Source organism: Streptomyces sp. CNZ301, assembly GCF_004217425.1.
On record NZ_SHLG01000001.1, the window covers coordinates 2696392 to 2754062 of the forward strand.

50 protein-coding genes and 1 pseudogene (2 of these 51 only partly in view) are annotated in these 57671 nt (G+C 70.6%); 22 read left to right on the forward strand and 29 right to left on the reverse strand.

Annotated elements, in window-relative coordinates; all coding sequences use genetic code 11:
- Both EV375_RS11500 and EV375_RS11505 read right to left on the reverse strand, forming a co-directional pair.
- Window positions 1-138, reverse strand: the start of a protein-coding gene (locus EV375_RS11500; RefSeq protein ID WP_130299358.1) for a sensor histidine kinase. Its footprint begins 1326 nt before the window's first position; the window shows 138 of its 1464 coding nt (coding positions 1-138); its start codon is at window positions 136-138; the stop codon falls past the left edge of the window.
- Window positions 131-796 carry a response regulator transcription factor gene (locus EV375_RS11505; RefSeq protein ID WP_130299359.1) on the reverse strand — a complete coding sequence of 222 codons (666 nt, stop codon included), beginning with the start codon at window positions 794-796 and terminating at the stop codon, window positions 131-133. Before EV375_RS11505 ends, EV375_RS11500 begins: the two co-directional genes overlap by 8 nt.
- A gap of 109 nt (window positions 797-905) precedes the next feature.
- Here EV375_RS11505 and EV375_RS11510 point away from each other — a divergent pair, with 109 nt between their 5' ends.
- Window positions 906-1571: a PepSY domain-containing protein gene (locus EV375_RS11510; protein ID WP_130299360.1), complete on the forward strand. Its 666-nt coding sequence runs from the start codon at window positions 906-908 to the stop codon at window positions 1569-1571.
- Between the two features lie 90 nt (window positions 1572-1661).
- Here the strand turns inward: EV375_RS11510 and meaB are convergent, their stop codons facing one another.
- Complete coding sequence (gene meaB, locus EV375_RS11515) at window positions 1662-2621, reverse strand: methylmalonyl Co-A mutase-associated GTPase MeaB (protein ID WP_130299361.1); 960 nt, start codon at window positions 2619-2621, stop codon at window positions 1662-1664.
- A gap of 155 nt (window positions 2622-2776) precedes the next feature.
- Window positions 2777-3967: an acetyl-CoA C-acetyltransferase gene (locus tag EV375_RS11520; protein ID WP_130301775.1), complete on the reverse strand. Its 1191-nt coding sequence runs from the start codon at window positions 3965-3967 to the stop codon at window positions 2777-2779.
- A gap of 304 nt (window positions 3968-4271) precedes the next feature.
- Between EV375_RS11520 and mce the strand changes: the two genes are divergently transcribed.
- The 10 genes from mce (at window position 4272) to nrfD (ending at window position 19791) form a co-directional block, all read left to right on the forward strand.
- Window positions 4272-4733, forward strand: coding sequence for a methylmalonyl-CoA epimerase (gene mce, locus EV375_RS11525; RefSeq protein WP_130299362.1), 462 nt, complete (start codon window positions 4272-4274; stop codon window positions 4731-4733).
- A 171-nt stretch (window positions 4734-4904) separates the two neighbouring features.
- A complete protein-coding gene (scy, locus tag EV375_RS11530; protein ID WP_130299363.1) occupies window positions 4905-8258 on the forward strand; it encodes a polarized growth protein Scy in 3354 nt (1117 codons plus the stop codon).
- 123 nt (window positions 8259-8381) lie between these two features.
- Complete coding sequence (locus EV375_RS11535) at window positions 8382-9341, forward strand: cellulose-binding protein (RefSeq protein ID WP_130299364.1); 960 nt, start codon at window positions 8382-8384, stop codon at window positions 9339-9341.
- Between the two features lie 315 nt (window positions 9342-9656).
- The gene (locus tag EV375_RS11540; RefSeq protein ID WP_130299365.1) at window positions 9657-10622 is read left to right on the forward strand and encodes an ATP-binding cassette domain-containing protein; all 966 of its coding nucleotides are present in this window, start codon (window positions 9657-9659) and stop codon (window positions 10620-10622) included.
- Complete coding sequence (locus EV375_RS11545; RefSeq protein ID WP_130299366.1) at window positions 10622-11392, forward strand: ABC transporter permease; 771 nt, start codon at window positions 10622-10624, stop codon at window positions 11390-11392. Before EV375_RS11540 ends, EV375_RS11545 begins: the two co-directional genes overlap by 1 nt.
- Before the next feature lie 173 nt (window positions 11393-11565).
- Window positions 11566-12930 carry an ABC transporter ATP-binding protein gene (locus tag EV375_RS11550; RefSeq protein WP_130299367.1) on the forward strand — a complete coding sequence of 455 codons (1365 nt, stop codon included), beginning with the start codon at window positions 11566-11568 and terminating at the stop codon, window positions 12928-12930.
- Window positions 12927-14024 (forward strand): ABC transporter permease, encoded by a 1098-nt coding sequence (locus tag EV375_RS11555; RefSeq protein ID WP_130299368.1) that lies wholly within the window; start codon window positions 12927-12929, stop codon window positions 14022-14024. The genes EV375_RS11550 and EV375_RS11555 overlap by 4 nt, the downstream gene beginning before the upstream one ends.
- A 150-nt stretch (window positions 14025-14174) precedes the next feature.
- Complete coding sequence (gene fdh / locus EV375_RS11560; protein ID WP_130299369.1) at window positions 14175-17444, forward strand: formate dehydrogenase; 3270 nt, start codon at window positions 14175-14177, stop codon at window positions 17442-17444.
- Window positions 17441-18502: a 4Fe-4S dicluster domain-containing protein gene (locus tag EV375_RS11565; protein WP_130299370.1), complete on the forward strand. Its 1062-nt coding sequence runs from the start codon at window positions 17441-17443 to the stop codon at window positions 18500-18502. The genes fdh and EV375_RS11565 overlap by 4 nt, the downstream gene beginning before the upstream one ends.
- A 371-nt stretch (window positions 18503-18873) precedes the next feature.
- Complete coding sequence (gene nrfD / locus EV375_RS11570) at window positions 18874-19791, forward strand: NrfD/PsrC family molybdoenzyme membrane anchor subunit (protein WP_486588724.1); 918 nt, start codon at window positions 18874-18876, stop codon at window positions 19789-19791.
- Between the two features lie 55 nt (window positions 19792-19846).
- Here the strand turns inward: nrfD and EV375_RS11575 are convergent, their stop codons facing one another.
- Window positions 19847-21520, reverse strand: coding sequence for an ATP-binding cassette domain-containing protein (locus EV375_RS11575; RefSeq protein ID WP_130299372.1), 1674 nt, complete (start codon window positions 21518-21520; stop codon window positions 19847-19849).
- A 481-nt stretch (window positions 21521-22001) separates the two neighbouring features.
- Window positions 22002-22334: an ATP/GTP-binding protein gene (locus tag EV375_RS11580; protein WP_130299373.1), complete on the reverse strand. Its 333-nt coding sequence runs from the start codon at window positions 22332-22334 to the stop codon at window positions 22002-22004.
- 214 nt (window positions 22335-22548) lie between these two features.
- On the opposite strand from EV375_RS11580, the gene EV375_RS11585 reads away from it, so the two are divergent.
- Entirely contained in the window at window positions 22549-23637 is a 1089-nt protein-coding gene (locus EV375_RS11585; protein ID WP_130299374.1) for an LLM class flavin-dependent oxidoreductase, read from the forward strand.
- A 118-nt stretch (window positions 23638-23755) separates the two neighbouring features.
- On the opposite strand, the gene EV375_RS11590 is transcribed toward EV375_RS11585, so the two are convergent.
- Window positions 23756-24148 carry an SCO5389 family protein gene (locus EV375_RS11590; RefSeq protein WP_130299375.1) on the reverse strand — a complete coding sequence of 131 codons (393 nt, stop codon included), beginning with the start codon at window positions 24146-24148 and terminating at the stop codon, window positions 23756-23758.
- Window positions 24149-24379: 231 nt separating this feature from the next.
- On the opposite strand from EV375_RS11590, the gene nucS reads away from it, so the two are divergent.
- Both nucS and EV375_RS11600 read left to right on the forward strand, forming a co-directional pair.
- Window positions 24380-25051, forward strand: a complete 672-nt coding sequence (gene nucS, locus EV375_RS11595; protein ID WP_130299376.1) for an endonuclease NucS — start codon at window positions 24380-24382, stop codon at window positions 25049-25051.
- A 447-nt stretch (window positions 25052-25498) separates the two neighbouring features.
- Window positions 25499-27202, forward strand: coding sequence for a hydrogenase maturation protein (locus EV375_RS11600; RefSeq protein ID WP_130299377.1), 1704 nt, complete (start codon window positions 25499-25501; stop codon window positions 27200-27202).
- A 51-nt stretch (window positions 27203-27253) separates the two neighbouring features.
- Here the strand turns inward: EV375_RS11600 and EV375_RS11605 are convergent, their stop codons facing one another.
- From EV375_RS11605 to EV375_RS11615, 3 genes are all read right to left on the reverse strand, one after another.
- Window positions 27254-29857: an ATP-binding protein gene (locus tag EV375_RS11605; protein WP_207228069.1), complete on the reverse strand. Its 2604-nt coding sequence runs from the start codon at window positions 29855-29857 to the stop codon at window positions 27254-27256.
- A 143-nt stretch (window positions 29858-30000) separates the two neighbouring features.
- Window positions 30001-30333, reverse strand: a complete 333-nt coding sequence (locus EV375_RS11610) for an STAS domain-containing protein (protein ID WP_055488461.1) — start codon at window positions 30331-30333, stop codon at window positions 30001-30003.
- 188 nt (window positions 30334-30521) lie between these two features.
- Window positions 30522-31370, reverse strand: a complete 849-nt coding sequence (locus tag EV375_RS11615) for a 3-hydroxyacyl-CoA dehydrogenase family protein (RefSeq protein ID WP_130299378.1) — start codon at window positions 31368-31370, stop codon at window positions 30522-30524.
- A gap of 532 nt (window positions 31371-31902) precedes the next feature.
- On the opposite strand from EV375_RS11615, the gene EV375_RS11620 reads away from it, so the two are divergent.
- The 5 genes from EV375_RS11620 (at window position 31903) to EV375_RS11640 (ending at window position 36813) form a co-directional block, all read left to right on the forward strand.
- Window positions 31903-32475 carry a cob(I)yrinic acid a,c-diamide adenosyltransferase gene (locus EV375_RS11620; RefSeq protein ID WP_130299379.1) on the forward strand — a complete coding sequence of 191 codons (573 nt, stop codon included), beginning with the start codon at window positions 31903-31905 and terminating at the stop codon, window positions 32473-32475.
- A 1009-nt stretch (window positions 32476-33484) separates the two neighbouring features.
- Complete coding sequence (locus EV375_RS11625; protein WP_130299380.1) at window positions 33485-34093, forward strand: hypothetical protein; 609 nt, start codon at window positions 33485-33487, stop codon at window positions 34091-34093.
- A gap of 80 nt (window positions 34094-34173) precedes the next feature.
- The gene (locus EV375_RS11630) at window positions 34174-34794 is read left to right on the forward strand and encodes a hypothetical protein (protein ID WP_130299381.1); all 621 of its coding nucleotides are present in this window, start codon (window positions 34174-34176) and stop codon (window positions 34792-34794) included.
- A 181-nt stretch (window positions 34795-34975) separates the two neighbouring features.
- On the forward strand, window positions 34976-35596 hold the full coding sequence (locus EV375_RS11635) for a hypothetical protein (RefSeq protein ID WP_130299382.1): 621 nt from the start codon (window positions 34976-34978) through the stop codon (window positions 35594-35596).
- Between the two features lie 206 nt (window positions 35597-35802).
- Entirely contained in the window at window positions 35803-36813 is a 1011-nt protein-coding gene (locus EV375_RS11640) for a TrbL/VirB6 family protein (protein ID WP_207228071.1), read from the forward strand.
- A gap of 690 nt (window positions 36814-37503) precedes the next feature.
- Here EV375_RS11640 and EV375_RS11650 read toward each other — a convergent pair.
- Window positions 37504-38121, reverse strand: a complete 618-nt coding sequence (locus EV375_RS11650) for a hypothetical protein (RefSeq protein ID WP_130299383.1) — start codon at window positions 38119-38121, stop codon at window positions 37504-37506.
- Window positions 38122-38295: 174 nt separating this feature from the next.
- Here EV375_RS11650 and EV375_RS11655 point away from each other — a divergent pair, with 174 nt between their 5' ends.
- The 3 genes and pseudogenes from EV375_RS11655 to EV375_RS29685 form a co-directional block, all read left to right on the forward strand.
- On the forward strand, window positions 38296-39696 hold the full coding sequence (locus EV375_RS11655) for a sensor histidine kinase (RefSeq protein ID WP_486588424.1): 1401 nt from the start codon (window positions 38296-38298) through the stop codon (window positions 39694-39696).
- Window positions 39596-40264: a response regulator transcription factor gene (locus EV375_RS11660; protein WP_130301777.1), complete on the forward strand. Its 669-nt coding sequence runs from the start codon at window positions 39596-39598 to the stop codon at window positions 40262-40264. Before EV375_RS11655 ends, EV375_RS11660 begins: the two co-directional genes overlap by 101 nt.
- A gap of 25 nt (window positions 40265-40289) precedes the next feature.
- Window positions 40290-40430 (forward strand): annotated as a pseudogene (locus EV375_RS29685) (AEC family transporter); the annotation flags it as partial.
- Window positions 40431-40529: 99 nt separating this feature from the next.
- On the opposite strand, the gene EV375_RS11670 reads toward EV375_RS29685, so the two are convergent.
- The 18 genes from EV375_RS11670 to rho all read right to left on the reverse strand — a co-directional run.
- A complete protein-coding gene (locus tag EV375_RS11670) occupies window positions 40530-41018 on the reverse strand; it encodes a DUF2550 domain-containing protein (RefSeq protein WP_130301778.1) in 489 nt (162 codons plus the stop codon).
- A 190-nt stretch (window positions 41019-41208) separates the two neighbouring features.
- Window positions 41209-41589: a F0F1 ATP synthase subunit epsilon gene (locus tag EV375_RS11675; protein ID WP_055488469.1), complete on the reverse strand. Its 381-nt coding sequence runs from the start codon at window positions 41587-41589 to the stop codon at window positions 41209-41211.
- Between the two features lie 105 nt (window positions 41590-41694).
- Window positions 41695-43137, reverse strand: coding sequence for a F0F1 ATP synthase subunit beta (gene atpD / locus EV375_RS11680; protein ID WP_130299384.1), 1443 nt, complete (start codon window positions 43135-43137; stop codon window positions 41695-41697).
- Between the two features lie 2 nt (window positions 43138-43139).
- Window positions 43140-44084 carry a F0F1 ATP synthase subunit gamma gene (locus tag EV375_RS11685; protein WP_130299385.1) on the reverse strand — a complete coding sequence of 315 codons (945 nt, stop codon included), beginning with the start codon at window positions 44082-44084 and terminating at the stop codon, window positions 43140-43142.
- Window positions 44085-44087: 3 nt separating this feature from the next.
- Window positions 44088-45659, reverse strand: coding sequence for a F0F1 ATP synthase subunit alpha (gene atpA / locus EV375_RS11690; RefSeq protein ID WP_130299386.1), 1572 nt, complete (start codon window positions 45657-45659; stop codon window positions 44088-44090).
- A gap of 148 nt (window positions 45660-45807) precedes the next feature.
- Window positions 45808-46623, reverse strand: coding sequence for a F0F1 ATP synthase subunit delta (locus tag EV375_RS11695; protein ID WP_130299387.1), 816 nt, complete (start codon window positions 46621-46623; stop codon window positions 45808-45810).
- Entirely contained in the window at window positions 46620-47162 is a 543-nt protein-coding gene (locus EV375_RS11700) for a F0F1 ATP synthase subunit B (protein ID WP_130299388.1), read from the reverse strand. Before EV375_RS11700 ends, EV375_RS11695 begins: the two co-directional genes overlap by 4 nt.
- A 41-nt stretch (window positions 47163-47203) precedes the next feature.
- Window positions 47204-47440 (reverse strand): ATP synthase F0 subunit C, encoded by a 237-nt coding sequence (gene atpE / locus EV375_RS11705; protein ID WP_055488475.1) that lies wholly within the window; start codon window positions 47438-47440, stop codon window positions 47204-47206.
- Window positions 47441-47519: 79 nt separating this feature from the next.
- Window positions 47520-48353 (reverse strand): F0F1 ATP synthase subunit A, encoded by an 834-nt coding sequence (gene atpB, locus EV375_RS11710; RefSeq protein WP_130299389.1) that lies wholly within the window; start codon window positions 48351-48353, stop codon window positions 47520-47522.
- A gap of 228 nt (window positions 48354-48581) precedes the next feature.
- Window positions 48582-49022 carry a Cg1360 family ATP-synthase-associated protein gene (locus tag EV375_RS11715; protein WP_130299390.1) on the reverse strand — a complete coding sequence of 147 codons (441 nt, stop codon included), beginning with the start codon at window positions 49020-49022 and terminating at the stop codon, window positions 48582-48584.
- Window positions 49023-49182: 160 nt separating this feature from the next.
- Window positions 49183-50610, reverse strand: coding sequence for an MraY family glycosyltransferase (locus EV375_RS11720; RefSeq protein ID WP_130299391.1), 1428 nt, complete (start codon window positions 50608-50610; stop codon window positions 49183-49185).
- Between the two features lie 91 nt (window positions 50611-50701).
- Window positions 50702-51403, reverse strand: coding sequence for an arsenate reductase/protein-tyrosine-phosphatase family protein (locus tag EV375_RS11725; RefSeq protein ID WP_486588425.1), 702 nt, complete (start codon window positions 51401-51403; stop codon window positions 50702-50704).
- A 160-nt stretch (window positions 51404-51563) separates the two neighbouring features.
- Window positions 51564-52211, reverse strand: a complete 648-nt coding sequence (locus EV375_RS11730) for an L-threonylcarbamoyladenylate synthase (protein WP_130299393.1) — start codon at window positions 52209-52211, stop codon at window positions 51564-51566.
- Window positions 52211-53092 (reverse strand): peptide chain release factor N(5)-glutamine methyltransferase, encoded by an 882-nt coding sequence (gene prmC, locus EV375_RS11735; protein ID WP_055488480.1) that lies wholly within the window; start codon window positions 53090-53092, stop codon window positions 52211-52213. The genes EV375_RS11730 and prmC overlap by 1 nt, the downstream gene beginning before the upstream one ends.
- A gap of 33 nt (window positions 53093-53125) precedes the next feature.
- Window positions 53126-54205: a peptide chain release factor 1 gene (prfA, locus tag EV375_RS11740; protein ID WP_130299394.1), complete on the reverse strand. Its 1080-nt coding sequence runs from the start codon at window positions 54203-54205 to the stop codon at window positions 53126-53128.
- 102 nt (window positions 54206-54307) lie between these two features.
- Window positions 54308-54532 carry a 50S ribosomal protein L31 gene (rpmE, locus tag EV375_RS11745; RefSeq protein ID WP_055488482.1) on the reverse strand — a complete coding sequence of 75 codons (225 nt, stop codon included), beginning with the start codon at window positions 54530-54532 and terminating at the stop codon, window positions 54308-54310.
- Between the two features lie 151 nt (window positions 54533-54683).
- Window positions 54684-55811: an LCP family protein gene (locus EV375_RS11750; RefSeq protein WP_130299395.1), complete on the reverse strand. Its 1128-nt coding sequence runs from the start codon at window positions 55809-55811 to the stop codon at window positions 54684-54686.
- Between the two features lie 342 nt (window positions 55812-56153).
- A protein-coding gene (gene rho, locus EV375_RS11755) for a transcription termination factor Rho (protein ID WP_486588426.1) crosses the window boundary here: on the reverse strand, window positions 56154-57671 show its 3' portion. The gene runs 525 nt beyond the window's last position; only the last 1518 of its 2043 coding nucleotides appear in the window; the start codon falls outside the window, past its right edge — the gene reads right to left on this strand; the stop codon is at window positions 56154-56156.

A 57671-nucleotide genomic window follows, 5' to 3' on the forward strand; every position in this document is an offset into this window, starting at 1 on the left:
CTCCGCCTGAAGCCGCGCGTTTCCGGCGAGGCCCTCCCGCAGCACACCCACCACCGCGATCCCGGCGGCCACCAGCGCCACCGCCACCACGAAGGTCGCGCCCAGCGCCGCACGCGTACGGACGGGCAGGCTACGCACCGGCGTCCACCAGCCGGTATCCGGCGCCCCGCACGGTGGCGATCCAGTCCGGCCCGATCTTGCGGCGCAGTGCGCTGACGTACACCTCGACGATGTTCGCATCGCCTTCGTACGCGAAGTCCCAGACGTGTTCGAGGATCTCCGCCTTCGAGACGACCTCCCCGGCCCTCACCGCCAGATGCTCCAGCACCGCGAATTCCTTCGCCGTCAGCTCCACGTCCCGCTCCCCCACGCTCACCCCGCGGGTGCCCGGGTCGACGCAGAGCGTGCCGAGCCGGAGCACGGTGCGTGCGCCGCGCGTGCGCCGTCGCAGCAGCGCCCTGACCCTCGCGAGCAGCACGACGTACGAGAAGGGCTTCGTCAGATAGTCGTCGGCCCCGGTGTCCAGGCCCTCGGCCTCGTCGTACTCGCCGTCCTTCGCGGTCAGCATCAGTACGGGCGTCTCGTCGCCGGCTGCGCGCAGGGCGGCGCAGACGCGGTACCCGTTCATGCCGGGCAGCATGATGTCCAGGACGATCAGGTCGTACGTGCCCTCGCCGGCGCGGTGCAGCCCTTCGTTCCCGTCGTGCACGACGTCGACGGCGAACCCCTCGGCGCTCAGCCCCCGGGCGAGCGAGAGGGCGAGCCGCCGTTCGTCCTCCACGATCAGCAGGCGCATGGGAACACTCTCCCCCATCGAACCTGAAGTGATCTTCAGGTGGCTTCAGGCTCCCTTCAGCAACCTTCCGCCACGGTGGATCCCACAACGCAACCGCTCGGGAGGAACCATGAAGCGCAAGCTCGCCATCGCCACCGTCACCGCCGTGGCCCTGATCGGCGGAGGCTCCGTCGCGGCGGTCGCCAGCGACGACGCCACGCGGTCCGCCTCCTCCTCGGCCCGTGCCGAGGACCGTTCCGTCGACCGCGACGACGACCGCGACAGCGGCAAGGACGACAACGACGACAGCAGGGACGACGACAAGGACGAGATCCGTGCGGCCCAGGGCACCGGGACGACGGCCGCCGAGGCGGCGGAAGCGGCCCTGAAGGCCGCACCCGGCACCGTCACCGGCATCGAACTGGACGGCGGCGAACGGGGCGCGGTCTGGGAGGTCGAGGTGACCGAAGGCGGTACGTCGCACGAGATCCGGCTGGACGGGGACACGAACAAGGTCCTGAACAAGAAGACGGAGCGGGACGACGAGGCGTACCCCGGCTCGAAGCTCACGGCCGCGGACGTGGCCCGCAAGGCCGCCGAACGCGGCACGGTGACCTCCGTCGAACTCGACGACGATGCGAAGGCCCCCACGTGGGAGGTCGAGACGACCGGCAAGGGCGGCAAGGGCCAGGAGACGGAACTCACCGTCGACGGCCGGTCCGGCAAGATCACCCAGTCCGCGGCGGACCACGATGACGACGACCGGGACGGGGACGACCGGGACGGGGACGACTGACGACGGCACGGACCACGACAGCCGTGTGGGGTGCCGGGACCGCGGTCCCGGCACCCCACACGTGTGACAACCTGGCGGCGAGAACCCGCCTCAGGCCTCCGTGACGCCCGCGACCAGCTCGTCGGCCGCCGCATAGGGATCGATCGATCCGCCGACGACCTTCTCCGCAAGCGCGTCGAGCCGCTTCCCGCCGCGGAGTTCGCCCATGCGTTCCCTCAGCGCCGTCACCGCGATCGTCTCGATCTCGTGCGCCGCGCGCTTCGTGCGGCGCTCGGCCAGCACCCCGTGCTCCTCCATCCACGCGCGGTGCTTCTCCAGCGCCTCCACGACCTCTCCGACGCCCTCGCTGCGCGCGGCGACGGTCTTGACGATCGGCGGACGCCAGTCGCCCGGGGCCCGCGCCTCTCCGAGCCCGAGCATGTGGTTGAGCTCGCGGACGGTGGCGTCCGCCCCGTCCCGGTCGGCCTTGTTGACGACATACACGTCGCCGATCTCCAGGATCCCGGCCTTCGCGGCCTGGATCCCGTCCCCCATTCCAGGGGCGAGCAGCACGACACTCGTATCGGCTTGTGCCGCGATCTCGACCTCGCTCTGGCCCACACCGACCGTCTCGACGAGCACCACGTCGCACCCCGCCGCGTCCAGGACACGGATGGCCTGGGGCGCGGCCCACGCCAGCCCGCCGAGGTGTCCCCGGGTCGCCATGGAACGGATGTAGACGCCGGGGTCGGAGGCGTGCTCGCCCATCCGGATCCGGTCGCCGAGCAGGGCACCGCCGGAGAAGGGCGAGGACGGGTCGACGGCGAGGATGCCGACCCGCTTGCCCGCGCGCCGGTACGCGGTGACGAGTGCGGAGGTCGACGTGGACTTGCCGACACCGGGCGACCCGGTCAGGCCCACCACGTACGCGTTGCCGCAGCGCGGCGCGAGCGCCGCCATGACCTCGCGCAGCTGCGGGGACGCCCCCTCCACGAGGGAGATGAGCCGGGCGACGGCCCTCGGCCGGCCCTCTCTCGCCTGCTCGACCAGCTCGGAGACGTCCACCGCCATGCTTGCCGCTCCCCTGTCCTTTGTGCTTTCCGGGCCGCCGGCCCGTGGCCGGCTCCCTGTCTGCCCGCCGGCCTCCGGCCGGCCTTCTGGCCACCTGTGCCTGCCGGTCCCGGGCCACTGCCGGGACCGGCTCGATCAGGCTCGTACCGGTGGGCCTACCGGCCCGCGTTCCCCGGAACCCGCAGCAGCAGCGCGTCTCCCTGACCTCCGCCGCCGCACAGGGCGGCGGCGCCGGTGCCGCCGCCCCTGCGCCGCAGCTCCAGGGCGAGGTGCAGGACGATACGCGCACCGGACATGCCGATCGGGTGCCCGAGGGCGATGGCGCCGCCGTTGACGTTCACCTTTTCGGGGCTGACACCGAGGTCCTTCGTTGACTGGACGGCGACGGCTGCGAACGCCTCGTTGATCTCGATGAGGTCGAGGTCGGCCGCCTCGATGCCGGCGCCGTCCTTCGCCAGCGCGTGCTCGATCGCGCGGGAGGGCTGCGACTGGAGGGAGTTGTCCGGTCCGGCCACGTTGCCGTGCGCACCGATCTCCGCGAGCCACTCGACGCCCAGCTCCTCGGCCTTGGCGCGGCTCATCACGACGACGGCCGCCGCACCGTCGGAGATCTGGGAGGCCGAACCGGCCGTGATGGTCCCGTCCTTGGCGAAGGCGGGCTTCAGCTTGCCCAGCGACTCGGCGGTGGTCTCGCCGCGGATGCCCTCGTCCTGGCTGAAGACGACGGGGTCGCCCTTGCGCTGCGGGATCTCCACCGGCGTGATCTCTGCCTCGAACAGGCCGTTCTTCTGCGCCGCGGCCGCCCGCTGGTGGGAGCGTGCCGCGACCTCGTCCTGTTCGGGACGTGCGATGCCGAGCCTGGTGTTGTGCTTCTCCGTCGACGCGCCCATCGCGATGTTCTCGAAGGAGTCGGTCAGCCCGTCGTGCGCCATCGCGTCGAGCATCTCGACGGCGCCGTACTTGTATCCCTCACGGGACTTGGGCAGCAGGTGCGGCGCGTTCGTCATCGACTCCTGTCCGCCGGCGACGACGATGTCGAACTCGCCCGCCCGCACCAGCTGGTCGGCCAGGGCGATCGCGTCGAGCCCGGAGAGGCAGACCTTGTTGACGGTCAGCGCCGGCACGTTCATCGGGATGCCCGCCTTGACGGCCGCCTGCCGTGCCGGGATCTGGCCGGCGCCGGCCTGGAGCACCTGGCCCATGATCACGTACTCGACCTGGTCGCCGCTGATACCGGCCCGTTCCAGCGCCGCCTTGATCGCGAAGCCGCCGAGGTCGGCGCCCGAGAAGGACTTCAGCGAGCCGAGCAGCCGTCCCATGGGCGTACGGGCACCGGCGACGATCACCGAGGTGCTGTTGCCGTCCGTACGAGCTGACGTACCAGTCATCAGGTTCAGATCCCTTCCTGAGGGTCCTCCCGGGCCGCGGGGCTCCGAGCGGTGTCCACCCGGCCGCGAGGCGCGGGGTGGGGGTACCTCCGGGCCGCCGGGCCCAGGGTTGGGGGCACCTCCGGGCCGCCAGGCCCAGGGGGATAACGAGGGTTAACAGGCTTCCGCCAATGTACTGAGCGGTACTGTCCCGGGTCACCGGTCGAAGGGTGTGACCGTGCGCACGTTGCGTAACCGGGCACGCAGACGCTGCACTGGGGCCATGCTGACGCGTATCGACCACATCGGGATCGCCTGTTTCGACCTGGAGAGGACCACCGAGTTCTACCGTGCCACGTACGGCTTCGAGGTCTTCCACACCGAGGTCAACGAGGAGCAGGGGGTCCGCGAGGCCATGCTCCGGATCAACGGCACGGACGACGGCGGCGCTTCGTACATCCAGCTCCTGGAGCCGGTGCGCGAGGACTCCACCGTCGCGAAGTGGCTGGACAAGAACGGCGAGGGTGTCCACCACATCGCCTTCGGCACCGCGGACGTCGACGCCGAGTCCGAGGAGATCCGCGGCCGGGGCGTCCGCGTGCTCTACGACGAGCCGCGCAGGGGCTCGATGGACTCGCGCATCACGTTCCTGCACCCCAAGGACTGCCACGGGGTGCTCACCGAGTTGGTCACCGCTGCCGTCCCCGGGACCTCTGGGAACTCATCGGCAACAACGAGCCACTGACGGCTGCTTCCCGGCCCGGTAGAGTGGCCTCTCGGCCGGGGCGGGCCTCCGCGTCATCCCTAGGAGGGTCCGGGCCGGGGGTTCCGACCCCGAAGATCTGCCGATGTTCTGACACCCTCTGCAAGAGGGGTCAGTTCACCACCACGACCAGGGGACGGATGGGACCGCGCAGTGCGGGGCTACGACCGCTACGAGGCTGACGACCACCTCTCGCAGTTCGAGGCCGAGATGGAGCGGCTGAAGAAGGAGCGGGAGAAGGCCGTCGACCATGCCGACGACCTCGGCTACCAGGTCGAAGTGCTGCGCGCCAAGCTGCACGAGGCGCGCCGCGCTCTGGCCACGCGCCCGGCCGGCTACGACAACCTGTCCCAGCAGGCCGAAGCGCTGCTGCGCAATGCCCAGCTGCAGGCCGACCAGATGCGGGCCGACGCCGAACGCGAGCTGCGCGACGCCCGCATGGAGACGCAGCGGCTGCTCCAGGAGCGCGCCGAGCAGCAGTCCCGCCTGGAGTCGGAGCTGCACGCCGAGGCGGTGCGCCGCCGCCAGCAGCTCGACCAGGAGCTCGCCGAGCGCCGCTCCACCGTCGAGTCCCACGTCAACGAGAACGTCGCCTGGGCCGAGCAGCTGCGTGCCCGTACCGAACAGCAGGCGCAGCGCCTCATGGAGGAGACGCGCGCCGAGTCCGAGCGCTCCCTCCAGCAGGCACGCGAAGAGGCCGAGCGCCACGCGGACGACACCCGCAGCAGGATGAACTCGGAGGCCGAGAAGGCCCGCGCGGAGGCCGACGCGATCCTGCGCCGGGCGCGCGCCGAGGCGGAGCGGATGCTCAATTCCGCTTCGACGCAGGCCCAGGAGGCCAGCGAGCACGCGGAGCGCCTGCGCACCTCCTCCACCTCGGAGTCGGAGTCCTCCCGCCGCGAGGCCGCGGACCTGGTGCGCCGGGCCGGCGAGCGGATGCAGGAGGCCGAAGCCGCGCTGCGCGAGGCCCGCGCCGAGGCCGAGGAGAAGCTGACGAAGGCGGGCGAGACCGCGGAGAAGCTGCTCGCCGACGCCGAGTCGGACAACGAGCAGCGCCTGCGCACCGCCAAGAACGAAGTGGCCCGCATGGTCGGCGAGGCCACCAAGGAGTCCGAGGCCATCAAGGCCGAGGCCCAGCAGCTGCGCGACGAGGCGAAGGCCCATGCCGAGCAGCTGATCGAGGAGGCCAAGGCCGAGGCCCGTACCCGGTCGGCCGAGGAGTCCGCGAACCAGCTCGCCGAGGCCGCCCGTACCGCGGAGGACGCACTCGACAAGGCGTCCGAGGAGGCCAGGGCCACCACCGGCAGGGCCGCCGAAGAAGCCGAACGCATCCGCCGGGAGGCCCACGAGGAGGCGGAGCGGCTCCGCGCCGAGGCCGAGCGGATGGTCGAGGAGCTCGAGGGCGCCGCCAAGGACGACACCAAGGAGTACCGCGAGAGGACCGTCGAGTTCCAGGAGGAGGCGCGGCGGCTGCGCGGGGAGGCCGAGCAGCTGCGCGCGGAGGCGGTCGAGGAGGGTGAGCGGCTGCGGGCGGAGGCGCGCCGCGAAGCCGTCCAGCAGATCGAGGACGCGGCGAACCGCGCCGAGGAACTCCTGGTCAAGGCGAAGGCGGACGCGGAGGACACCCGCACCGAGGCCAGTACCGAGAGCGAGCGTGTGCGCACCGAGGCCATCGAGCGCGCCACGACGCTGCGCCGCCAGGCCGAGGAGACGCTCGAACGCGCCAACACCGAGGCGGAGGAGCTGCGTTCGACCGCCGAGGAGCAGGCGGGCAAGACGCGCACGGACGCCGACGAGGCGGGCAGGCGCATCCGCGAGGAGGCCGAGCAGGCCGCCAAGGACCGCAAGGCGGAAGCGGCCGCGGAGCTGGAACGGCTGCACAACGAGGCGGAGACCAAGCTCGCGGAGGCCGAGCGCGAACTGCGCGAGGCGCACAGCGAGTCGGAGCGGCTGAGGGACGAGGCCCGCAACGAGACCGAACGGCTGCGCACGGAGACCGCCGAGCGGCTGCGCACTCTCCAGCAGCAGGCGGAGGAGGCAGCCGAGCGGCTGCGCAGCGAGGCACACGCGGATGCCTCCCAGGCCCGCGCCGAGGGCGAGGCGCTGGCCGTGCAGCTGCGCAGCGACGCCGCCTCGGAGGCCGAGCGGCTGCGCAACGAGGCCCAGGACACCGCCGACCGCATCAGGTCGGAGGCCGCCGCAGCCGCGGAGCGCACGAACACGGAGGCGGCCGAAGCGCTGGAGGCCGCCCGCGAGGAGGCCGACCGGCGGCGGCGCGAGGCCGAGGAGTTGCTGGCCGGCGCCCGTGAGGAGGCACACAGGGAGCGCACGGACGCGCGCAGGCAGAGCGACGAGCTCCTGGCCACGGCGCGGCAGCGGGTCGAGGACGCGCAGAGCGAGGCGGCCCGGCTCGTGGAGGAGGCGGAGCGTCGCGCCGCCGAGATGGTCAGCACCGCCGAGGAGACCGCCCAGCAGGTGCGCGACTCGGTCACCGGTCTGCACGAGCAGGCCGAGGAGGAGATCACCCGGCGGCGCGCGGAGGCCGAGAAGGCTGCGGCGCAGCTGCGCCGGGAGGCCCAGGAGGAGTCCGAGGCCGCCAAGGCCATGGCGGAGACGACGGTCTCCGAGGCCCTGGACGAGGCGGAGCGTACGCGTACCGAGTCCGAGCGGATTCTGGACGAGGCGCGCGAGGAGGCCGCCCGCCGCCGCAACGACGCGGCGGAGCAGGCCGACCGGCTGCTCGCCGAGGCGCGTGAGGAGGCCCGCCGCACCCAGACCTCCGCCGAGGAGCAGGCCGACAGCATGGTGGGCGCGGCCCGGCGGGAGTCGGACCGTCTGGTCAGCGAGGCCCGCGAGGACAGCCGCCAGGTGGTGGAGAAGGCCCGCAACGACTCCAACACCATGCTGGACGAGGCCCGGAGCGACGCCGCGGCGATCAGGGAGCGCACGCAGGAGCAGCGCACCCGGATCGAGCGCGAGATCGAGAAGCTGCACGAGCGGGCGCGCAGGGAGTCCTCCGAGGCGATGCAGTCCGCGGGAGAGCGCTGCGACAAGCTCGTCAAGGCCGCGCAGGAACAGCTGCGCGAAGCCGAGGAGAAGGCCGCTCGCCTCGTGCGCGAGGCGGACAACGAGGCGAGCAACGTGCGCGTCTCCGCGGTGAAGAAGGCCGAGGGCCTGCTCAAGGACGCCGAGCAGCGCAAGGCCGAACTCATCCGGGACGCGGAGCAGATCCGTGAGGAGGCCAGGGCCGAGGCGGAGCGGACCGTCGAGGCCGGGCAGCGCGAACTGGCGGTGCTCGAGCGCCGCCAGGAGGACATCAACGCTGAGATCTCCCGCGTGCAGGACGTACTGGAAGCGCTGGAGTCCTTCGAGACCCCCGGAGCCGGCGGTGGCCCGGAGAGCGGGGGCGGAAGGAAGGGCGGAGCCGAAACACAGTCAACCAACGGTGTGAAGGCGGGAGTTGGCGCAGGTACGACTCGGCCCGCTGGCAAGGAGTCCGGAAGTTAGCCACTCGAACGAGCGCACATTCTCCAGATCAAACCCGCAATGGCTCGATGACACGCCGTCTTGGCCCCTAGGATTCCCCTATAACTCCCCGTCTGATAACCCGTCTGACTCGACAGGAAACCCATGAGCGACACTTCCTCCCCCTTCGGCTTCGAGCTCGTGCGACGTGGCTACGACCGCGGGCAGGTGGACGACCGCATCACGAAGCTCGTCGCCGACCGTGACAGCGCACTGTCCCGAATCACCTCGCTGGAAAAGCGCATCGAGGAGCTTCACCTCGAGACTCAGAACGCCCAGGCCCAGGTAAACGACGCAGAGCCTTCCTACGCGGGGCTCGGTGCGCGGGTCGAGAAGATCCTCCGCCTCGCCGAGGAGGAGGCCAAGGACCTGCGCGACGAGGCCCGTCGCGCCGCGGACCAGCACCGCGAGCTCGCCGAGAGCGCCGCCCAGCAGGTGCGCAACGACGCCGAGGCGTTCGCCGCCGAGCGCAAGGCCAAGGCCGAGGACGAGGGCGCCGGCATCGTCGAGAAGGCCAAGGGCGAAGCCACTGTGCTGCGCACTGAGGCGGAGAAGGACGCCCAGTCCAAGCGCGAGGAGGCGGACTCCCTCTTCGAGGACACCCGCGCGAAGGCCGCCCAGGCCGCCGCGGACTTCGAGACGAACCTCGCCAAGCGCCGCGAGCAGTCCGAGCGTGACCTCGCCTCCCGTCAGGCGAAGGCGGAGAAGCGCCTCGCGGAGATCGAGCACCGTGCGGAGCAGCTGCGGCTGGAGGCCGAGAAGCTGCGCACGGACGCGGAGCGCCGCGCCCGTCAGACGGTGGAGACGGCCCAGCGCCAGGCCGAGGACATCGTGGCCGACGCCAACGCCAAGGCCGACCGCGTCCGCAGCGAGTCGGAGCGCGAGCTGGCGGCCCTCACCAACCGCCGCGACAGCATCAACGCGCAGCTGACCAACGTGCGCGAGATGCTGGCCACCCTCACGGGTGCGGCGGTTGCCGCCGCCGGCCAGGGCGGCGACGAGGGCGAGACCGCCACCGACGACGAGTCCGCTGCCCGCAGCGTCCCGGCGCAGCAGTCCCGCTGACGCACCCGGTCACCGGCCACACCCGGCCAACGGCCACTCGGTACGAAGGGCCCGGCACACTGCGTGCCGGGCCCTTCGCGTGTCCGCCGGCGCCGGCCGCCCGGCCCGACCGGCCACGGGCGCGGCTCGTTCGGCGTGACGCGCGGTCTCCCGTTCCGGGGACGGTCCCGCCCCGTACCGGCCGGAGGGCACCGGGGCCCGTGCCGTCCGCAATGTGCGAAAGCACCGGGAACCGGCCGCACAGCCTTGCGCACGCATGTGAGTGAGCCCGCGCACCCCCTGGCATCGGGCGCTCAACGCGCATAGCGTCGGCCCATGATTGAGCTGCGCGGCCTGACCAAGCGGTACGGGGACAAGACAGCCGTCGACCACCTCACCTTCAGCGTGCGTCCCGGAGTGGTCACCGGCTTCCTCGGCCCCAACGGGGCGGGCAAGTCCACGACGATGCGGATGATGCTCGGCCTGGACAAGCCGACGAGCGGTGACGTGCACATCGACGGCAAGCGCTACGACCAGCTCCGCGACCCCCTCAACCACATCGGCGCCCTGCTGGAGGCCAAGGCGGTGCACGGCGGGCGCAGCGCCTACAACCATCTGCTGTGCATGGCGCAGGCCAACAACGTCCCGAAGAAGCGGATCGGCACGGTACTGGACCTGGTCGGGCTCACCGACGTGGCGAAGAAGCGTCCGAAGGGCTTTTCGCTGGGCATGGCGCAGCGGCTCGGCATCGCGGCGGCACTGCTCGGCGACCCGAAGATCCTGATGTTCGACGAGCCGGTCAACGGCCTGGACCCCGAGGGCATCCAGTGGATCCGCAACCTGATGAAGCACCTGGCCTCGGAGGGCCGCACCGTGTTCGTCTCGTCCCACCTCATGAGCGAAATGGCGCTGACCGCGGAGCACTTGGTGGTCATCGGGCGCGGCAAGCTCCTCGCGGACACGTCGATGGCGGACTTCATCGCCGAGAACTCACGCTCCTTCGTACGCGTGCGCACGCCACAGCCCGAGCGGATGCGTGACGTGCTGGGCAGCGTCGGAGTCATGCCGGTCTTCGAGCGGGACGGCGGCATGCAGGTCGAGGGCATCGAACCGGCCCGCATCGGCGAGCTCGCCGCCTGGTACCAGGTCGTGCTGCACGAGCTGAGCCCCCAGAAGGCCTCGCTGGAGGAGGCGTTCATGCGGCTGACGGCGGAGTCCGTCGAATACCAGGCGACCACTCAGGCCTCGCAGCCCGGGCAACGGCCGGACCAGGGCGGCAAGCCCGTCAGGAGGAGGCGGTAATGCCACACGCCACGCGCGTCATCCGCTCCGAGTGGACCAAGATCCGCTCAGTGCGCTCGACCCTGTGGACGCTGGCCACGGCGCTCGTCGTGACAGTGGGGGTCTCCGCCCTCATCTGCGCCTTCACGGCATCGCAGTTCGACAAGCTGGGCAAGCAGCAGCAGGCCACCTTCGACGCCACGCAGACGAGCTTCTCGGGCTCCGGCCTCGGGCAGCTCGCCATGATCGCCTTCGGCGTGCTGGTCGTCTCCAGCGAGTACAGCACCGGCATGATCCGCAGCTCGCTCGCGGCCGTGCCGCAGCGGACCGTCTTCCTCACCTCCAAGATCTTCGTCGCCACGGTGCTGGTGCTGGTCGTCGGGATGGCCACCAGCTTCCTGGCCTTCTTCGTGGGGCAGTCGCTGCTGGGCGAGAACAGCGTCTCGATCCAGGACGAGGGTGTGCTGCGCGCCGTGCTGGGCGGCGGGGTCTACATGACGCTGATCGCTCTCTTCTCCATGGGCCTGAGCTTCGTGCTGCGCAGCCCGCTGCTGGCCTTCGCGATCCTGATGCCGTTCTTCTTCCTGATCTCCAACATCCTCGGCCAGGTCAGCGCGACGAAGAAGTACGCGCAGTATCTGCCGGACCAGGCGGGCAAGACGGTCACAGCAGTCGTGCCGGAGTCGCTCAACCGTCCGTACGGGCCCTACGAGGGCCTGGCGATCATGGCCGCGTGGGCGGTGGCGGCGCTGATCGTCGGCTGGATCGTCCTCAAGCGCCGCGACGCCTAGCCTCCGCGGGGCGGCGGCAACGGAACTCCCCCTGGCTGTACGGGAGACGGGTTCCCGGGCCGGGCAGGGAGACGGTTGCGTCGGCCACCGGACGGAACCGATCGGGCGCCTTGTAGCCTCCTAGGCCATGTCCGGGGGCGAACGTGCCCCGAACTTCGTCCAGGGACAAACGGATGATAGAGGCGTACGGCCTGACAAAGCGCTACGGCGCCAAGACGGCCGTCTACAACTTGTCCTTCCAGGTGCGGCCGGGAGCCGTCACCGGCTTCCTGGGGCCCAACGGCTCCGGCAAGTCGACGACGATGCGGATGATCCTGGGCCTGGACACCCCGACCGCGGGCCGGGTCACCATCGGTGGCCGCCGGTTCCGCGATCTGCCGAACGCCCCGCGCCAGGTCGGCGCGCTGCTGGACGCCAAGGCCGTGCACGGAGGGCGCTCCGCACGCAGCCACCTGCTGTCGCTGGCCCAGCTCTCGGGCATCCCGGCCCGCCGTGTGGACGAGGTTCTCGATGTCGTCGGGCTCAGGCAGGTGGCCAAGAAGCGCTCCCAGGGTTTCTCGCTCGGCATGGGCCAGCGGCTCGGCATCGCGGCCGCCCTCCTCGGCGACCCGCAGGTGCTGCTCTTCGACGAGCCGGTCAACGGCCTGGACCCCGAAGGCATCCTGTGGGTCCGCAATCTGATGAAGCAGCTGGCGGGCGAGGGCCGCACCGTCTTCGTCTCCTCGCACCTGATGAGCGAAATGGCGCTGACCGCCGAGCATCTGATCGTCATCGGCCGCGGGCAGCTGATGGCGGACACCTCGGTGAAGGAGTTCATCGCGCAGAACTCGGTGGGCTTCGCCCGTGTCCGTACGCCGGACGGCGACCCGGGGCAGCGGGAGAAGCTGACCTCCGCCGTGCAGGAGGCGGGCGGCCACGTGCAACCGGAGGACGACGGAGCGCTGCGCGTCAACGGCCTGCCGCTGCCGCAGATCTCCGAACTGGCGCACAACGCGGACGTACGGCTCTGGGAACTCTCCCCGCACCAGGCGTCGCTGGAAGAGGCGTACATGCAGCTGACGCAGGGGGCGGTGGACTACCGCTCCTCGGCCGACCAGCGCGCCGGCTTCCAGCAGGCGCAACAACCGCCTCCGCAGCAACAGCAGTTGGCTGCGTCCCAGCTCGGAGTGCCGATGGGTCCGGGAGCGCCCGGAGCACCTGGCATGCCGGGAGCGCCGGGTATGCCCGGCGCGATGCCGCCGCAGGGAGGCGCGCCCGTGGGTGCGGGTGCCGCGGGCGGCTGGGGGCCTGCGCCCGGCGGGGCGCCCGCGCAGCCGGCAGGCCCGTACGGCGCGGGGCCCGGTTACGGCGCGGGGCACGGCTACGGACCGCAGCCGGTGCCGGGCGGCACCCCTGACCCGTACGCGCACGTGGCGGCCCAGCAGCCCCAGGGCGGGCCCCCGCAGGCGCCGCCGGTGCCGGGCGGACCGCCGGCGCCTGCCGCGCCCGCCGCCCCCACCGACGCTTCCCGGCCCGACAGCGAGGACGACGCCCGATGACCACGCCGAACAACCCGCACCACCAGCAGCCGCACCCCGCGCAGCAGCCGCCCCAACAGCCGTACCAGGGCCAGGAGTTCCAGCCGCAGCACGGCGCGGCACAGCACGCGGGAGGCGCGGCGGCCGCCGGCACAGCGACGGCGCCCCCTCCGCAGGGCTTTCAGGGAGCGCCGTACGGGCCTCCACAAGGCGGTCCCCAGGGCGGTCCCCAGGGCGCCCCTCAGGGCGGCCCCGCGCACGGCGGCGGCTATGCCTCCCCGATCCCCGTCACGCGCACCCACCTGGGCCACGCGATCGTCTCCGAGTGGACGAAGATCCGTTCTGTCCGCTCGACGGTGTGGACGCTCGGCGTCATGTTCGCCCTCGTCGTCGGCATCGGCCTGATGACCGCGCTCCTGCTCAGCGACACCGACTTCGTCGGGCTGCCGCTGCTCGCCCCGGGCCTGTTCGGGCTGATGCTCGGACAGATCTGCGTCATCACGCTGGGCGTGCTCGTGGTCACCTCCGAGTACGGCACCGGCATGATCCGCACCACCATGACCGCGTGCCCCAAGCGGGGCCGCGTGCTGGCCGCCAAGTCGCTGATCTTCTTCGTGCTCGCGTTCGTCATGACGGCGGCGGCCTGCTCGGTCACCGCTCTCATCAACGCCACGATGCTCAGCGGCCAGAAGGTCCCGGAGTTCGCGGCGAAGTCGGGACCGCTCAAGGACTCCGTCGAGAACGGCGAGCTGGTCGCGAGCAGCAGCCAGTGGCTCGGAGCCACGGTCGGCGCCGCCCTGTACGTGGCGCTGCTGGGCCTGCTGGCCCTGGCCGTCGGTGCGCTGCTGAGGCACTCGGCCGGAGCGATCACGGCGATGATGGGGCTCGTTCTGCTGCCGCTGGTGCTCGCCCTGTTCATGATCGGCGAGACGCTCAGCGACTTCCGTGAGGTGCTCATGGAGTACTCGCCGCTCAACGGGCTGGCGTCCCTGTACCGCATCCCCATGTCGGAGGATCAGACCGCGACGGGCTGGCCGCTGCTGGGAATCCTCGCCATCGCGACGGCGGTCGTACTGACGCTCGCCTTCGCGCTGCTGAACCGCCGGGACGTGTGACGCGGAGCGCGCGTACGCGCCGGTCGCGTACGCGCGTCCGCGCGTCCCGGCTGCCGCACACCGCCGGCTGCCGGTCCACCACGAGTGAATCCGGGCGAGCGGGGCACTGGTCCCGCGCGATCCGTGGACGCACGTGGACGGAGGACGGCGATGGGTGTACGCACCTGGCTCGAGAGCTGGCCTGTTTACCGGCAGCTCACCGGAGACGATCCCCTGGGGCGCGGCGCCGCCGCCTCCTCCGCGTACACACGAGGTCTCCGGCCTCGCACCGAGGAGGCCGACGAGGTCGTGAAGTCGGTCTGCCCGTACTGTGCGGTGGGCTGCGGGCAGAACGTCTACGTGAAGGACGGCGAGGTCGTCCAGATCGAGGGAGACCCCGACTCCCCCGTCAGCCGTGGCCGGCTCTGCCCCAAGGGCTCCGCGACGCTCCAGCTCACCACCGGCGACGCGCGCCGTCACGAGGTCCTCTACCGGCGTCCGTACGCGACGGACTGGGAGCGGCTGGACCTGGGGACCGCCATGGACATGGTGGCGGAACGGGTGATCCGCACGCGGCGGGAGACCTGGGAGAGCGAGCACGAGGGGATGCGCGTCAACCGCACCCTCGGCATCGCGACGCTCGGCGGCGCCGCGCTGGACAACGAGGAGAACTACCTGATCAAGAAGTTCTTCACGGCTCTGGGCGTCGTCCAGATCGAGAACCAGGCGCGGGTCTGCCACAGCTCGACCGTCGCCGGACTGGGAACGTCCTTCGGGCGCGGGGGCGCCACCACTTTCCTTCAGGATCTGCAGAACTCCGACTGCATCGTCATCGAGGGCTCGAACTTCGCGGAGGCGCATCCCGTCGGCTTCCAGTGGGTGATGGAGGCCAAGGCACGCGGCGCCAAGGTCATCCACGTCGATCCGCGGTTCACACGTACGAGTGCGCTGGCCGATCTGCATGTGCCGATCCGGGCCGGCACGGACATCGCCTTCCTCGGCGGCATCATCAACCACGTGCTCAGCACGGGCTCCGACTTCCGCGATTACGTCCTGGAGTACACCAACGCCGCCACCGTCATCGGCGAGGATTTCGAGGACACCGAGGACCTCGACGGTGTCTTCTCCGGCCTGAACCCGGACAGCCGCCGCTACGAGATGCACTCCTGGCACTACGAGGGCGGACGCCCCATCCAGGCGGCCTCCGGGGAGCGCGACGCGCTGTACGACGAGCGCATCCAGGGTCCCCGCGCACCGGGCGGTTCGGGAAAGGCGGAGGCGCACGGTGCGGGCGGGCCGCCGCTCGCGGGCGAGTCCGAGTCGCGGCAGGACCGCACGCTTCAGGACCCGCGCTGCGTCTACCAGATCCTCAAACGGCACTTCTCGCGCTACACCCCGGAGATGGTCGAGGAGACCTGCGGCATTCCGCGGAAGACGTTCCTCGAGGTGTGCCGCGCGCTCGTGGAGAACTCCGGACCGGACCGCACGAGCGAGTTCTGCTACGCGGTCGGCTGGACGCAGCACACCGTCGGTGCCCAGTACATCCGTACCGCCTGCATCCTCCAGCTGCTGCTGGGCAACATCGGCCGTCCCGGCGGCGGCATCCAGGCGCTGCGGGGCCACGCCAGCATCCAGGGCTCCAGCGACATCCCCACCCTCTTCAACCTGCTGCCCGGCTACATCCCGATGCCGCACGCCCACGAGAACGAGGACCTCGACAAGTTCATCGAAGCGGTACGGTCCGACAAGGGCTTCTGGGGCAACATGCGCTCCTACTTCGTCAGTCTGATGAAGGCTTACTGGGGAGACGCGGCCACCGCCGAGAACGACTACTGCTTCGGGCATCTGCCACGGCTCACCGGCTCGCACAGCACGTACGACACCGTGCTCAACCAGCTCGACGGCGTGTGCAAGGGCTACTTCCTCATGGGTGAGAACCCCGCCGTCGGCTCCGCCAACTCCCGTATGCAGCGCCTCGGAATGGCGAACCTGGAGTGGCAGGTCGTCCGGGACTTCTCACTCGTCGAATCGGCGACGTGGTGGAAGGACGGCCCGGAGATCGAGACGGGCGAGCTGCGCACCGAGGACATCGGCACCGAGGTCTTCTTCTTCCCCGCGGCCGCGCACACCGAGAAGGCGGGGTCCTTCACCAACACCAACCGGTACGTGCAGTGGCACCAGGCGGCAAGGGAACCCGACGGCGAGGCCCGCAGCGACCTGTGGTTCATGTACCACCTCGGCAGGCGGATCCGCGAGCGGCTCAAGAACTCCAGGGACCCGGTGGACCGTCCGCTCCTCGATGTCACCTGGGACTACCCGACCGAGGGACGACTGGAGGAGCCGAGCGCCGAGGCGGTGCTCGCCGAGATCAACGGCTACGACGCCGACGGCCGGCCCCTCTCCGGCTACCAGCAGTTGAAGGACGACGGCTCCACCTCGTGCGGCTGCTGGATCTACTGCGGGGTCCGCGCCGACGGCGTCAACCAGGCGGCCCGCAGGAAACCCCACACGGAGCAGGACTGGGTCGCCTCGGAGTGGGCGTGGGCGTGGCCGCTCAACCGGCGCATCCTCTACAACCGCGCCTCCGCCGACCCCGACGGCAATCCGTGGAGCAGCCGCAAGGCGCTGGTGTGGTGGGACGAGAGCGAGGGCCGCTGGACCGGGCACGACGTTCCCGACTTCATCGCCGACCGGCCGCCGTCCTTCCGCCCGGAACCGGGTGCGACGGGCCCCGACGCCATCAGCGGCGTCGACCCGTTCATCATGCAGGCCGACGGCAAGGGCTGGCTCTACGCACCGGCCGGTCTCCTCGACGGGCCGATGCCCACGCACTACGAGCCGCAGGACTCCCCGGTCACCAACCCGCTGTACGGGCAGCAGCGCAGCCCCGTCCGGCAGATCTTCGCGCGCGAGCACAACCGATACCACCCCGACGCGACGGAGCCCGGCGGCGATGTGTATCCGTACGTGGTCACCACGTACCGCCTCACCGAGCACTTCACCGGCGGCGGCATGACCCGCTGGTCGCCGTATCTGGCGGAGCTGCAACCGGAGTTCTTCTGCGAGGTCTCGCCGGAGCTGGCCGCCGAGCGCGGCCTGGAGCACGCGGGGTGGGCGACGATCGTCACGGCGCGCTCCGCCGTCGAGGCGCGGGTGCTCGTCACGGAGCGGATGTCCCCGCTGCGGGCCGGCGGGCGCACCGTCCACCAGATCGGGCTGCCCTACCACTGGGGACGCAACGGCTACTCCACGGGTGATTCGGCGAACGAGCTGACGTCCATCGCCCTCGACCCGAACGTGCACATTCAGGAAGTCAAGGCCCTCACCGCCGACATCCGCCCGGGGCGCAGGCCCCGCGGCCAGGACCTGCTGCGGCTGCTGGAGGAGTACCGGGAGCGCGGCGGCGTCGGCGAGGAGACGGGAATGGAGGTACGGGGATGACCGGCTCCGGCACGCGGCGGACCCGAAGCGGTGACGGCTCCCTCGTCGGACGCAACCTGCTGGCCGGCCCCGAGAGGGACCCGGCCGGGGACGCCGGACACGGCGCGCCCGGCGAACACCCGCCCCGCATGGGCTTCTTCACGGACACCTCCGTCTGCATCGGCTGCAAGGCGTGCGAGGTGGCGTGCAAGGAGTGGAACGCCATCCCGGAGGACGGTCTCGACCTGACCGGGATGAGCTACGACAACACCCAGGGCCTCGGCGCCTCGACGTGGCGGCACGTCGCGTTCATCGAGCAGAGCAAACCCGTCGGGCACGCACACTCCGACGTGGACCACAGCGACGTCGACGTCCTCGCTCTCGCGTCGCAGGGTTCGGGCACACCGCCCGAGGATGCGGCGGTCACCCCGACCACGCCCGGCGCCGGCGGGACCACTCAGGCGGACGGCGACGGCCGCGGCGAGTTCCGCTGGCTGATGTCCTCCGACGTCTGCAAGCACTGCACACACGCCGCGTGCCTCGACGTGTGCCCCACGGGTTCGCTCTTCCGCACCGAGTTCGGCACGGTCGTCGTGCAGGAGGACATCTGCAACGGCTGCGGCTACTGCGTACCGGCCTGTCCGTACGGCGTCATCGAGCAACGTCCGCACGACGGCAGGGCGTTCAAGTGCACGATGTGCTACGACCGTCTCGGCGCCGGCCAGGAACCGGCCTGCGCGAAGGCGTGCCCCACCGAGTCCATCCAGTTCGGGCCGCTGGACGAGCTGCGTGTACGGGCGCAGGAGCGGGTGGACCAGCTGCAGGAGGCCGGGGTGCACGACGCGCGGCTGTACGGGCACGACCCCGAGGACGGCGTGGGCGGCGACGGTGCCTTCTTCCTCCTGCTGGACGAACCGGAGGTGTACGGACTGCCGCCGGACCCCGTCGTGACCACACGTGACCTGCCGGACATGTGGCGGCACGCGGGGGCGGCGGCGCTCACGCTGCTCGGCGGCCTGACGGCCGTCTTCGCGGCGCACGGCAGCATCCGTGAACAGGTGAGGAGGACATGGCGATGAGCGGCGCGAGCGACGGCGGGCACGGCACGAGCGGACACGGCACGAGCGGACACGGCCGCGATGCCGGCACCGGCAACGGCTACAAGCCGGGCCGGATCTACGGCAACCCGGCCGAGGAACGCGAGTCGGGCAGCGTCGCCGACGTCACGAAGGAAGGGCTGCGGGGCGTACGTCCGGGACGTGCCGCACTCGTGGGCGCACAGGACCTCACCCGCGAAGACGGCGACGGCGCGCCCGCCACCCGGGAGGCGCAGGCGAGCCGGGACCGGCCGCGGGAGGCGGACCGTGACACCGGCCGTGCCGGGAGCGGGCCCAAGGGCAAGGGCAGGCACCGCCGCGGCCGCAGGCGCGGCCGCAAGGGCGAGCGGACGATGGTGCCGGAAGCCGAATTCACCTCGTACTACGGCAGGCCGGTGCTCAACCAGCCGGCCTGGAAGCCGCTGAACATCGCGGGCTATTTCTTCCTCGGTGGCCTGGCAGGCGCCGGCTCGGTGCTGGCCGCGGGAGCGGAGCTGACGGGACGGCCCGTCATGGCCCGTGCGCTGAAGACCAGCTCGGCCGTCGCCGTCGCCGGTTCGGCCGCCGCCCTCATCCACGACCTGGGCCGCCCCGGACGTTTCGCCAACATGCTCCGCGTGTTCAAGCCGACCTCCCCCATGAGCGTCGGTTCGTGGCTGCTGTCGGCGTACGGGCCGGCCTGCGCAGCGGCCGCGGCGTGCGACCTGACGGGGAGGCTGCCACGGGTCGGCCGTGCGGCCGGCGCGGGCGCGGCACTGCTCGGGCCGGCCGTCGCCGCGTACACGGCGGTGCTCGCGGCGGACACGGCCGTGCCGGGCTGGCACGAGGGCTATCGCGAGTTGCCTTTCGTCTTCGTGGGCTCGGCCGCAACGGCCGCCTCCGGCATGGCACTTGCGATGTCCCCCACCGCGGAGAACGGTCCGGCCCGCTCCGCCGCGCTCGCCGGAACCGCGCTGGAGAACGTGGCGACGAAGGCCATGGAGCGCAGGCTCGGCCTCGTCGCCGAGGTCTACCGCAGCGGCCGGGGCGGGCGCTGGATGCGTGCCGCCGAGACGCTGTCGGCGGCGGGTGCGGCGGGCGCCGCGCTGCTCGCGGGGCGCAGCCGCGTGGCCGCGGGTGCCAGCGGGCTGGCTCTCGTCGCGGCCTCCGCATGCACACGTCTGGGCGTCTTCCACGCGGGACTCGAGTCCTCCAAGGACCCGAAGTACACCGTCGTGCCGCAGCGCGAGCGGCTGCGCCGCCGCGAGCAGGACGGCGCAGCCGCCGGATGAGCGGGCGGGTCCGGGAACCCGGGCCGGTGACCGCCCGGGCCGGCCGTCGCCCGGATCAGCCGTCGCCCGGGTCCGCCAGCAGGTCGCGGATCTCGTCGACGCCGGTCTCCTGAAGCTCCTCCCCGACGAACAGCCAGCGCGTGATCCCGACCGCCTCCAGGAAGCGCAGGTCGTGGGCGGCGACGAGCAGCGCTCCCTCGTACGAGGCGAGCGCACTCGTCAGCTGCCGCACGCCCGACGCGTCGAGGTTGTTGGTCGGCTCGTCCAGCATGAGCAGCTGAGGCGGCGGAGCGGCGAGCAGCATCGCGGCGAGAGCGGCCCGCAGGCGCTCCCCGCCGGAGAGGGTGCCCGCGGGCTGTTCGGCACGCGCCCCCTTGAACAGGAAGCGTGCGAGCTGCGAACGGATCTGATTGTCCGTCACCCCGGGAGCCACACGGGCCACGTTCGCGGCAACGCTCAACTCCTCGTCCAGCACGTCCAGTCGCTGCGGCAGGAAGCGCAGCGGTACGGACACCTCGGCCTCGCCCGACAGCGGTTCGAGCCGGCCGGCGAGGGTGCGCAGCAGCGTGGTCTTGCCCGCGCCGTTGCGTCCCACCAGGGCGACGCGTTCGGGGCCGCGCACCTGGAGGTCCGCTTCGTGCAGTCTCCCGTACCGGGGGCGCAGCTCGCGCAGGGTCAGCACGGTGCGGCCCGCGGGCACCGCGGTGCCGGGAAGTCCGACGCGGATCTCCTCGTCGTTCCGTACCGCCTCCGCGGCAGCCTCCCGCCTCTCGCGCGCCTCGTGGAGACGGTCCTCCTGCACGCCGCGCAGTCTGCCCGCCGACTCCTGCGCCGACCGTTTGCGTTCCCCGGCGACGATTCGCGGGGCCCGCCGCCGGTCGTCCATCTTCTTACTGGTGCGCCGGCGGCGTGCCAGTTTGGTCTGCGTCTCCTCCAGTTCGCGCTTCTGCCGGCGTACGTCGGACTCCGCGGCGCGCAGTGTCCGGCCTGCCGCCTCCTGCTGTGCGGCCAGCGCCTCCCGGTACGCGGACCAGCCGCCTCCGTACAAAGTCACCGAACCGGAACGCACCTCCGCGATGCGGTCCACCCGCTCCAGCAGTTCCTGGTCGTGGCTGACCACGACCAGGGCGCCCGACCGCCAGGACTCGACGGCCTCGTGGAACCGCCGGCGGGCGAACAGGTCGAGGTTGTTGGTCGGTTCGTCCAGCAGCAGCACGTCGGGACGCTCCAGGAGCAGCGCTGCCAGGCGCAGCAACACGGTCTCGCCGCCGGACAGCTCGCCGACGCTGCGGTCCAGGCCGGCTGCGCCGAGGCCGAGGGAGTCCAGCGTCGCCAGGGCCCGTTCCTCGACGTCCCAGTCGTCGCCGACCGTCTCGAAGTGCTCCTCGCTCACGTCCCCCGCCTCGATGGCCCGCAGGGCGCGGCGGCGTTCGGCGATGCCGAGTGCCTCCTCGACGCGGAGCGCCGTGTCGAGGGTGATGTCCTGCGGGAGGTGGGCGAGGCTGCCGCCCACGGTGACGGACCCCTCGGCGGGCCGAAGGCGCCCGGCCAGCAGGCCGAGCAGTGTCGACTTGCCGGAGCCGTTGGCGCCGACGAGGCCGGTGCGGCCCCGTCCGATGGTGAGCGACAGGCGGTCGAAGACGACGGTGCCGTCGGGCCACCGGAAGGACAGCCCGGAGCAAGTCACGGAGGGGCCAGGGGTGTTGAAGCCGGTTTCGGCGTTGGGCATGGTGATTCTCGCAGTCGCGTGCGCGGCGGGCAAAGGACGTCGTGTGCGAGCACCACGCGGCGGCGGGAACCCTCAGAAGGGGTGTGGCCCTGGCCCTGGAGGGGGTGGGGACGGCCGATGCCGAGGTCGCATCCACGCTTCGTCGTCACGGGCGGCCGGGAAGCCTGCTCGGCGTGACGCTCGCACGGCAGTGCCGTGGCGCGTGGTGATCGCGGACCTCAGATGCGCAACGTCCACCTCTATCGGAGACGACAGGACCCTGGAAGTGTACAGCGGCCACCCGCGCCGCCGCCGGGCCGAGAGGCCACCGGGCGGGCAGGGCGCGTGCAGGACCGGGACGTTGGGTACCGGGCGGCTCCGCCCCGGCCTCCCTCGGCGAGACCGGGCCCGGGACCAGTGACGGACCCGGCACCGGAACCGAGTACCGGGGTGCGTCCCGGGACTCCGCACCAGGCTCCGGTACGGATTCAGGATTCGGGATTCAGTACCGGGGCGCGTTGCGTGAGCGCTGAACCCGCGTGCCGCGCCGGTCTCGGGCACTCCAGCAGGCCTTGTGCCAGTGCCGCCGGTCGTCCACGTCGCCCAGCCGGGGCCAGGCGACCACATGCGGCACCCCGGGCGGGATCTCCTGGTCGCAGCCGGGGCAGCGGTACCGCTTGCCCGTCGAGCCGCCGACCTGCCGTACGGCCCAGTCCTCGCCGCGCCACTCCTCGGTGCGCTCCAGCCCGTACCGCATTCCCGGACCCTCGTCGCGGCGGTCCACGGCGGGGGGCTTGGCTGAACCGCCGCGGGGACGGTTTCGACGCGGAGACACGGAACACCTCGGAGGTTCGGAGGGCGGGCGCTCCCCACAGTAGCCACAGATCCCCCGCATAACCGCAGCCCCGGTGCAGGAACGGACCGATAGGGCGAACAGCCGACGCCGCGAGCCGTTCATCGGAACAATCGGCACCAGCGAGGCCGTGCCCATGGCACGTGTCAGCCGTTAATGCCAGGAGGGGTCCTGACGCTCAAGAGGACGGAGCAGCATGCGAGTTGGAGCATTCGTGCTGGCCGCACAGTTCCCCGGGCAGGGTCAGTGGGAGCCGCTGCACAGAGCGGTCCGTACGGCGGAGACCGTGGAGGAGCACGGCCTCGATTCCGTATGGCTCGCCGAGCACCACTTCGTTCCGTACGGCGTCTGCCCGTCCGCGGTGACGCTCGCCGCGATGCTGCTGGGGCGCACCCGGCGCATCGGAGTGGGCACGGCGGTCTCCGTACTCCCCAACGCACACCCGGTCGCCCTGGGCGAGCAGTCCGCGCTGCTGCACCTCACTTCCGGAGGCCGCTTCACGCTCGGCGTGGGGCGCGGCGGGCCCTGGGTGGATCTGGAGGTACTGGGCGGTGGGCTCGACGCCTACGAGAACGGCTTCCCGGAGTCGCTGGATCTGCTGCTTCGCTGGCTGCGGGAGCCACGGGTCGGAGCCGACGGCGAGCGCTACCGCTTCCGTGAGGTCGAGGTCGTGCCCCGCTGCGAGGAACCGTTCGCGGCCGCGCACACCTCGCCTCCCGCGCAGGACGCCGCGGATGAACCGCCGTCCCGCCGCCCCACGGTCCTCGTCGCCTGCACCTCGCCCGCCTCGGTCCGCCTCGCCGCGCGGCACTGTCTGCCGATGCTGCTCGGGATGCACTGCGGCGACGAGGAGAAGGCCGAGACCGTGGCGATGTGGCGGCGTGAGGCCCGCGACGCGGGGCACGCCCGTGAGGAGATCGAGGAGGCGGCCTCGCTCCACGTGTCCGCGGGAGTGGCGCAGGTCGGCGACTCAACGGCGGAGGCTGTGGAGGCGCTGACGAAGACGATGCCCGGCTGGTTCAGCGAGGGGCTCGGCGCCCACCGCACCGTCGACGGACGGGAGCGCACGATGCGCGACCCCCTCGGCTACACCGAACTGCTCTGCCGGCTGCACCCGGTGGGTACTCCGCAGCTGTGCGCCGACCGCCTGGCCGCGACGCGCGAGCGCACCGGCATCGACCGTTTCGCGCTTCTCGTCGAGGGCACGGGCGATCTCGCCTCGACGGAACGCAATGTGCAGCGGCTGGGCGAAGAGGTGCTGTCCCTTCTCCCCGCGGGACAGTGAACGTTCGCGGCTCACACCGCCGTTGACATGGCGTCCGGCTCACCCACAACACGCTGCCGCTGCCCACGGGAGCAGCGGCAGCGTGGCACAGGAGGACGCCGGACGGAGCCTGGGCGCGTCAGCAGTCGCGCAGAGTCGGCGACTGGTTGAGCAGCTGCCCGCGGACGGAGGTGAAACGCGCCAGCCTCTCGTCGACCGCTTCGTCCAGCGGGAAGACGGCGACGCGGTGACAGTTCTGGAAAGCGAGCCGTACTCCGAAGTGACGTTCCAGCGCGCCACGTATCGCGTCGCTGGCGAGAGCACGCAGCAGTTGGCCGCGGGCCTGCTCGTCCGGTGGCGGCGTCTGGTTGTCGGCGAACTCGCCGCCGTCCACCTTGAGCCGGGCCACCAGGGTACTGATCATCTCCCATGCGTACGGGAGCGAGGTACGGACGCAGTCGACGAAGTCACGCTCGTCGACTTCGCCCCGTTCTGCCTGTGCCAGCAGACCCGGTGAGACGTCGAGCGACATGGGTTCTCCTCTCGCGACCCCAGGGGATACAGGGGTCTTCCTGATGGATTGGAAGGGACCCGCTCGGCGCCGGGTGTTCACGCGACTCCGTACGGCGACACCCCCCATCGTCAACCGTAAGGGGCGGAGAGTGACCGCACCATGCGAATGGGCATACATCCGGCCACAGCCGAAGAGGGCCATCAGGGGGCGAATCGCATCGCCGGAGCACGTCCAGTAGCGTGACCGCCCATGCGTCTCGTCATCGCCCGGTGCTCCGTCGACTACGCCGGCAGGCTCACCGCTCATCTGCCGTCCGCTCCACGGCTGGTCCTGGTCAAGGCCGACGGCTCGGTCTCCGTCCACGCCGACGACCGGGCCTACAAGCCCCTCAACTGGATGTCCCCGCCCTGCACGGTGAAGGAGTCCGAGGGCACGGCGTGCCCGGTGTGGACCGTGCAGAACAAGTCGGGCGAGAAATTGATCATCACCATGGAGGAGATCCTCCATGACTCCTCCCACGAGCTCGGCACCGATCCCGGACTGATCAAGGACGGCGTGGAGGCGCACCTTCAGGAGCTGCTCGCGGACCGCATGGAGACTCTGGGCGCGGGCTGGACGCTGATCCGCCGCGAGTACCCGACCGCCATCGGCCCCGTGGACATCCTCGGCCGCGACGAGACCGGCGCCACCGTGGCGATCGAGATCAAGCGCCGCGGTGAGATCGACGGCGTCGAGCAGCTGACCCGCTACCTCGATCTCCTCAACCGCGATCCCCATCTCGCCCCCGTGAAGGGCGTCTTCGCCGCACAGGAGATCAAGCCGCAGGCCCGCGTGCTCGCCTCCGACCGCGGCATCGGCTGCGTCACCCTCGACTACGACTCGTTGCGCGGCATCGAGGACGACAAGCTCCGGCTCTTCTGAGCAGGCCGCACGGGCGCGCTCCGGCACCACCCGGGGCCGGGGCCGGCCGGGCTCGTGCTCAACGTGCAGCGGCCAACGGAAATTGATCCGTTCTTCCGAAATCTCACGTCCGTACGGGTCGTGTCCCTGTCACACACCTTATGGTGCGACGAGCCGCTCGGCAGACCCGGATAGGGGCTGTCCGGCGGATCTTCGTGGATCAGCGAGCGGCGTCCGGCGCCGTGCATCGCAAGGCGCGAGGGTCGTCCTCATAATGGGGTCCCCCATGCCGAAGGCCAGGGGAGTATTCGGGCGATCCCGACAACGCTGGGGGCACCTCCCGGCAAAGCCAGGGGGAGAGGTGCGGTGCCGGGCGTCGCGAGCCCGCGAAGATCCGCCGGACAGGCCCTGGCGTCCGGGACTGCCGGCGCCGGGGAGACTCCCGGCCCTTGGAACTGGGAGTGTTCGGTGCGCATCCTGCTCGTGGCAAGTGCCTTCAACAGCCTCACCCAACGCGTGTACGCCGAACTGAGCGATTTCGGCCATCAGTTGGACACCGTGTGCGGCGGCGACGAGAACGCGGTACGGCAGGCGGTCCACCGGCACGCCCCGGCGCTGATCGTCGCGCCGATGCTCAAGACGGCCCTCCCCGAAGACGTCTACTCGCGTCACGTCTGCCTCATCGTGCACCCCGGGCCCCCCGGCGACCGCGGCCCCTCCTCCCTGGACTGGGCGATCGCGACCGGCGCCCGCCACTGGGCGGTGACTGTGCTCCAGGCGGACGCCGAGATGGACGCCGGGGACATCTGGGCCACGGTCCCGTTCGCGCTGCCCGAAGCCGGCAAGAGCGATGTGTACCGCAACGAGGTGTCGGACGCCGCGACGGCAGCGGTGAAGCTCGCGGTCGCCCGCTTCGCCTCGGGCACATACAAGCCGCAGCGCCAGGACGCGCTCGGTGCGGAAGTGGTGTGGCGCCCGTACTTCCGTCAGGACAAACGACGGATCGACTGGGCCGCCGACTCCACCGGCACTGTGCTCCGCAAGCTGCGTGCGGCGGACTCCCAGCCGGGAGTGCTCGACGAACTGCTCGGCGGGGAATGGTTCCTGCACGGCGGACACCCCGAGTCCGCGCTGCCCCTGCGCGGCGCGCCCGGCGAGATCGTGGCGACGCGAGCGGGCGCCGTCTGCCGTGCGACGCGTGACGGCGCCGTGTGGATCCCCCAGTTGAGAGCGCGCCGCATCCCGGGCGGACCGGCCACGTTCAGGATGCCCGCGGTGGACGCGCTCGGCGGGCGCCTGCCGGGGTCGGTACCGGAGCTGCCGGCGCAACTGGAGCCGGGCACCTGGGGAAGCGGAGGCTGGAGCGACATCCGCTACGAGCACAGGGGCGACACCGGCTTCGTGTGGTTCTCCTTCCCCGGAGGCGCGATGAGCACCGGCCAGTGCCGCCGCCTGCTGGCGGCGTACCGGTACGCGCTCTCGCGTCCCACTCGGGTGATCGTGCTGGGCAGCCGTCGTGACTTCTTCTCCAACGGCATCCACCTCGGTGTGATCGAGGCCGCCGCCGATCCCGGTGCGGAGTCATGGGCCAACATCAACGCGATGGACGACCTGGTGGAGGCCGTCCTGCGCACGACGGACCGGCTGGTGGTCGCCGCGCTGGGCGGCAATGCCGCGGCCGGCGGCGTGATGCTGGCACTCGCCGCGGACGAGGTGTGGTGCCGGGAGGGCGCCGTCCTCAACCCGCACTACCGGCTCATGGGCCTGTACGGGTCGGAGTACTGGACCTACACGCTCCCGGGCCGCGTGGGTCATGAGGCGGCGGAGCGTCTGATGCGGGAGGCCCTCCCAGTGAGCGCGTCGTCTGCCGCCTGCGCGGGGCTGGTGGACCGTCTGGTGACCACCTCGCCGGCGGATTTCGCCGGTGAGGCGTCACGGATGGCGGCGGAGCTGGCACACACACCGGCATGGGCGGCCCGCGTCGCCGGAAAGGCCGCCGCGCGGGCACGGGACGAGGCGGTGAAGCCGCTGGCGGACTACCGCGCGGAGGAACTGGCCGTCATGCACCGGCAGTTCTTCGACCGCGACGAGCCCTATCACGCGCTGCGCAGAGCGTTCGTCCGCAAAGAGGCCATGCGCGGCACGCAGGTGGCAGGCACCGCCGGCTGCTGACGAACCGCGCGTGCCCGTGCGGCACGGGGTGCATCACCCGTCCTGACGCGTTCAGACGACGAAGTACGAAGGGCTCGCGGACGGTGCGAAGGCCAGCGCCCCGAGGATCGTGCCGCCGTCGGTCTCACCTCCGTCGGTTCCACCCCCGTCGGTGCCGCCGGTGTCGCCGCCGTCGGTGCCGCCGGTGTCGCCGCCGTCGGTGCCGCCGGTGTCGGTACCGCCGCTGTCGGTGCCACCGCTGTCACTGCCACCGTCAGTGCCACCGTTGTCACTGCCGCCGCTGCCGGTCGGACTCCCCGTGGGACTGCCGGTCGGACTCCCAGTCGGGCTGTCGGTCGGACTGCCCGTGGGACTGCCGGTCGGCGAGTCGTCTCCCGAGCCTCCCGAGTCGCCCGGTTCGCTGCTGGAGGGGTCCTCGTCGGGCTCGGAACTGCTCTCGCTCGGCGACTCCTTGCTCGCGCTGTCGGAGGCGCCCGGGGACTTGCCGGACTCGCTCGGGCTCTCCGACTCGCTGCTGCGGCCGGCTCCGGGGGTGCGGCTTCCGGGCTCGTCGGCGTTGAGTTCGTTGTGGTCGTCCCGCTGCGATGTCGAGCCCGGCTTGCCGCGGTCCAGCGGGCCGCTGCCGTCGTCCGGCATCCGGCCCAGTCCCACGATCGTCGCGAGCACCGCGATCAGCACCGCGCCCGCACCGGCCGCCGCCAGGTTCCTGCGGGCCCCGTAGGCGACCGCGCCCCGTGCGGGCACGAGCGTGGGCATCGTGTCCGGGGAAGCACCGGTGGCGCCGGGGCCCCGGTTGGCGATCGACGCGGCGACCGTTCGCGCGCTCTCGTGCTCCCCGTCCCTCACGTCGCCCCGTCTGTGTCCCCTGAGGGTGGCGGCGAGCGAGTGCGTGGGGGTGTCCCCGGCCTCGTACAGGGCGGGCTCCGCCTGTTCACCGTCACCGGCGGCAGCGACCGCGGCCCCTGCCGGGGCGCCCGGAGCGGGCTCTGTCCGGTCCGGCACGGAGGGCCCGCCGGGGCTGTCGGGCGCGACGGGGCCGCCAGGATGCTGCGCGACGAGAAGGTCCGTGGCGAGGGCGAGCACCCGCCGTCCCGTGAACGTGCCCTGCTGGTCCGCGAGCGCGTTGCGCATCGCGATGGAGGCCTCCAGCTCCGCAGCCGCGCGCTGCAGCTGGCCGGTGCAGAGTGCGAGCACCCCCAACTCATGGTGGAAATAGGCTTCTTGCGCGACCTCGCCCGAGGTGCGTGCGGCCTCCAGGCCGCCGCGCAGCAACCTCTCCCAGGCGCTCCAGCGCAGCGAGGCGGCCAGCACCGGAGCCGCCGCGCGGGCCAGCAGGACGGCCGCGCTCGCGTGACCGCCACGATGGGCGCCCCGGACGGCGGCGAGCACCGCGTCCGCCTCCGTGGCGACCGTTGCGGGGGTGACGGAGGGGTGGTCGGCCCACCAGCCGTAGTGATGCGCCGCCATCAGGGCACGCCCGTCGGCCCCGTCGGCGAACCCGGCCGCGGTGAGGGCGTCGGCGACACCGTCCGCCAGCCGGTAGTGCCCGCCCGCGCAGGTGACGAGTCCGGCGCGGGCCAGCTCGCCCGCGGCCTCGTCGGCCCCGGGGTCCCCCACGAGCGCGGGAAGCTGTGTGTGGTGCGGCAGTTCGCCGCCGAGGGAGAGCGCGAAGCGCAGCGCGTCACGTGCTGCCGAGGAGAGCCGCTCGGCGACGCGGGCGCTCATGGCACTGCCGCGGCCGCCGCTCAGCTCGCCGGCCCGGCCGCCGTAGCGCAGGAGCGCGCCCGCCTGTACGAAGCGGAGCGGCAGGCCTCCGGAGGACTCCTCCGAGGCGAGCCACATGTCCTGCGCCGCGTCGGTCTCCTCGTTCGTCAGCGGCCTTCGGACCGCGTGTTCGAGCAGTTCCAGACAGGCGGTGCGGCTGAGCCCGGTGAGCCGGAACTCCTCCACGTGGACGTCGCCGGAGGGAGGGGCGACGTCCGGCGTGGCGGAGAAGAGGAAGGCGCATTCGGGCGTGGCGTCCAGGACTTGGTCGAGCGCTTCCCCGCCGAAGGCGAGGTCGTCGACGATGACGACGGCTCCGATGCCCCGCAGCGCCTCCCGCATCTCCTCGTCGCCGGGACGGTGGAAGGGGGCGTCGTGCACCGCGGAGAAAAGTTCCTGCAGAAGATCGGAGGGCGTGCGGCGGTAGCCGCTCAGCCGCACCACACCGTCCGGCGCGAGGTCCGCGACGTCCGCGGCGACGGCCTCCAGGAGGGTCGTGCGCCCGGAACCGGGAAGCCCGGTCAGACGTATGGACCGCCCGCGGGCGAGCTGCCCTGCCAGGCGCTCGCGCTCCTCGTCGCGCTCGAGGATCGGTATGACGCGGCCGGGTGCGCCGGAGGATCCGGACGCGGGGTCCCCCCGGGTCGCGGAGACGGCCGTGGCCGCTTCACCTTCACGCGCGTGCACCGAGCGTTCGCGCAGCGTGAGTCTTCGCGGTTCGCCGGGAGACTCCGTCGGCGGGCAGGCCTCTACCTCGCTGCCGTCGACCGGATTCAACGTGAGCAACTGTCTGCCGACGAAGAGCTTCACCGGGCGTCTGCTGGGCGGCGGCCCCTGGTCCGTCCCGCCGTCGCCTTCACCGCCGTGCTGAGTGTTGCCGTGCTGAACCATGCTGGAATGCCCCCAGATACTCCGGTACGAGCACGCCCCGCCTCTATCGGCCTCTCCCGTCGCAGGTCGGCGCGAACGGCAGCACCGGGCGCTGCTTCCGGCACAGTATTACCGCGAGCGCTCAGGCTGAACCGCCGTGCACGTCAAGGCTTGGTGAGAATCTGCGCCTCGGAAACCGTCAAACCACCCTCGATGGCGAGAATGCGGTGCAGTCTGGTGGCCATCAACAGCCGCTGCATCTGCGGCGGAACGTCCCTCAGTACGAGCCTTCGGCCGCAGCGGCCGGCCCTTCTGTGTGCGCCCATGATCACGCCGAGCCCGGTCGCGTCCCAGGAGTCGAGTCCGGCCAGATCCAGCACAAGATCGCCGTCGCCGGAGTCGACGGCGGAGTGAAGGACCGTTCGGGCGTCCGCCGCGCTCCGGACGTCGAGGCGACCCCCGACGGCCAGCTCGGCGTGGTCGCCCCTGATATGCATAACCGCTCCCCGAATGTGTCTCTGCTCCGCGTACCTTCACGTCTGAATGTCTCATCACAACTGACTGCGATTGCCGCAACCAGGTTGCCGTCCGTGCTCGAACCGACACGGAAATCACCCTCGCGGGCGATGCCTTCGAACGCGCCCACGTGGGGCGGCAGTCGGTCCGACGTATGTACGTGTATGTCTCAGTGGTCGTAGTAACCCCGGCCGCTCTTACGGCCGATGTCGCCCGCGTCGACCATCCTGCGCATCGACTCGGGCGGTGCGAACTTCGGGTCACGCGACTCGGTGTAGATGTTCTCGCTGGCGTGCAGGAGGATGTCGACGCCGGTGAGGTCGGCCGTGGCCAACGGCCCCATGGCGTGGCCGAACCCCAGCTTGCAGGCCGTGTCGATGTCTTCGGCGGTGGCCACGCCGGACTCGTGGAGCTTCGCCGCCTCGACGACGAGCGCGGAGATGAGCCGCGTGGTGACGAATCCGGCCACGTCGCGGTTGACGACGACGCAGGTCTTGCCGACGGACTCCGCGAACTCGCGTGCCACGGCAAGGGTTTCGTCGCTGGTGCGGTGACCGCGCACGAGCTCGCACAGCGCCATCATCGGAACGGGCGAGAAGAAGTGCGTCCCGACGACCCGTTCGGGGCGCGAGGTGGCCGCCGCGATCTTGGTGATCGGGATGGCGGAGGTGTTGGAGGCGAGGATCGCCCCGTCCTTCACCAGGGTGTCGAGCCTGCCGAAGATCTCACGCTTCACCTCGATCTTCTCGAAGACGGCTTCGACGACGACGTCCGCCTCTGCGGCCGCGTCCAGATCGGTGGTGGTCGTGATGCGCGCGAGCGCGGCCTCCGCCGCGGAGGCGTCGAGCTTGCCCTTGCTCACGAACTTCTCGTAGGAGGCCTTGATGCCGTCGGTGCCGCGGGTGAGCGCCTCGCCGGTCACATCGCGGAGAGTCACGTCCCACCCGGCCTGAGCCGACACCTGAGCGATGCCGGACCCCATGAGACCGGCACCGATGACGGCGAGCTTCTTCCCCACGACTGCCACCTGGCCCTACCTGCCCTTGCCTTTGCGTGAACGCCTGTTGGGCGGACATTAGCGCTTCGCGAAGACCTTGTGGCATTGAAGAGACACGCGTCACGTCTCACATGGCGGACATCACACAGGGTGTGTCCGATGCGGGCGGCTTGCGCGGATCCTGGGCCGGGAAGTCCTTCGTCCGGCGGCCGTACGTCGCCGCCCGAGCTGTCACGTGTCTCATCTCCCGGGCGGCCGGGCATGGTTGAGCCTCGCTTCCGAGGAGCGGCCCGACGGCACCGTGCGGGGTACCGGCATCTGGCCCCGCGCCGCCCACTCACGGATGACGGAGGACGCCTGCACGCGCGGGGCGGCGGGGCCGAGATGCCGTACGCGCCGGACGTGAAGGGTGGACGCGCCCGGGCAGAGGGCGAGGGTCGGGACGGCGCACGGAAGGGGGGTCACGAAGGAACTACCACGGTTCCCAGATGCACCGGCCCACAGGCCGGAAGCGGCCGGTCCGCCGCAGACCACGGGCACGTAGTCTCGGTGCATGGTCAATCTGACGCGCATCTACACCCGTACCGGCGACTCCGGCACCACCGCGCTCGGCGACATGAGCCGCACCGCGAAGACGGACACCCGCATCGCGGCGTACGCCGACGCCAACGAAGCGAACGCGGCCATCGGTGTCGCCCTCGCCCTCGGCGAGTTGCCGCACGAGATCACTACGGTCCTCGTACGGGTGCAGAACGACCTCTTCGACGTCGGCGCCGACCTGGCCACGCCCGTCGAGGAGGAGCCGGAGTTCCCGCCGCTGCGCGTCGAACAGAGCTACATCGACAAGCTCGAGGCGGACTGCGACGCCTTCCTCCAGGACCTGGAGAAGCTGCGCAGCTTCATCCTGCCCGGAGGCACCCCGGGAGCCGCCCTGCTGCATCAGGCATGCACCGTCGTGCGCCGGGCGGAGCGCTCGACGTGGGCCGCGCTCGACGAGCACGGCGAGGTCATGAACCCGCTCACGGCCACCTACCTCAACCGCCTCTCCGACCTGCTCTTCATCCTCGCCCGCTCAGCCAACAAGGAGCTCGGCGACGTCATGTGGGTGCCGGGCGAGAACCGCTGAGCAAGGGCCGCCGCACGTCGGCGGCACCCCGCCGGGGCCGCCGCCCCGCACCGCACCGTGCCCGCTGCGGCCCTCGGCCACCCTCGGCGCCGGCCACGCCATGGGAGCGCAACTGCTCGTCGGACACGGCGCGTTGGCACACGCCGTCGACCGTCGCGGGAAGCCTGCGCGCGCCGGCGCGGCGCTCGGCCGTCCGCCCGCGGAGCGGGACGAGCCGAGCGGGACAGCGCGAGCTGTCCGGGCCGGGACGGGCACGAAGGACGGGCCGGGCCGGGCCGCGACCGGCCCTGCGACTCGTCGGCCCATCGGCCCGTCGGCCCGGCACGCGGCACCGCATGGCCCGGGAAGGACCGGGCGGCGGGTCGTGCACGAGTCCGGTGCAGCTCTCCGCCGGTGCAGCTCTCCGCCGGTGCGCGAACCGTGCCTACCCCGAGCTCGGGCTCGCCCAGGAATGTCTCCCGAACCGCGGGCTCCGGCTGCCGATGCCCGTTTCCGGCCTGTTCCCACGTTTTCCCGGTCCGCCTCGCGCATGAATGTGAAGACGAACGGGAAGGACCTTTCCGATCCGCCTCACTCAGCTCTTTGCTTTCGCTCCACCCGAACCTCGGTCGACTCCTTAAGGAACTCTTAAGGTTTTTTTGAGGCTCCCCTGAGATTTCTCCGCGCATATCACCGGCGACCTGACCAGCGGAACGCGAATCAGCAGGTCAGAGCAGACGTGGGGTCATCGGCCCGCACCGCTGCGACACTTTCTGCAAAACACCGGGAGCCCGGATGGAATGGCCCTAATCCGGACGCACGGGCATTTCCTTTCCATCGTCCCGGCGATGTACCCCGGTGAGAGCTGTGCCACATTCGGAGCACTCGACCTCGCGGTTTTCGCGCGTAGATTCCGTGAGGCGCCGGGCATTTTTTGGATTCCCTTTCCATTCCGCTCCGTGTGAGTACCATCACCCACACAAGGCCTGGACCAGAAATGCTGGCCGGACACGAGGGGTTGGAGTCACACATGGCCACCGACACAAAACGGCGCACGCGCATCACCGTTGCCGCTGTGGCACTGCTGGCAGGCGTCATCGCCGTACCGGTAGCGAACGGCGCGGTCTCCGGGGACGAGACGAAGGGCGACGCCAAGGGGCAGGGCAACCACTGCACCCTGAACGCCGAGACCGGCGAGACCCAGTGCTTCAAGAGCCTCTCGAAGGCGTCCGGCGTGCCGGACAGCGACCGCCTCCTGGACGCACCCTCCGCCGGCAAGAAGGCCGAGATCAGCGAGGCCCGCGAGGGCGACAAGCCGGTCGCCTCCTCCGGCGTCACGACGCAGGGCGAGGGCGACATCATCGCTGCGACCCTCTTCAAGGACACCAAGTACGGCGGCGGCTCGCTGACCGTCACCACCGAGTCGCTCTGCAACGGCGACGACGACGTGGACTTCCAGATCGACCTGGACGACGAGTGGAAGGACCAGATCTCCTCGGTCCAGCCCTGGGGCAACTGCACGCTCAACCTCTTCTCGGAGCCGGGGCTCGGCGGTGACCGCGACGGCCCCTTCAAGGAGCTCACTCCGAACATCGGTGACGTGATGGACAACCGTGCGAAGTCCATCAGCTTCAGCTGAGCACCGGCCCGAGCGGTGCACGCACCGCACCCAGAGACACCAGGGCAGCAACTGCCTTACCCCACCTCGTCGGAGGCATCATGACCCGCCGCAAGAAAATGTCCATGCTGGTGGTCGCCATCGCCACCGCGGGCGCCACGGGGCTCTTCCCCGCGACCGCGCAGGCCGATGACGAAGAGCAGCCCACCACAAGAGAGTTGCTCGAACAGTGCGACAACGGCACCGACAAGTGCGTCTTCCACCCCTCCGGCGCCCCCGTCGACTCGATCGGCGAGGCCCACCAGGTCGGTGACAGCGCCTTCAACTGCACCAAGGACCTTCAGCGTTCCGCCGTCTCCTGGTCCGACACCACCGGAGAGTCCAACACCGTCGGCGTCTCCATGAGCGCCGAGTACGGCTTCACCGAACTGTTCAAGGTGACGATCCAGGCGAGCTACGAACACTCGTGGCAGAGCTCGCACACCGAGGAGCAGCAGACGAACGTCGAGGTCAAGCCCGGCGAGGTCGGCTGGATCACCCGCGAGGCGGCCATGGAGGAGATCCAGGGCACCTACGAGATGCACTTCGAGGACAAGTTCTACGGCCACCACATCTGGTACGTCCCCTTCACCGCCAAGGGACCCAAAGCCGACGCACCCAGCACCAAGACCCAGCACACCCGCAAGATGACCAAGAAGGAGAAGAAGGAGCACTGCGGCTGACGCACAGCCGCGTTCTCCCACGCCGGTCGCACCGCCCGTCAGGTTCCTTCGGCGAGCTCGGCCCGGACACCGGCAGCCTGATGATCAACCGGACGCAGTCCACCGGCCTCACCCGAGGGCCGGCGCCGCAGAGACGCTCCCAGCAGCCGCTGGGTCTCACCCCCACCTCGTCGGAGACACCATGACCCGCCGCAAGAAGCTGTCGATGCTGGTGGTCGCCATCACGACCGCCGGCGCCACAGCCCTGTTCCCCGCGACCGCGCAGGCCGATGACGAAGAGCAGCCCACAACCAGGGAACTGCTCGAACAGTGCGACAACGGCACCGACAAGTGCGTCTTCCACCCCTCCGGCGCCCCCGTCGACTCCATGGGCGAGCCGCACCAGGTCGGTGACAGCGCCTTCAACTGCACCAAGGACCTTCAGCGTTCTGCCGTCTCCTGGTCCGACACCACCGGAGAGTCCAACACCGTCGGCGTCTCCATGAAGGCCCAGTACGGCTTCACGGCACTCTTCAGCGTGACCATCGAGACGAGCTACAGCCATTCCTGGGAGAGCTCGCACACGGAGCAGGACCAGACGAACGTCGAGGTCAAGCCCGGCGAGGTCGGCTGGATCACCCGCGAGGCGGCCATGGAGGAGATCCAGGGCACCTACGAGATGCACTTCGAGGACAAGTTCTACGGCCACCACATCTGGTACGTCCCCTTCACCGCCAAGGGACCCAAAGCCGACGCACCCAGCACCAAGACCCAGCACACCCGCAAGATGACCAAGAAGGAGAAGAAGGAGCACTGCGGCTAGGGCGGCGTTCCGGCTCCGCCAGCCGCCTCCCCACAGGCGCCACCCCCCACACACACAGGCGCCACCCCCCACACAATCGGCCCGGCCCCGCGTTCCCCTGCACGCGAGGCCGGGCCGTTTCCATGTGCGACCAGGCGCACGCCGGGCACCCGCTCTATGGTGAAAACAGGAGTTCTGTACCTATTCGCACCCTTCAGGGGGGTGGCATGAACGCCAAGGACAACAGCCCTGAGCAGCGGGAACCGGAAGAGTACGACGACGAGTACCCCGAGCCGTACGACGAGGGGAACGGCAACGGCGACTCCGAGGGGTACGACGACGGGAACGGCCGGAGCGACCTGTCCAGGGTGACGCGGGGCGAGGAGCCCGACGTACTGCTCGACGTGCCGCAGCTCCACGTCGACGAGATCGGCCTGGAGGTCGACGACCTGCGTGCACGGGTCTCCCTGCAGGCCGAGGTCCTGGACATCCTCAAGCTCAACGTGGGGGCGGACGTCGCGCTGGGCCGGGTCCAGCTGGACATCAAGGGCGTGGACGCACAGGCCCTGCTGAAGGTCCACCTCGACAACGTCACCCAGGTCATCGGGCGGGTGCTGACGACGATCGACCGCAACCCGCAGATCCTGGAGCAGCTCACCTCGGGCCTCGGCTCCGCCGCGCGTGAGCTGGGCAGCGGGGCGAGCGAAGCCGTCGGGGAGCTCGGACGCGGGGCCGGCGGAGCCGTCGAGTCCGTCGGGGAGGGCGCCAGCGGAGCCGTCGAGTCCGTCGGAGAAGGCGCAGGGTCGACGGCCAAGGAACTCGGCAAGGGAGCCGGCCGCGCCGTGGAAGACGTCGGGGAAGGTGCCTCCGAGACGGTCAAGGACGTCGGGGAAGGTGCCTCCGAGACGGTCAAGGACGTCGGGGAAGGTGCGGGCGACACCGTCAAGGACGTCGGGGAGGGCGCCTCCGACACCGTCAAGGACGTCGGGGAGGGCGCCGCGGAGACCACCAAGGAGGCCGGGCGCAGCGCCGGCAGGACGATCGACGAGACCGGCAAGACGGTCGACGAGACCGGCAAGACGGTCGACGAGGCTGGCCGGACGGTGGACAAGGCGCGGAAGACCGCCACCCGCACCGCGAAGAGAGCAGGTGAGGGGGCCGGGCGCCGCTCGGCCCGGTCCGAGGAGCGTCCCAAGCGCCGTACCGCGCGCAGGCGCGACAGCGACGAGCCGCCGTGAAGGGGCGAGGACGGTCACGAGGGGCCGGCGAACGCTGACGCCCCCCCTGTACGCCCTGACATCGAACTGACGACTTCAACCGCTGCCGACCGGCTCCGCTTCGGGCGCGAGCCGGACACCGAGGTCCGCTTCCACGGCTCGCCCGGCCACACGTCCTACTCGGCGAGCGACCGCACGAACCTGCCCGAGCAGGTGGAGGCCGGCACCGACTACCGCGACGTACGCGTGCGATACCGGCTGGCCACGGCGCTGAGCCGCGTGCGGCACCACAGGCCACGGCGGGACGGCGGGAACGGGCACGAGTGATCCGGACCGGTCCGCCGGCGGACCGCCGGCACGCTGGCCGGTCACGGCCGGACGAGGACCGCGGCGGCCAGCGCGGGAGCCGGCCTCCCGCCCTTGCGGGGACTGCGGCTCGCGTTCGTCTCAGGCCTCGGGCCGAATGCACACGGCCCGAAGACATTCGCCACGACAGCGACGGTGAACGGCTGTGGGCCCGGCCCGGGCGATGGCGCCCCGCGCCGTCGTCGGCATCCCCGCCCCGTCGGACTGTTCCGTGCCGCCGTCCCGCCCGGAGGCGCATTCGCCCTCGCAGCGCGCCCGGCGGACCTGGATCACGGCGGCGGAACCGCCCGCCCGTGGGGTTCCGTCAACGAGGGCCGTACGCACGCGCGTTCACCGTCCGGAAGGTCACCGTCCGGGAGGTCGATGCCGTTCGCCGACGATGCCGGACGGATCGCGGTCGCGGTCGCTTCCCGCGCGTGTGCCGCCCGGCCCCGGGCCCCGCTTCGGCCAGATCGTGTAACTCAGCGCGACGATGAGGCTGATGGCGGCGACCAGTCCCATCCGCTGCTGCCACATCCGCGGCGACTCGCTCTGTCCGGCGTCACCCACGTACCAGGCGGCCAGCTGAAGCAGCGCCGCGGCGATCGCCGCGGCCCCGACGGCACGCGCGCTCATCTTCCACTCGTGCACGGCACGCGGCGTTCCGTACCGGGGAGGCCTGACCGGCGGCGGCCCGCCGGCGAACCGGTGCAGAAAGTGACCGTCGGCCCACTTGATCATGTAGTGGCCGTGCGTGGCGGTGAAACCGATGTAGACCGCTGCCAGGCCGTGCTTCCAGTCGGGCTCGGCTCCCCCTCGCAGGTCGATCGCCGTGACGACGAGCAGGAGCACCTCCAGCAGCGGCTCGCACAGCAGCACCGCGGCTCCCGTACGCGGCATGCGTGCCGCATAGCGCAGCGCGAGCCCGCCCGCGAGCAGCACCCAGAACGCGACCTCGCAGATGATGATCAGCGTGACGATCACGCCTGTCCCCCTTGCCTCGACGTCCCCGCCACCATCCCGCCCCGGCCGGGTCGTACACGTCCTCACCAGCGACGATTTGCCGGGGTCGCCCTCCATCCTTCGATGTACTACGCGTTGGCCGGGCTGGTCCCCGAGGCCGACGCCCGCGCCCGGCCGCCGTGCTGAGATGGACGCATGCCACACCGCCGGTCCGTGCTTCCGCCGCCTTGGGTGCGTCCGCACCGCGACGGCGTGCTCATCGCCCTCGCCGGCCTCGTCGGCGGACTGACCCTCTGGTGGTTCGGCCTCTACAACAATTCACGGGTGGGCGGGAGTTACGGCGCATGGCTGCTGCTGCCCCTGGCGGCCGTATGCATCGCCGCTCTCGGCCGCAGGTCCGCACAGCCCTGGGCGCTGGTGGTCGCCGTCGCCGCTCTCGCGGCGGATCTCGCCATGGGGTCGCTGCTGGCGACCGTGATCGTCTTCACCGACGTCGTCTACGCCGCGGTGGTGTACGGACCTCCCCGGCTGTCGCGTGCGCTGCTCCCCGTCAGCGTCGCTGTGTCGGTCGCGGTGACGCTGGTGCTGATGGCGGTCCTCCGTACACCCGCGACGCTGCTGCTCGGCGTGTTCTGCGCGGGCATCACGGTCGTGCCCGCCTGGTCGGGCGTGGTCATCCGCGACCACCGCAACGCCGCCGCGGCCGAGCGGCTCCGCGCCGAGCAGACGGCGCTGCTTGCCGAGATGGACCGCGTCCAGGCGGTCACCGCCGAACGCGGGCGCATGGCACGGGAGTTGCACGACCTCGTCGCCAACCACCTCTCCGCCATCGCCATCCACTCCACGGCCACCCTCTCTCTCGGGCACCTGGACGACGGGGCGGCCCGCGGCTCGCTCGGTGTCATCCGCGAGAACAGCGTGCAGGGCCTGGCCGAGATGCGGCGCCTCATCGGGCTGCTGCGTGAGGCGTCCGTCGGCGCGGCGGTACCCGCGGCCTCCCCGACACTCGCCGGCCTGGACGCCCTCGTCGAGCGGGCACGTGCGGGAGCGGGCAACCCGGGGCTCAGCTTCTCGCTGCGCGACGAGCGCGGACCGGCCGGTGCGTCGCTGCCCGCGCCCGTCGAACTGGCCGCGTACCGGGTCGTGCAGGAGTCCGTGACAAACGCGCTGAAGCACTCGGCTCCCGGCACCGTCACCGTGGAACTGAGGCGCGCCCCTGCGCAGGGGCCGCTGACCGTCCGTGTCACGAGCCCTCTGCACGGCGTGCTCGGCGGCGGCCGCGAGGGGCCCGACGCATCGCCGGTCCCGCGCGCTCCCGGCTCCGGCGCCGGGCTGATCGGCATGCGCGAACGCGTGGAACTGCTGGGCGGAGCGCTGAGCGCCGGTCCCGCCGAGGCCTCGTACGGGGGGGGACGAGGATCTGGGAGGTGCGGGCGGAACTGCCCGTGGAGGAAGGGAGTCTCCCGTGAACGCGGAGGACGGCGCACAGTCCGCGATCCGCGTCCTCGTCGCAGAGGACCAGCTGGCCGTGCGGGCAGGACTCGTCCTGATCCTGCGCCATGCTCCCGGCATCGAGGTGGCTGCCGAGGCCGGTGACGGCGAGGAGGCCGTCCGCCTCGCCCGTGAACTGTGCCCGGACATCGTGCTGATGGACGTTCGGATGCCGCGACTCGACGGCGTCTCCGCCACCGCGCGCATCACGGAGGAACGGCTGGCGGACGTGCTGGTGCTTACCACCTTCGACCTGGACGAGTACGTCTTCGGGGCGCTGCGCGCCGGTGCGTCGGGCTTTCTGCTGAAGGACAGCGAGGCCTCCCAGGTCGTCGACGCCGTACGCACGGTGGCACGCGGCGACGGCGTGATCGCTCCGGCCGTGACCAGGCGCCTGATCGCGGAGTTCGCCCGGCCCGGAGCGGCGGGCCGGCCTCCCCTGCCGAGGACGGGCCCGGGCACCCCACCCGGACTGGACGAGCTGACCCGGCGCGAGCACGACGTGCTGCTCTGCCTGGGGGAGGGACTCTCCAACGCGGAGGCGGCGCGGCGACTCGGCCTGGCGGAGGCGACGGTGAAGACCCATGTCAGCAGGCTGCTGGGCAAGTTGGGGCTGCGCAGCCGCACACAGGCGGCGGTGCTGGCACGGGAATCGGGCCTCACCGGGAGCTGAGGCGGGCGCCGCGCGCCGATGGGCGACTTCCGCCCTGCCCGCGGCGCAGAACCTGTTCACGTACGCCTCGCGGTACGGGACGGGCACACGCATCGCCCGCGAGTCGGTCCTCATCCCGACGCCGGCGGCTGCGCCGGTGCTCGTCCTCGTGGCCGCGCTCCTGGGCTGGTCGGGCGGCGGACTCGCGGGGAGCCCCGACCGGAGGCCCGGGTCTTCAGGCCACGTTCACACTCCCCGGGACTGCGTCCCGGGGAGCACCTCCGATTCAGGCAACGTTGACGCGCTGGCCTGGCGGTGCCGCCTCCAGCCACGCAAGGAACCCCGTGAGCGCGTCCTCGCTCATGGCCAGCTCGACCCGGGTGCCATGCAGGGAACACGCGAGGATCACGGAGTCGGAGAGCAGGGCCAGTTCCTCCTCGCCCTCCGGGTCCCGCCGCTGCAGCACCTCGATGCGGTTGCGCTCCAGAAAGCGGCGGGGGCGCGGCGCGTAGGAGAAGACCCGGAACCACTCGATCTGGTCACCGTTGTAGCGCGCGACGCCGTACGCCCAGCCCTTGCCGTCCACGGCCGGAGGCTCTTCTTCCGCCGGGTCGTCGGCGGCGTACGCGGGGGGCGGCGCCGGTGCGTTCCAGCGCAGGTTGCAGTCGAACGTGCCTCCGGAGCGCTGAAGCAGGCGGCGCCGCAGCCCGAAGGCGAAGAGACCCGCCAGCGCCAGCAGCACGGCCACGCCGACCAGGCACAGAACGAGGACCATCATCACCGACCTCCTCGCACTCTCTCGTACCACGCGTGGCGCGGTGCTCTCGGAGCCGTGAGATCTCGTGGATCCCGCGTCCCCCTCTGTATTGGCTCAGCCGCGGGCTGTTCCGGGGTGATCCGGAACAGCCCGCGGCTGAGCTTCGTACCTGTCGTGCCCGGCTCCGTGCAGGGCGTCGGCCGCCTCCTCAGCGGACCGCCACCACGCGCTTGCGGACCTCGGCACGCCGCTCGGCGGCGGCGTCGCCCTCGGACTTGGCGCGTTCCAGCGCCCGCTCGGCACGTTCGACGTCGATCTCCTCGGACAGCTCGACGATCTCCGCCAGCAGCGACATCTTGTCGTCCGCGAAGGAGACGAAGCCGCCGTGCACCGCTGCCGTCAGGGTGCCTTCGCCGGATTCGCCGGTCGTGCGGATGGTGACCGCTCCCGGCTCCAGCACGCCGAGCAGCGGCTGGTGGCCCGCCATGACGCCGATGTCGCCGGACGTGGTGCGCGCGACGACCAGGCTGGCCTCGCCGGACCAGACCTTGCGGTCCGCGGCGACCAACTCGACGTGCAGCTCAGCCACTGTGGCTCCTTCGTAGGTTAGGAAAAGGATAAGGGGTGCGGAGACGGGGACGGACCGAAGGGCTGTGCCCCGCGGCCCGGCCCCGCCGCGCGCCGGACCCGGACGTCAGGAGACGCCGAGGTCCTTGGCCTTGGCCTTCAGGTCGTCGAGGCCACCGCACATGAAGAACGCCTGCTCCGGGTAGTGGTCGAAGTCACCGTCGGCGATCGCGTTGAACGCGGCGATCGACTCGTCCAGCGGCACGTCCGACCCGTCGAGGCCGGTGAACTGCTTCGCCGCGTGGGTGTTCTGCGACAGGAAGCGCTCGATACGGCGGGCCCGGCTGACGGTGAGCTTGTCCTCTTCGGAAAGCTCGTCGATGCCGAGAATCGAGATGATGTCCTGGAGGTCCTTGTACTTCTGCAGGATCCCGATGACGCGCTGGGCGCAGTCGTAGTGCTCCTGCGAGATGTAGCGGGGGTCCAGGATCCGGGACGTCGAGTCCAGCGGGTCCACCGCCGGGTAGATGCCCTTCTCGGAAATCGGCCGCGAAAGCACCGTCGTCGCGTCGAGGTGCGCGAACGTGGTGGCCGGCGCCGGGTCCGTGAGGTCGTCCGCGGGCACGTAGATCGCCTGCATCGAGGTGATGGAGTGACCACGGGTCGAGGTGATGCGCTCCTGGAGCACACCCATCTCGTCCGCCAGGTTCGGCTGGTAACCCACCGCGGAGGGCATGCGGCCCAGCAGCGTGGAGACCTCGGAACCGGCCTGCGTGAAGCGGAAGATGTTGTCGATGAAGAACAGCACGTCCTGGTTCTGCACATCGCGGAAGTACTCCGCCATGGTCAGACCGGCCAGCGCCACCCGCAGACGGGTGCCCGGCGGCTCGTCCATCTGCCCGAAGACCAGCGCGGTCTGCGGGAGGACGCCCGACTCAGTCATCTCGTCGATGAGGTCGTTGCCCTCACGCGTACGCTCGCCCACACCCGCGAAGACGGAAACACCCTCGTGCAGCTTCGCCACACGCATGATCATTTCCTGGATGAGGACGGTCTTGCCGACGCCGGCTCCGCCGAACAGACCGATCTTGCCGCCCTTGACGTACGGGGTCAGCAGGTCGACGACCTTCAGGCCCGTCTCGAACATCTCGGTCTTGGACTCGAGCTGGTCGAAGGCGGGGGCCTTGCGGTGGATCGGCCAGCGCTCGGTGACCTCGGACTCGGCCTCCGGCTCGTTGAGGATCTTGCCGAGGGTGTTGAAGACCCGGCCCTTGGTGACGTCGCCGACGGGGACGGTGATGCCGTCGCCGGTGTCGGTGACCTCGGCCTGGCGGACGAGGCCGTCGGTGGGCTCCATCGCGATGGCACGCACCAGGCCCTCACCGAGGTGCTGGGCGACCTCGAGGGTGAGGGTCTTCTTCTTCCCCGCCTCGGCGGGGTCGGAGATCTCGACGGTCAGAGCGTTGTAGATGTCCGGCATCGCGTCGACGGGGAATTCCACATCGACGACCGGGCCGATGACCCGTGCGACGCGGCCCGCCGCCGTGGCCTGCTCAACAGTAGTGGTCATGGTTAGCGGTCACTCCCCGCAGAAGCGTCAGCCAGCGCGCTAGCGCCACCGACGATCTCGCTGATTTCCTGGGTGATGTCGGCCTGGCGGGCCGCGTTGGCAAGCCGCGTCAGCGACTTGATGAGGTCTTCGGCGTTGTCCGTCGCCGACTTCATCGCACGGCGCGTGGCGGCGTGCTTGGAAGCGGCGGCCTGCAACAGAGCGTTGTAGACGCGGCTCTCGACGTACCGCGGCAGCAGCGCGTCGAGCACCTCCTCCGCCGACGGCTCGAAGTCGAAGAGCGGACGGACCTCCGGGCCTCGCTTGATGTTGTCCTGGATGACCTCCGCCGACTCCTCCGCGGTCGACTTCATGCTGAGCGGCAGCATCCGGTCGTCGACCGGGGTCTGCGTCATCATGGAGACGAACTCGGTGTAGACGATGTGGAGTTCGTCCACGCCGTTCTCCGCGCCCGTGTCCGCCGTGATCGCTTCGATCAGCGGCGCGGCCACGGCCTTGGCGTCCGCGTAGGTCGGGTTGTCGGTGAACCCGCTCCAGGATTCCTTGATCGCCCGCTCACGGAAGCGGTAGTACGTCACACCGCGGGTGCCCACGATGTAGTTGACGACTTCCTTGCCCTCGCCGATCAGCCGGTTCGTCAGCCGGTCGGCCGCCTTGATGGCGTTGGAGTTGTAGCCGCCCGCCAGACCGCGGTCGCTCACGATGAGCAGCACCGCAGCCCGGGTCGGACGCTCGACCTCCGTGGTGAGAGCGTGCTTCACGTTCGAGCCGGTGGCGACCGCGCGCACGGCGTTGGTCAGCTCCGTGGCGTACGGCTCGGAGGCCGCCACCCGGCGCTGCGCCTTGATGATGCGCGACGCGGCGATCATCTCCATCGCCCTGGTGATCTTCTTGGTCGCCGTGACGGACTTGATCCGCCGCTTGTAGACCCTGGTCTTGGCGCCCACGGCTCAGTCCTCGCCCAGCAGCTTGCCGTCCGAGGTCTCGAACTGCTTCTTGAAGGCGTCCACCGCGTCACCGAGGGCCTGGACCGTGTCGTCGGACATCTTGCCGCCCTCGACGATGCTGGTCAGCAGCCCCTTGTGCTCGCGGTGCATGTACTCCAGCAGCTCACGCTCGAAGCGGCGGATGTCCTCGACGGGCACGTCGTCCATCTTGCCCTTGGTGCCGGACCAGATGGAGACGACCTGGTCCTCCGTGGAGAACGGGTTGTACTGCGGCTGCTTGAGCAGCTCGGTCATCCGCTTGCCGCGCTCCAGGGCGCCCTTCGAGGCGTCGTCCAGGTCGGACCCGAAGGCGGCGAACGCCTCCAGCTCGCGGTACTGGGCGAGGTCCACGCGGAGCGAACCGGTGATCTGCCGGATCGCCTTGTGCTGCGCGGAACCACCGACACGGGAGACCGAGATACCGACGTTCAGCGCGGGCCGCTGGCCGGCGTTGAAGAGGTCGGACTCCAGGAAGCACTGGCCGTCGGTGATGGAGATGACGTTGGTCGGAATGAACGCCGAGACGTCGTTCGCCTTCGTCTCGACGATCGGCAGACCCGTCATCGAGCCCGCACCCATGTCGTCGGAGAGCTTGGCGCAGCGCTCCAGCAGACGGGAGTGCAGGTAGAAGACGTCGCCCGGGTAGGCCTCGCGGCCCGGCGGGCGGCGCAGCAGCAGGGAAACGGCGCGGTAGGCGTCGGCCTGCTTGGTCAGGTCGTCGAAGATGACCAGGACGTGCTTGCCCTGGTACATCCAGTGCTGGCCGATGGCGCTGCCGGTGTACGGGGCGATGTACTTGAAGCCGGCCGGGTCGGAGGCCGGGGCCGCCACGATCGTCGTGTACTCGAGCGCACCGGCCTCCTCCAGGGCGCCGCGCACGGACGCGATGGTGGAGCCCTTCTGGCCGATGGCGACGTAGATACAGCGGACCTGCTTCTCCGGGTCGCCCGAGCGCCAGTTGTCGCGCTGGTTGATGATCGTGTCGACGCACAGCGCGGTCTTGCCCGTCTGGCGGTCGCCGATGACCAGCTGACGCTGGCCACGGCCGATGGGGGTCATGGTGTCGACGGCCTTGTAGCCCGTCTCCATCGGCTCGTGGACCGACTTGCGCTGCATGACCGAGGGGGCCTGGAGCTCGAGGGCGCGGCGGCCCTCGGACTCGATCTCACCGAGGCCGTCGACCGGGGCACCCAGCGGGTCCACGACGCGGCCGAGGTAGCCGTCGCCGACCGGAGCCGACAGGACCTCGCCGGTGCGTCGCACCTGCTGGCCCTCCTCGATGCCGCTGAACTCACCGAGGACCACCGCGCCGACCTCGCGCTCCTCGAGGTTGAGGGCCAGGCCGAGGGTGCCGTCCTCGAACTTCAGCAGCTCGTTCGCCATGGCCGAGGGCAGCCCCTCGACCTTCGCGATGCCGTCACCGGCAACGCTGACCGTCCCGACCTCTTCGCGCGAGGCCGCGTCCGGCTCGTACGACTGGACGAAATTCTCCAGCGCGTCCCGGATCTCATCCGGCCGGATCGTGAGCTCCGCCATCTGGGTTCCCTGCTCTCCTTGTTGGGACCGTATCGATCTTCTACGGCCCAACTCGGGCCGCTAAGTGATGCTGTTGAGTTGGTGTCTGCGGCTGCGCGCCGGCCACCTGTGCCGGACTGCCTTGCCGCCCCGTGCTGTGCGCCGGCCGTCAGCCGGCCATACGGCGCTCCGCCTCGCTGAGGCGGTCCGCGATGGAGCCGTTGATGACCTCGTCTCCGATGCGCACCGTGATGCCGCCGAGGACCTCCGGGTCCACGTCGAGGTTCAGGTGCATCCGGCGTCCGTAGAGCCGCGCGAGCACCGATCCGAGACGTTCCTTCTGCTGGTCGCTGAGCGGCACCGCCGAGGTGACGATCGCCACCGAGCGGTCCCGGCGCTCCGCGGCCAGCTTGGAGAGGGCCTCGAGGCCCGCTTCAAGGCTACGTCCACGGGGCTGGCTCACAAGACGCGTCACCAGGCGCTCCGTGGCGGGCCGCACCTTGCCGCCGAGCAGCGTGTGCACCAGCCGCGCCTTCGCCTCGGGGTCGGCGCTGGGGTTGGCCAGCGCCGCCCGCAGGTCGGGCGCGGAGGCGACGGTGCGGGAGAAGCGGAACAGCTCGTCCTCGGTCTCCTCCAGCGAACCGGCCCGCTCGGCCGCGACGAGGTCGGCGGAGTCCGCCAGCTCCTCGGTCGCGTCGACCAGGTCGCGGGGCGCGGACCAGCGGGAGCGCACCATGCCGGAGACCAGGTCGACGGTCGAGCCGCCGACCCGGTCGCCGAGCACGGTCCTGACCAGCTCGGCCTTCTGCTCCCCGCCGCGCGACGGGTCCGCGAGGACCCGTCGCAGCCTGACCTCGCGGTCGAGCAGCCCAGTCACGGCGGCCAGCTCGTCGGCGAGCTGCGTGGCGTCGACCGACGTGTTGTCGGTCAGCGCCGTCAGGCTCTCGCGCGCGGCGGCCTGTGCGTCACGGCTCGCGCCGTTCATCGGGCGGCCTCGGCCTTCTCCTCGAGGTCGTCGAGGAAGCGGTCGATCGTCCGGCTCTGGCGGGCGTGCTCCTCGAGGGACTCCCCGACGAGCTTGCCGGCCAGGTCCGTGGCGAGCTTGCCCACGTCCTGACGCAGTGCCAGCGCGGCCTGCTTGCGGTCGGCCTCGATCTGGGCGTGGCCGGCCGCGATGATCTCCTCGCGCTGGCGCTGGCCCTCCGCACGCATCTCCGCGATGAGGGTGGCGCCCTGCTCCTGCGCTTCGGAGCGCAGCCGGGCGGCCTCGTGCCGGGCCTCGGCGAGCTGGTCCTTGTACTGCTTGAGGACCTCGGCAGCTTCTTGCTGGGCCGTCTCGGCCTGCTCGATACCGCCCTCGATGGCCTCGCGACGCTCTTCCAGAACCTTGTTGATGTTCGGGAGGAGCTTCTTCCAGAGGAAGAAGAAGACGATGGCGAATGCGACCAGGCCGATGACGAGCTCTGGGAGCGGCGGGACGAGAGGGTTCTGCTTCTCGGCCGCCATGTTTACCAGGGCGATCACATCAGTGCCTTTCGACGAGTGATTCGGTCAGTGAGCGACGATCACGGACCGTAGACGAACGGCATGACGATGCCGATCAGGGCCAGCGCCTCACAGAAGGCGAAACCGAGGATCTGGTTCTGACGGATCAGACCAGCGGCTTCGGGCTGACGGGCGAGCGCCTGGGTGCCGTTTCCGAAGACGATGCCGACGCCGATGCCCGGGCCGATGGCGGCGAGGCCGTAACCGACGGAGCCGAGGGAGCCGCTGACAGCAGCGAGGTTCTGGAGAGCGGACATGCCGTTTCTTCCTTCTGTTTCACGGACCGGTGGGGGTTGGCCACCGGACAACCAAGTGGTCGTGTACGAGCAGGGGTTCTCAGTGACTCTCGGCGAGCGCACCCTGGATGTAGCTGCACGCCAGGAGGACGAAGACGTACGCCTGGACGGCCTGGATGAACAGCTCGAAGGCCGTCATCGCGATGGTCATCAAGAACGAGACGCCCGCGTAGGCGATCCCGATGCCGTTGAGCATGTACCAGGTGGCGATCGTGAACATCACGATCAGCAGGTGGCCGGCGAACATGTTGGCGAAGAGCCGGACCGCGTGCGTGAAGGGACGCACGAGCAGGTTCGAGAAGAACTCGATGGTCATGCTCATCGGGAGCACCGGGCCGAGAGACTTGTCGTAGCCGGTGAAGTTCTTGAACGCGCCGACCACGCCGTGCCGCTTGAAGGTCAGCGAGACCCACAGGATGTAGACGATCAGAGCCAGACCCATGGGGTAGGAGATGATCGACGTCACCGGGAACTGGGCGAGGGGGATGACCGACCAGAGGTTCATCACCCAGACGAAGAAGAACAGGGCGACCATGAGGGGGACGTACTTCTCGCCCTCCTTCTTGCCGATGGTCTCGTAGACGATGCCGCGGCGGATGAAGTCGTATCCGGCCTCGCCGATCATCTGGAGCTTGCCCGGCACGATCTTCGGCTTGCTGAACGCGGCCCAGAAGAACCAGAGGATCGCGATGGTGCCCAACACCGCCAGCAGCATGGTCTTGTTGATGTCGACGCCGCCGACTGTGGCGATCGGTTTGAACACGAAGGAGTGCAGGCCCGGCGAGACTTCATTGAAGCCACATCCACCGAAGAGGTGGCAATCGGTCTCGAAGGCGAGCATCTGGTCAGCACTCACCGCGAGCTCCTTCTGCATGGCGCATGGATACGGCTACCTCGATGTGTCGGCGCGGCGCACGGCCACGGAGCGGCACTGGACTGTTCTGACGAATATGGGGGCGGCGACCGGTCACCGGGCGGGACCGCCCATTCCGTTCCCGGGAACGGGAGGACTCGGCCGCCTGCGCCTGCTGCACCGCAGCTGGGACGGGACGATAGCAGTTGCCGAAGCGGTTGCTTATCCCGGCCCTACACCCACCGCGGATCACGAATTCACGCCGGTCGGCGCGGTCTTCGTGTCACCACCGGACGGTTCGGGCTCCGCATAAAGGATCTTGGCCTTCATGTGCGCCCGCGCCTGCGCGGCGACCCACACCAGGGAGGTGGCCAGCAGCGAGAAGCCGAACGCCTTGGTGTCGAAGAGCGTCGTGTCCTTGAACGCCATCAACACCACACCGAGGAGGAGGATCTGCGTCGTGTAGAGCAGCAGACCCATCGCCTGGAAGAGGTGCGGCAGTGACTTCGCGATGTGCTGGAGCACGCCGAGGCCGATCCCCATGAAAAGGATCACCACGGCGGCACCGGCCACCGCACCGATCACGCCCTTGCCACCCGCGAGCACGCTGCTCACGACCGCGGCCACGGCACCTGCGAGGGCGGTCGGGACGGCGCACTGCAGGAGCATGCGGGCGTCGTTCGACTGCATGGGAGTTGCTCCGGAAGATCGGGGGCGTCTGTCGTCGGGGACGACCGTCTCCCCGGCGAGGAGGTGCGGATACCGCGCCAAGGACCGTCGCATTGCGGTCCTTCGGCCCCATCACCGGGTTTCGTGAACGCTATCACAAACTATTTGATGAGGTCTTTACCTACTTGGTGTGCTCGCCGTCACACGCGGACCCCGAACTCCGGGCGCTCCGCTGACCGTTGCGGCCGATCGCGGTGGCCCCGTTGAGCCCCGCGAATGCGGGCTGAGGTGCGTCTTCGGCCTTTTCGGTTTTCTCCTTCTCCGCCACCTCGGCCGAATTTCCGCTACCCGCGGTGAATTTGACATTCCTCTCGATATCACCCAAAGCCGGTGAATCGGGCGAAGCGTTCGATCCGTCATCGATCTCGTCCGCGCTCTCCGCCTCACGCCGGTAGCGCGGCGGCACGAACGCGTACGCCCACCGCGGCACTTGCGGCGTGAAGCGCGGCAGCAGCAGCACCACGAGGCCCACAGCGCTCAGCAGGACGATCGCGAGCACGATCCCGAGGCTGGCGGACTGCACCGAGAACGCGACCGCCCCGAAGGCGATCAGCGCCGACCAGAAGTACATGATCAGGACCGCGCGGCTGTGCGAGTGCCCGATCTCCAGCAGCCGGTGGTGCAGATGCCCCTTGTCCGCCGCGAACGGCGATTCCCCGCGCCAGGTCCGGCGGACGATCGCCAGCACAAGGTCGGCGACGGGGATCGCGATGATCGTCAACGGCAGCAGCAGCGGCATGTACAGCGGCACCATCGTGTGCACCGCGGACCGTTCGGAGCCGGTGTGCTGGACCATGAGGTCCGGGTCGACCTGGCCGGTGATCGAGACCGCGCCCGCGGCCAGCACGAGACCGATCAGCATCGATCCCGAATCGCCCATGAAGATGCGCGCCGGGTGCATGTTGTGCGGCAGGAAGCCCAGGCACATGCCCATCAGGAGGACGGCGAAGAGCGTGGCCGGCGCCGCCGCCTCGACGCCGTAGCCGTACCAGATCCGGTAGGCGTACATGAAGAACGCCGCGGCGGCGATGGTGACCATGCCCGAGGCCAGACCGTCCAGGCCGTCCACGAAGTTCACGGCGTTGATGGTGATCACGACGAGCGCGACCGTCAGCAGCGTGCCCTGGAGCTGGGTCAGCGCGACATTTCCCACACCCGGAACCGGCAGCCACAGGATCGTGAGCCCCTGAAGGACCATGACGCCCGCGGCGATCATCTGGCCGCCCAGCTTGACCAGCGCGTCGACGCCCCACTTGTCGTCCAGGACGCCCAGCAGCCAGATCAGGCCGGCGCCGGAGAGCAGCGCGCGCGGCTCGTCGGAAAGGATGAACAGCTCGCCGATGTTGGTGAGTTGGGAGGCGACCAGGAGCCCCGCGCACAGGCCGCCGAACATCGCGATGCCGCCGAGACGGGGCGTCGGCTCGCGGTGCACGTCGCGCGCCCTGATCTGCGGCATCGCCTTCGCCGCGATGGCGAACTTCCGCACCGGCCCGGTCAGCAGATAGGTGACCGCTGCCGCGACACAGAGCGTCAGCAGATATTCACGCACGGGTTCCCCAGGGGTTTCGCTGTTCCTTGGCCCCACACCATAGGACACCTGCGCGGGACCGGCGGTTCCACGTATGCGGACAACAGGGCCCCTACCGGGCGGGAACGCCCGTCAGAGCTGTGACGACCGGGTCCAGGGCCTTGCTGATCTCGTCGCCCACCGAGCGGAAGTACGGGATGGGGGCACCGTAGGGATCATGGATCTCGTCCGCCTCCGGGCTGGGCGCCAGCAGCCAGCCACGCAGGGCCGCCGCGGCCTGCACCAGGGCGTAGGCACGCTCGACGACGCCCTCGGCGGAGCGGGGGTCGGGCAGCGTCGCCGCGTCTATGGCCCGTACGAGCCGCGTGAACTCCTTCAGCGTGAACGTACGCAGCCCGGCCGAATGCCCCATCGAGACCACCTGTGCGCGGTGATCGCGGGTCGCGGTGAGCACGAGGTCCGCGCGGATCACGTGCTCGTCCAGCAGCTCGCGGCCGCGGAATCCCTCGGGGTCCGCACCGTGCTCCAGCAGCACCTCGGCCGCGTGATCCTCCATCGGTGCGCCCTCGTGCCCCCACGTGCCGGCGCTCTCCACGAGGATGCCCCCGCTCCGGCCGTCCCCGAGCCGCTCCTCGATGGCATGCCGGGTCAGCCGCTCGGTCAGGGGCGAGCGGCAGACGTTGCCGGTGGAGACGTGGAGGATGCGGAAGGCACCGGCGCGCCCCGTGCCGGAGGCCGGGCCCGCGCCCCATGCGGAGCCTGCGCCGCTTATGCCGCCGGGTTCCGCGGTGCCACGCCCGTGCGGGGTGTTCACTGCAGGCATCTCCCGGCCCGCCCGTCCGCGGGACGCTTCCTCCGGACTCTGCTCCCGGGCCGGCCGGGAGCGCCGGCCGTGCAGGAGGCGGCCGGGGAGGCGGGCCCCGGAGGGTGAGGCGCACCGGAGGGGACGGGACCCGCTGCGGCCCTCCTCCCGCTCATGGGGCCACCTCCAGGTCGGGTACGACCTTGCGCAGCTCCTCGGCGCTCACCGCGCCCGTGCGCAGCAGCACCGGCGTCCTGCCGGTGACGTCGACGATCGAGGACGGCACGGAGTCGGGTGTCGGACCGCCGTCGAGGTAGACGGCCACGGAGTCGCCGAGCATCTCCTGCGCCGCGTCGCAGTCCTGCGGCGCGGGGTGACCCGTGAGGTTCGCCGAGGAGACGGCCATCGGCCCGAACTCCTTGAGCAGGTCGATGGCGACGGGGTGCAGGGGCATCCGTACGGCCACGGTGCCGCGGGCGTCGCCCAGGTCCCACGTGAGCGACGGCTGGTGCCTGGCGACGAGCGTGAGCGCGCCCGGCCAGAAGGCGTCGACCAGCTCCCAGGCGGCCTCGGAGAAGTCGGTGACGAGCCCGTGCAGCGTGTTCGGGGACCCGACGAGCACCGGCGAAGGCATGTTCCTGCCACGCCCCTTGGCCTCCAGCAGGTCACCGACGGCGTCGGGGCTGAAGGCGTCGGCGCCGATGCCGTACACCGTGTCCGTGGGGAGCACGACGAGTTCACCGCGGCGCACCGCCGAGGCGGCCTCGCGCAGGCCGGTCTTGCGGTCGGTGACGTCGGAGCAGTCATAACGCCGTGCCATCACGGCACCTCCCTGCGGGCTGTGGCGAATCGGGGCCTGTTGTTGAGGTCGGGGTGGTCCGCCGCGTCGGCCCAGCCGCGGTCCTCGGTGAAGATCCACGGGACTTGACCGCCCTGGGTGTCGGCATGCTCGACGACGACGAGGCCGCCGGGGCGCAGCAGCCGGTGTGCCGTGCGCTCCAGACCGCGGATCGTGCTCAGCCCGTCCTCCCCGGAGAACAACGCCAGTTGCGGGTCGTGGTCGCGGGCTTCGGGTGCCACATACTCCCATTCGGTGAGCGGGATGTAGGGCGGGTTGGAGACCACCAGGTCGACCTGGCCGTCGAGTTCGGGGAGCGCCGTCAGCGCGTCGCCGTGGTGCAGCGTGACGCGGCTTCCCTCCACGTTCTTCGCGGCCCAGCCGTAGGCGCCCTCGTCCAGTTCGACGGCGTGCACCCGGGAGCGCGGCACTTCCTGTGCGAGCGCGAGCGCGATGGCTCCGGAGCCGGTGCACAGGTCGACGATGAGCGGCTCGGCCACGTCCATCGCCCGTACCGCCTCTATCGCCCAGCCGGCAACGGACTCGGTCTCGGGGCGGGGCACGAACACCCCCGGCCCGACCTGAAGTTCGAGGTACCGGAAGAACGCACGGCCGGTGATGTGCTGCAGCGGCTCGCGGGCCTCGCGGCGTGAGACGGCCTCCCAGTAGCGCGCGTCGAAGTCGGAATCCGGGACGAGGTGGAGTTCGCCGCGCTTGACGCCGTGCACGTACGCGGCCAGCTCCTCGGCGTCGAACCGCGGCGAGGGCACCCCGGCGTCGGCGAGCCGCTGGGTCGCCTGTGCCACCTCGGCGATCAGCAGACCGCGTGGGTTCGGGGGCCGCCCCCCGGACGAATGAAGCATCTTCTCTTCCGTACCAACCGTCCGTACGCGCGCTTAATGGGCCGCGGCCAGCTTGGCCGCGGAGTCGGCGTCGACGCACGCCTGGATCACCGCGTCAAGGTCGCCGTCGAGAACCTGGTCGAGGTTGTAGGCCTTGAAGCCGACCCGGTGGTCGGAGATCCGGTTCTCCGGGAAGTTGTACGTCCGTACCCGCTCCGACCTGTCCACCGTACGCACCTGGCTGCGGCGGGCGTCCGATGCCTCCTGGTCGGCCTCCTCCTGTGCGGCGGCCAGCAGCCGGGCGCGCAGGATGCGCAGTGCCTGCTCCTTGTTCTGCAGCTGGCTCTTCTCGTTCTGGCAGGAGACGACGATGCCGGTCGGCTCGTGGGTGATGCGCACCGCGGAGTCGGTGGTGTTGACGGACTGCCCGCCGGGCCCGGAGGAGCGGTAGACGTCGATCCGCAGATCGTTCGCGTTGATCTCGACGTCGACGTCCTCCGCTTCGGGCAGCACGAGGACGCCGGCGGCCGAGGTGTGGATGCGGCCCTGCGACTCGGTCGCGGGCACGCGCTGCACGCGGTGCACCCCGCCCTCGTACTTCAGCCGCGCCCACACGCCCTGGCCGGGCTCCGTCGCACCACCGCCGCCCTTGGTCTTGACGGCGACCTGCACGTCCTTGTAGCCGCCGAGGTCCGACTCGGTGGACTGGATCAGCTCGGTCTTCCAGCCGACGCGTTCCGCGTAGCGCAGATACATCCGCAGAAGGTCGCCGGCGAAGAGCGCGGACTCGTCACCGCCCTCCCCCGCCTTGATCTCGAGGATGACGTCCTTGTCGTCGCTGGGGTCGCGCGGCACGAGCAGCAGCCGCAGCTTCTCCGTCAACTCCTCGTGGCGGGCCTCGAGTTCTTTCCCCTCGGCAGCGAAGTCCGGGTCTTCCGCGGCGAGTTCGCGTGCGGTGGTGATGTCCTCCCCGGTCTGCTTCCAGGAGCGGTACGTGGCGATCACCGGCGAGAGTTCCGCGTACCGCTTGTTGAGCTTGCGGGCGCGCGCCTGGTCGGCGTGGATCGCGGGATCGGCGAGCTGCTTCTCCAACTCGGAGTACTCGCCGATGAGTTCCTCGACCGCCTCGAACATCGTTTGTCCCTTTACGTGAAGAAGGAAGTGCCAGGCAGCGCGAAAGAGCGCCGGCCCCTCACGCCCGCGGGGCGTGCCGAGGAGACCGGCGCTCGGGTGGTGCTACTTCTTTGCGGAACCGGAGCTCTTGCCGAAGCGGGCCTCGAACCGGGCCACGCGGCCACCGGTGTCGAGGATCTTCTGCTTGCCGGTGTAGAACGGGTGGCACGCGGAGCAGATGTCGGCACGGACGATGCCGCCGCTCACGGTGCTGCGAGTCGTGAAGGAGTTGCCGCAGGTGCAGCTCACCTGGGTCTCTACGTACTCGGGGTGAATGTCGCGCTTCAAGGTGTCTCCTATTTCCTGGAGGGCACCGGGTCGGAGGACGGGCTTGTCCACCGTGAACCGGGGCCGACGGTCCAGTCTGCCATCACTGGCCGTACCTCCCAAAACCGGGGGCGGGCGCCGGATATTCCCGTGCGCGGCCCGCGGGAGGGCCTCAGCCGACCACGCGTGCGGCGTCGCCGGACTCGCTCGCCGAGCCCTTCCGCGCGGACTCCGGTACGGCGGCGTCCCGCTTGATCGCGGACCACATCTTGGCTGCCTTCGACTCGAGCGGCACCACGCGGTTGGGGTCCTCGGGGTCGTACGTCACCGGCAGCGTCGACATCTGGATGTCGTCGGACTTGATCCCCTTGAGCATGCGGGACAGCCCGGCCAGGTCACCGACCGAGTCCAGTCCGGAATCGGTGGTGACGGCGGAGGTGGCACTGTCGGCCAGGCCGTACAGCTTCTTCGGGCTGCTGAACACGCCGACGCTGTCGACCTGGTCCCTGAGCGCCTTCAGGAACGCCTGCTGGAGCTGGATGCGGCCCAGGTCGCTGCCGTCGCCGACCCCGTGGCGCGTGCGGACGAGGCCGAGGGACTGCTCCCCGCCGAGCTTGTGGGTGCCGGGCTCCAGGTCGAGGTGGCTGTCGGGGTCGCTGATCGGCTTCTTGGTGGTGACCTCGACGCCGCCGAGGTTGTTGATCAGCTTCTTGAAACCGGAGAAGTCGACCTCCACGTAGTGGTCCATGCGTACGCCGGACATCGACTCCACGGTCTTGACCGCGCACGCCGGGCCGCCGACCTCGTACGCGGAGTTGAACATCGCTCTCTGCGGGGGTGCGGTCCCGCTGCCGTCGCCCTTCACACAGCCCGGGCGCTCGACGATGGTGTCGCGCGGTATCGAGACGACGCTCGCCTTGTCGTGCTTCTTGTTGATGTGCACGACCATCGCGGTGTCGGAGCGGGCACCCGACTGCCCACCGCCGTACTCGGCGTTGGCACCGGAACGGGTGTCGGAGCCCAGGACGAGGATGTCCATCGAGCCGTTCGGGACGTCACCCGGCCGGTGTTCGCCGAGCTTGGCGTCGATGTCCACGCCGGAGATGTTGCCGTTGAGCTTGAAGTAGGCGAAGCCGATGCCGGTGCCGCCGAGGACGACAGCCGCCGCCGCGGTCCAGGCGGCCGCCTTCAGGACCTTCCGACGTCGTGTGTGCGGCTTGCGACGCCGCCCGCCGGCACTCATCGGACCCCCGGAGCGGCCAGTGTTCGGAGCAGGCCCGCCGGTGCTCTCGTCCGCCATCGTCGCTTACCTCAGTCCTGCCGTGCGGCTTTCCCGTCCGTCTCAGTACGGGCACGGCATGCGCACCCGTTTGTGACACCTCCGGCAGGGTTGCACACGGCGTGACAACCGCGCCCCGCCTGTGGACAGCGCCTCGGCATGCGCCGGGCCGGCCGGGAAAAGGAAGCTTCGCGCCACCGACCTGGACGGATGCGTCTCCGGGCGTTCCGCGGAGACACCCGGGGCCCGGACGGCAGCTGTGGCCAAGCTCTCAGCCTCCGTCACACAGAGCGAGGACCGCCCCACCACAAGTTGCGGAGCGGTCCTCGCTGCCGGGCCGGCGCGGCCCGTACGTACTCCCGGTCAGTCGCCGCCGTTGCCGGGGGTGGGGGTGGTCTTCTGGATCTGGAGCAGGAACTCGGTGTTGGACTTGGTCTGCTTCATCTTGTCCAGGAGGAGTTCGATGGCCTGCTGCTGGTCCAGGGCGTGCAGTACCCGGCGCAGCTTCCAGATGATCTGGAGCTCGTCGCCCGCCATGAGGATCTCCTCCTTGCGGGTGCCGGAGGCGTCCACGTCCACGGCGGGGAAGATCCGCTTCTCCGAGAGCTTCCGGTCCAGCTTCAGCTCCATGTTGCCGGTGCCCTTGAACTCCTCGAAGATCACCTCGTCCATGCGCGAACCGGTCTCCACCAAAGCGGCGGCCAGGATCGTCAGCGACCCGCCGTCCTCGATGTTGCGCGCCGCACCGAAGAACTTCTTCGGCGGATACAGCGCCGTGGAATCCACACCACCGGACAGGATCCGGCCCGAGGCGGGAGCGGAGAGGTTGTAGGCCCGGCCCAGACGCGTGATGTTGTCCAGCAGCACCACCACATCGTGACCCAGCTCCACCAGCCGCTTGGCCCGCTCGATCGCCAGCTCCGCGATCGTGGTGTGATCCTCCGCGGGACGGTCGAAGGTCGAGGAGATCACCTCACCCTTCACCGACCGCTGCATGTCGGTGACCTCTTCCGGCCGCTCATCGACCAGCACCACCATCAGATGGCACTCCGGATTGTTCACCGTGATCGAATTCGCGATCGACTGCAGCACCATCGTCTTGCCCGCCTTCGGCGGCGCCACGATCAAACCGCGCTGCCCCTTGCCGATCGGCGAGACCAGATCGATGATCCGCGAGGTGAGCTGATTCGGCTCCGTCTCCAGCCGCAGCCGCTCCTGCGGATACAACGGCGTCAGCTTGTTGAACTCCGCCCGCGACCTGCCACCCTCCGGCGACGCACCGTTGACCGAATCCAGCCGCACCAGAGCGTTGAACTTCTCCCGCCGCTCCCCCTCACGCGGCTGCCGCACCGCACCCGTGACGTGATCCCCCTTGCGCAGCCCGTTCTTACGGACCTGCGCCAGCGACACATACACATCATTCGGACCCGGCAGATACCCCGACGTCCGCACGAACGCATAGTTGTCGAGAATGTCCAGAATCCCGGCCACCGGAATCAGCACATCATCCTCGGCGACCTGCGGCTCGGCATCCTCACGCCCACCACGACGCCCACGACGATCCCGATAACGACCCCGACGACCACGACGGCCGCCGTCGAAGTCGTCGTCGTCACGGCGACCGCCGCCACCCGGGCCCTGGCCCTGGTTCTGGCCCTGGTTCTGGCCGGCGCCCTGGTTCTGGTTCTGGCCGCCGCCGTCACCGCCCTTGCCGCGGCCACGCTGACGGTCGCGCTTGGAGGGCCGGTCCTGCTGCTGACGGCCACCGCCGTCGCCGCGGCCGTCGTTGCGGTCGCCGCGGCCGCCGCCGTCGCCCTTGCTCTGCTGGCCACCGTCGCCGCGGCCGTCCGACTTCCCCTCGGCGGTGTCCGCGGAGGCCTC

Excerpts from the sequence above, each read along its gene's own strand:
- nrfD (WP_486588724.1), top strand. The coding sequence starts at position 18,874 with ATGGTGCCGGAAGCCGAATTCACCTCGTACTACGGCAGGCCGGTGCTC.
- EV375_RS11655 (WP_486588424.1), top strand. The coding sequence starts at position 38,296 with ATGCCACACCGCCGGTCCGTGCTTCCGCCGCCTTGGGTGCGTCCGCAC.
- EV375_RS11535 (WP_130299364.1), top strand. The coding sequence starts at position 8,382 with ATGAGCGACACTTCCTCCCCCTTCGGCTTCGAGCTCGTGCGACGTGGC.
- EV375_RS11605 (WP_207228069.1), bottom strand. The coding sequence starts at position 29,857 with ATGGTTCAGCACGGCAACACTCAGCACGGCGGTGAAGGCGACGGCGGG.
- EV375_RS11505 (WP_130299359.1), bottom strand. The coding sequence starts at position 796 with ATGCGCCTGCTGATCGTGGAGGACGAACGGCGGCTCGCCCTCTCGCTC.
- EV375_RS11590 (WP_130299375.1), bottom strand. The coding sequence starts at position 24,148 with ATGTCGCTCGACGTCTCACCGGGTCTGCTGGCACAGGCAGAACGGGGC.
- meaB (WP_130299361.1), bottom strand. The coding sequence starts at position 2,621 with ATGGCGGTGGACGTCTCCGAGCTGGTCGAGCAGGCGAGAGAGGGCCGG.
- EV375_RS11540 (WP_130299365.1), top strand. The coding sequence starts at position 9,657 with ATGATTGAGCTGCGCGGCCTGACCAAGCGGTACGGGGACAAGACAGCC.
- EV375_RS11750 (WP_130299395.1), bottom strand. The coding sequence starts at position 55,811 with ATGGCGGACGAGAGCACCGGCGGGCCTGCTCCGAACACTGGCCGCTCC.
- prfA (WP_130299394.1), bottom strand. The coding sequence starts at position 54,205 with ATGTTCGAGGCGGTCGAGGAACTCATCGGCGAGTACTCCGAGTTGGAG.
- EV375_RS11670 (WP_130301778.1), bottom strand. The coding sequence starts at position 41,018 with ATGGTCCTCGTTCTGTGCCTGGTCGGCGTGGCCGTGCTGCTGGCGCTG.
- EV375_RS11635 (WP_130299382.1), top strand. The coding sequence starts at position 34,976 with ATGACCCGCCGCAAGAAGCTGTCGATGCTGGTGGTCGCCATCACGACC.
- EV375_RS11585 (WP_130299374.1), top strand. The coding sequence starts at position 22,549 with ATGCGAGTTGGAGCATTCGTGCTGGCCGCACAGTTCCCCGGGCAGGGT.
- EV375_RS11565 (WP_130299370.1), top strand. The coding sequence starts at position 17,441 with ATGACCGGCTCCGGCACGCGGCGGACCCGAAGCGGTGACGGCTCCCTC.
- EV375_RS11550 (WP_130299367.1), top strand. The coding sequence starts at position 11,566 with ATGATAGAGGCGTACGGCCTGACAAAGCGCTACGGCGCCAAGACGGCC.
- EV375_RS11555 (WP_130299368.1), top strand. The coding sequence starts at position 12,927 with ATGACCACGCCGAACAACCCGCACCACCAGCAGCCGCACCCCGCGCAG.
- atpB (WP_130299389.1), bottom strand. The coding sequence starts at position 48,353 with ATGCAGAAGGAGCTCGCGGTGAGTGCTGACCAGATGCTCGCCTTCGAG.
- EV375_RS11715 (WP_130299390.1), bottom strand. The coding sequence starts at position 49,022 with ATGCAGTCGAACGACGCCCGCATGCTCCTGCAGTGCGCCGTCCCGACC.
- nucS (WP_130299376.1), top strand. The coding sequence starts at position 24,380 with ATGCGTCTCGTCATCGCCCGGTGCTCCGTCGACTACGCCGGCAGGCTC.
- EV375_RS11575 (WP_130299372.1), bottom strand. The coding sequence starts at position 21,520 with ATGCCCAACGCCGAAACCGGCTTCAACACCCCTGGCCCCTCCGTGACT.
- EV375_RS11510 (WP_130299360.1), top strand. The coding sequence starts at position 906 with ATGAAGCGCAAGCTCGCCATCGCCACCGTCACCGCCGTGGCCCTGATC.
- atpA (WP_130299386.1), bottom strand. The coding sequence starts at position 45,659 with ATGGCGGAGCTCACGATCCGGCCGGATGAGATCCGGGACGCGCTGGAG.
- fdh (WP_130299369.1), top strand. The coding sequence starts at position 14,175 with ATGGGTGTACGCACCTGGCTCGAGAGCTGGCCTGTTTACCGGCAGCTC.
- EV375_RS11695 (WP_130299387.1), bottom strand. The coding sequence starts at position 46,623 with ATGAACGGCGCGAGCCGTGACGCACAGGCCGCCGCGCGCGAGAGCCTG.
- EV375_RS11630 (WP_130299381.1), top strand. The coding sequence starts at position 34,174 with ATGACCCGCCGCAAGAAAATGTCCATGCTGGTGGTCGCCATCGCCACC.
- EV375_RS11620 (WP_130299379.1), top strand. The coding sequence starts at position 31,903 with ATGGTCAATCTGACGCGCATCTACACCCGTACCGGCGACTCCGGCACC.
- EV375_RS11545 (WP_130299366.1), top strand. The coding sequence starts at position 10,622 with ATGCCACACGCCACGCGCGTCATCCGCTCCGAGTGGACCAAGATCCGC.
- EV375_RS11640 (WP_207228071.1), top strand. The coding sequence starts at position 35,803 with ATGAACGCCAAGGACAACAGCCCTGAGCAGCGGGAACCGGAAGAGTAC.
- mce (WP_130299362.1), top strand. The coding sequence starts at position 4,272 with ATGCTGACGCGTATCGACCACATCGGGATCGCCTGTTTCGACCTGGAG.
- prmC (WP_055488480.1), bottom strand. The coding sequence starts at position 53,092 with ATGCTTCATTCGTCCGGGGGGCGGCCCCCGAACCCACGCGGTCTGCTG.
- EV375_RS11610 (WP_055488461.1), bottom strand. The coding sequence starts at position 30,333 with ATGCATATCAGGGGCGACCACGCCGAGCTGGCCGTCGGGGGTCGCCTC.
- atpD (WP_130299384.1), bottom strand. The coding sequence starts at position 43,137 with ATGACCACTACTGTTGAGCAGGCCACGGCGGCGGGCCGCGTCGCACGG.
- EV375_RS11625 (WP_130299380.1), top strand. The coding sequence starts at position 33,485 with ATGGCCACCGACACAAAACGGCGCACGCGCATCACCGTTGCCGCTGTG.
- atpE (WP_055488475.1), bottom strand. The coding sequence starts at position 47,440 with ATGTCCGCTCTCCAGAACCTCGCTGCTGTCAGCGGCTCCCTCGGCTCC.
- EV375_RS11730 (WP_130299393.1), bottom strand. The coding sequence starts at position 52,211 with ATGGCACGGCGTTATGACTGCTCCGACGTCACCGACCGCAAGACCGGC.